Source organism: Candidatus Manganitrophaceae bacterium, assembly GCA_012960925.1.
Classification (GTDB): domain Bacteria; phylum Nitrospirota; class Nitrospiria; order SBBL01; family JAADHI01; genus DUAG01.
The window spans coordinates 1-42533 of the sequence record DUAG01000010.1 but is presented as its reverse complement, the minus strand read 5'-3'; the positions used below and the strand labels follow the sequence as shown (position 1 = coordinate 42533).

Genomic DNA, 42533 nt, shown 5'->3' with positions numbered 1-42533 from the left:
GCGATTGGAGGAATTACACCCTATCAAAAATTGACGCTGGCAACACAGGCTCTACTTCTGTGAACCATTATTAATGGGGGGATTACCCTTTCTCCGGGTGATGATCGCTTTGGCTCTCTGTCATCTTTTAGGCTATTCTTAAGTATGTTTTTGCGCCAAATCGTGTTTAAAAATAGTATGAGGAACTTGGAACCACATCACAAATACTATTGTAATAAGGAGATGAAATCAATCATGATCTATTTGTAATGCGGGGATAAAGGTTGAGTCTTGACAAGATTCATCAAAATTTTGTATAATGCTTTTATACCCTACCATGGTAGAGTATATTAAAGGAGTGCCTGATGAATGATGACACCAAAAGAAAAATCCTTACCCGTCTCGCCAAGATTCAGGGGCAGGTCAAGGGCATCGGTCGGATGATCGAAAATGATCGTTACTGTGTGGACACGCTTCATCAGATCTCAGCCGTCCAAGGTGCTCTTGAACGGGTCGCAAAAGAGACCATGAGGCGCCACCTCGAAAGCTGTGTTGTTAATGCGTTTCAATCAAAAAACAAGACGGAAAGAGAAAAGAAAATAGAAGAATTGATGACCATGTTTTCTAAATTTGGGAAATAGAGCACATCAAAATGAACAGTATCTCTGTCATTGTCCCGGTTTTGAACGAGGAAAAAATACTCCCGCTCTTCCTGGCCCATCTTGAGCGATTTTCCATGGCCGAGGTCCTCATTATTGATGGGGGGAGTGATGATCAAACCCATAAAGTCCTACGCGATTGGGCCAGTGCCTCCAAGAGTAGAACTCGGCGGATTGTGTGTTCCGCTCCTCGCAGTCGGGCGGAGCAAATGAATGAAGGGGCGAAACAGGCGGCGGGAGACATCTTCCTTTTTCTCCATTCAGATTCTTTTCTCCCATCTCAAGGGTTTGAGGCGATCCTGTCTGCGCTTCAATCACCATCTACCATGGGGGGAGCATTTCGACTCAGGATCGACTCCCCTCTTTTTTTCTTGAAAATGATCTCCGTGATGGCCAATTTAAGATCTGTCGTTCTAAAACTTCCCTATGGTGACCAGGGAGTTTTTGTGCGTCGTGATACATTTATAAAACTTGGAGGCTATCGCGAGATGCCGCTAATGGAAGATATCGACTTTATCCGGCGCTTGAGCCAAGAAGGTCATGTCATCCTCCTTAAAGAGTCCGTCACAACGTCCCCACGAAGATGGGCTCATAAAGGATACTTTTACACCAGTTTTCGGAATATCGTTCTATTTGTCTTATATTATCTAGGCGTCTCTCCATTGAGGCTGGCTAAATGGTATCATTCGTGAACCCACCTTGGCTAAAGGAAGTGAAATGACAGTCGATCAACACAAAGGAATCCGCTTAGATCTTCCTATTTCCGGAATGACTTGCGCGGGGTGCGCTTCCCGTATCGAAAAGAGCTTACAGGCCTCAGAGCAGGTCCTTTCATCATCGGTTAATTTTGCTACTGAAAAAGCAACCGTATATCTGAAGGAGTCCGGGGCCCCAACAGAGATTATCCAAGTGGTTCAACATATCGGCTATGACATCAAGACAGAAAAGACGACAATCCCGATTGAGGGAATGTCCTGCGCTTCCTGCGTCGCAAAAATTGAAGGAACCTTGAAAAGCCAGACCGGGATCTTTCTGGCCTCGGTTAACCTGGCCTCTGAAAAGGCAACGATTGAATATTTGCCGACCCTGATAAATATTAAAGCGATAAAAGATGTCATCCGAAAGCTTGGATATCAAGCGCCCGATTCAGGAAAAATCCTCCCGGAAGGTGCTGTCCAGAAAGATAAATCTCGTTCGGCTTCCAGCCGAAAAGTTTTCGGTTCACTTATTCTGACGCTTGCCATTTCAGTTGTGATGCATGCCGACTTCTTTAGATTGGATTTTCTGTTCCCGGCTCATTCAAAAATGAACCTCATGGTACAATTTTTCTTAGCCACACCGGTTCAATTCTGGGCTGGAAGGCAATTTTATAAGGGCGCATGGGCTGCGGCAAGGCATTGGACATCAGATATGAACACCCTGATCGCTGTGGGAACTTCTGCCGCCTATGCATACAGTTTTATGGCCACTTTTTTCCCGAACCTCTTTGTTGGGGAAGGGGTGAACCCCGTGGTCTATTACGATACCTCTGCCGCCATCGTGACCCTTATTTTGATAGGAAGATTACTGGAAACGCGCGCCCGGGGGAAGGCCTCTGAGGCGATACGAAAATTAATGGGTGTTCAGGCAAAAACAGCCTCTATCTTGCAAAGCAATGGCGAAGTGAAGGAAGTCCCCTTGTCCGATGTTCAGGTGGGGAACCAGATTGTTGTCCGTCCCGGAGAAAAGATTCCGGTCGATGGAGAAATCATTCAGGGATACTCCTCGGTAGATGAATCCATGATTACAGGGGAGAGTCTTCCGGTCGAAAAAAAGGGCGGAGACTCCGTTATCGGCGGAACATTGAACCAGACCGGCCGATTTGCTTTCAAGGCGACGCAAGTAGGTTCAGAGATGGTCCTTTCTCAAATTATCCGCCTTGTTGAAGAAGCGCAAGGAAGCAAACCGCCCATTGCCAAACTGGCCGACAAGATCGCTTCTTTCTTTGTCCCGACAGTAATGGGGATTGCATTCTTGTCTTTTATCGTCTGGTTTCTTGTGGGCCCCGCTCCACAGTTGACCCACGCCCTCATTGCCTCCGTCGCCGTCTTGATCGTCGCATGCCCCTGTGCGCTGGGTCTGGCCACGCCGACATCTGTCATGGTTGGAATCAGCCGCGGGGCTGAATCCGGAGTTTTAATCCGAAGCGGCGAGGCGCTGCAGATGGCTCAGAAGGTGGATATGGTGGTGTTTGATAAGACAGGGACCCTCACCCATGGAAAACCTTCCGTCACCGACGTCATCAGCAGAAAAGAAGATCGGAACAAACTTCTCTTTTATGCCGGCAGCGCCGAACAGGGTTCAGAACATCCTTTGGCCCAGTCGATATTAACGGCGGCTAAAGACGAAAAAATTGACCTCGTCGAGCCGGAAGACTTTGAAGCCATTCCCGGAAAAGGAATCCAGGCGGTGATTCAGGGGAAAGTGGTCCTGCTCGGAACCGCCCGATGGTTTGAGGAAAAAGAAATCTCCATGAAGACATTTCAAAAGGCCGGCGTTCGCCTTTTGGAAGAAGGGAAAACACCGATGTTTGTAGTTATCGGGAATGAATGTTTTGGGATTATCGCAGTCTCTGATACCGTAAAAGAAGGTGCAAACGGGGTCATTGCGGCCTTGCATCGAATTGGCTTAAAGACCCTGCTTCTCACTGGGGATCAAAAGAAAACAGCGGAGGTTATTGCTCAGGCAGTTGGGATTGACCAGGTCATCGCAGAGGTGCTTCCAAATGAGAAGGCCCAAAAAATAAAAGAACTTCAAAAGAAGGGGCATCGTGTCGCCATGGTGGGAGACGGAATAAACGATGCGCCCGCGCTGGCCCAGGCGAACATCGGCATGGCCATCGGAACCGGAACTGATGTTGCCATGGCGGCTGCAGACATTACGCTTGTCGGAGGTGATCTTCGGGGGATTGTCACCGCACTTCGACTTTCAAAAGAGACAATGAAGAATATCCGGCAGAACCTTTTCTTTGCTTTTATCTACAACATCATTCTCATCCCCGTCGCGGCGGGTGTCCTCTATCCTCTGTCGGGCATCCTCCTTTCCCCCATCCTGGCTGCCGCAGCCATGGGACTCTCTTCTGTAAGTGTCGTAACAAATGCCCTTCGGCTCCGGTGGTTTCGCACGGTATAGGGTGGTTTTTCGGTCTTATTTTTCCTCGGGTGCCTCTATCCCGAGAAACTTCATTTTCCGGTAGAGATAGGTCCGCTCAATCTTCAGCGCTTCCGCTGTTTTAATGACATTCCAGTTATTTTCCCCAAGCTTTTCCAGAATATGTTTCTTTTCGAAAAGACTACGGGCTTCTTTCAGCGAAGAGGCAGGCGTCGATGTCGATTGTAGGATCTGAGATTGATCCCCCTCCCCGTATTGGATAAAGTCAGGAAGATCGTCCTGTGTAATCACTTGGGACGGGACCATGATCATTAGTCTCTCAGTAATGTTTCTGAGTTCTCTCACATTGCCCGGCCACCCATATTGCTTCATTAAATCATAAACTTCTGCTTCTATTCTTTTGGGCTTGAGGCCTTGCTCCTGAGAGAGCTCTTTCATAAAGTGAGCAATAAGGCGCGGGATATCCTCTGCACGTTGCCTGAGAGGAGGGACATGTAAAGGGATCACATTTAAACGGTAATACAGATCTTCACGGAAGGTTTCCTCCTTGATCTCTTCCGAGAGGTCTTTGTTCGACGCTGCGATGACTCGGACATTGACCTTGATCCGTTCCCCCCCACCGACCCGATAAAAAACCTGATCCTGTAATACCCGAAGAACCTTTGATTGGGTCGGAAGAGACATGTCCCCGATTTCATCAAGAAAGAGTGTTCCCTCGTGAGCCAGTTCAAACTGTCCCTTTTTCTGACGTTCCGCCCCGGTGAAGGCACCCTTCTCATATCCAAAAAGTTCACTTTCAATAAGGTTGCTTGGAATCGCGGCACAATTGATCTCGAGAAATGGCCTTGCTTTCCTCGGACTTTCCGCATGGATCATCCTGGCGACCAACTCTTTCCCCGTTCCGTTCTCCCCTGAGATCAATACCCGGCCCTGGGAGGGACCGGCCATTTTGATCTGTTGAATCAAATCAAGGATGGGCGGACTCTCACCAATCATTTCATATCTTTTTTCCACCATCATTTTCAGTGTCTTGTTTTCCTGTTGCAGCCTACGTTCGGTCAGGGCATGCTTCACCATCAGGATTACTTTTTCCAAAGAGAGAGGTTTTTCGATATAGTCATAAGCCCCCAGCTTGATCGCTTTCACGGCCGTTTCGATTGAACCATGGCCTGACATCATGACAACAATGACCTCTGGAGAGGAAGCTTTTATCTTCTTTAGGGTGACAAGCCCGTCCGGGTTCGGCATCCAGATATCAAGCAAGACAACTTCGGGGGAAGTGGTTTTCACCTGTTGAAGCGCATCGACCCCATTCCCTGCAACATGAACATCATATCCCTCATCGCTCAGGATACCCGATAGCGTGGAGAGGATCGCCGGTTCATCATCTACGAGTAAAATCTGTTCAGCCAAGTAATCTCCTTTGGTAACTATTGAGACTCGTTTAAGCCACCATGACGGCGCTGCTGTAGTTCTCGAATCCTCACGCCTTGCCCTGAAGCTTTATCTAGGCATGCTGAATATGTCATCCCTATACGGGGAACTCAATGGTAAAGGTTGTCCCTTTTGGATGTCGGGGTGCGACGCGAATTTGTCCATTATGATCTGTCACAATGCGATTGACAATGGCCAATCCGAGCCCTGTTCCGGTTTTTTTTCTAGAAAAATAAGGGAGAAACAGTTTCTCAAGATCATCAGGCTCAATACCCACACCCTCATCAGAAACCTCTATCCGAACCTTTTGTTGGGCCAGATCGTATGCCGTCGCAATATAGACGCCGCCCTCCCCCTCCATGGCTTCAACCGCATTCTCAAATAAATTCAGGAATACACGTTTGATCTGGTCACGATCCAAATTCAGCATGGGAATATCTTCATCAAACTGAGAAGTGACGACGATGTCTTTTTGACTTGTTTGATAAAGGAGAATCACCTCCTGTAAAATTGGGTTGATTGTTTGCACGCTGCGGTGAGGAGGAGGGAGCCTGGCAAATTCCGAGAATTCATCAACCAATCGCTTCAGGCCCTGTACCTCGTTAATCACGATTCGGGTCGATTCATCAAAGATTTTATCAAAATCGGAGGACCCCTGGAAATATTTCTTCCGAAGACGCTCGGTGGAAAGCTGAATCGGGGTGAGAGGATTTTTAATTTCATGGGCAATTCGACGGGCTACCTCCTGCCAGGTCGCAACTTTTTGAGCCCGGATGAGTTCGGTCAAATCATCAAAAACGATCACAAAGCCCAGAAGCCTTTTGTCGTGTCCCTGCAAAACCGAAAGCGTGATGCGCAGGGTCAATAGCCTATTCTGAACTTCGACAATAATTTCTTCCTCCAAAGACTTTTCCCCCGCTGCTTGCATCTGCTGATAGAGGTCGGTGATTCCCCCCATTTTTCGGGATAAGAAGAAATCAATAAAGTCCTTCTGAATGGCCTCATTGGGCGGGACACTGAAAATCTTGCTTGCTGACGGATTAAAAGTCGCGATCCTTCCTTTTTCATCGACAGAAATAACGCCCGCGCCGATATTTTGCAGGACACCTTCCATATAGGCGCGGCGTCCCTCCGATTCCCGGTTCGACACCAGGAGAAAACGATTCACCTCTTTAATTTTTTCCTGCCCCTGCTTTAAGTCAGACGTCATTTTGTTAAAAGAATCAACCAGTACGCCCAGTTCATCGGTTGCCCGGACATCAAGCTGGAAATTTAAATCTCCACCCGCAACGGCTTGTGTCCCCTCGGCAAGACGCTGTATTGGAACAGTAATGGTTCGGGAAAAGTAGATACCGAACCATACCGCCGAAAAGATGATCAAGAGGACAATGATCAGGAAAGAAAGGATGTAGCTTCCCTTAATAGGGTTCTTGAATGCCTTCAACTGTTTGTATTCTTCGACCGATTTCTTGATTCCCTCCATCTTCTGAACAACGTCAAGAGGGATCAGATGGTCGACCACAAGGATTGCAACAATGCGGTTTCTTGAACGTAATGGAATGACGCCCCGGATAAGATCTCCTTTCGGTGTTGATTGAATAGAAAGAGGGAGAGGTTCCTTCTCTCCACTTTTAAGGTTTTGATTAGATTCAAGGATTTTCTCAAGAAAATCCGGCGATGGAGGGCTGGCCGCGTATTCCTTCTCTGAAGCCCTGGCAATATGACGGAGTTCCGGCGTGAAGAGATGGACGGCCTGAACACCGTGCTCTTCCCGCCGTCTTTCCAGAAAGTTGGCCACTCTGTTCCGAGCACTTTTGACCATGTTACGTTCCAGGAGGGAGCGGCCGATTTCATTTGAGGTACGGACAACATTTTGGCGATTCTGTTCATAATAGTCCTGAGCAACGCCCAGAGACTGGTCAAGTGATTTTTCCACTTGAATGGAAAACCAGTTTTCAATACTGCTTGTCAAAAGGCCACTGGCAACGATAAACAAAAGAATTGATGGGATCAACGAGAGGCCGAGAAATGCACCCACAAGCTTGCTCTTGAACCTTGATTTTCCCGGCTCTCGCTTCCTTTCAAAATAGACTTTAATCAGATTTCTGGAAAGGAGGAGGACCAGGACAATCGTAAGCGTGATATTTACATTCACCAGTGTTAGTACGAGAATATTTGTTGAAAATTGAGAAGGGTGTTCGATGCCTCGAAAGAGAAGAAATGTAAGTGAAACCGAAGCAGTCAAGAAGAGCGCGGTGATCCAGACAGGGCGAAAGACGCTCTTTTTTTTCGTCTTCCCTATTTTTGTACTATCCTGATTCACCAACTGGACCCCATGTAAATGCGCTATTTCAAGATTTGAAAAGAGATGGTCGCTGAGTTAGACCAAGGCGTATCAATTTCAAGAAAGGGAATAAAAAAGAGGAAGTAATCGAGATAAAAAGGGAGTTTGGCCGCCTTCATTTGTGCCTTGACACTGACATAATAGCGGTCGGAAGATCTTATAACCTTGGCCAGAGAAAGTTTCACACGATTTACATGCAAAACCATCTTTTTCACGGAATCAAAATCATCAAAAATATTCTCGATAACCTTGTTGCCGTCAGTAAAAATTACTCGGTAATTTTTCTTGAGGGTGTCATATTTTACTGTATAGAGGATATTTCGTGAGAGAACCTCTTCATCAAAAATCCAATTTGTTTCTTTTCGCTTTACCAGGATATAGTAGTGAAACTCTTTCTGAATACCATTGTGGATTTCATTAACGATCTTTGGACGAAAACCCTGAGCGAGGTCTGCGGAAACGATGATCTCTTCTCGTACCAGTTCCACTTTAACGTTCTCTATCCGTCCGAATCCATCTGCGATGACCTCGGAAGTGGCCGACAGAAATGTAAGGATCACCAAAAGAAAAATATTGACCGATCTCGTGAGGACCTTTCCCTGCTCTAGATTACCGGCCACGGGGAGCTTCTCTCCGTAATTCTGTTTGAAAATCTTTGTAAGAAATCAAGAAGGTCTCATCAAACGCCGCCGGAAATGGCTGACCGGAGGACAATTTCTCCAAGAGTTGCTTGATTCTAAAAAAACCATGCCGCTGTATCAGATAAGCCGTCGCAATCTCGCTCACCTCATACGCCCTGTCGGCTGTCATTTTATCAAATGTCATAAAAGATCCATGTAGCTTTTCCAAGGGCAACATTGATTTAGGTGCACGCTCCCGGAGGACTGTCCGCCTTACCTTCCCCTGCCTTGCTTTCTCTTCAAAAAAAATAGCCAAACCTTCATTGAGCCAGGTGGGCACCTTTCCGCCTGAAAGTTGATGAACCAGAGCATGAGTATATTCATGATAGATCAGTTTTTTCAATAATTTTAAATCCTGAAGCCTTCCCCCGACCGGAAGGTGTATTTTGCCGTCAAAGAGGGCCTTCGTCCAAGCCGGGCTTTTTGTCACATCCCGAAACTGTTGATCGGTATACAGAACGGTAAAAATGGTCCTCTGTGGATAATAGGATATCGTCTGACCAATTTCCTGATAAGCGTCTTCAAGAGACTGTAGCACCGGCCTGATCCAGGTTCGATCCTCCTGACCTTCAAACAACAGGGTAAAGTGGTTTGTCCCTTCTCTCTGAAAACCTGAAAAAAGGCGTTGCTCTCGTTTCAGCTTTTCCAGAGAAACGGAGAGGGAATGATCTTCAGGCGTGATTTGAAGCACATTTTCCCAAGCATGAATGGCCTTCTCATATTCATTTCGATCATAATAGATCTGTCCCCCGATTCTGTATAAAACCGCCTCTATTGGATTGAGTTGAAGACCGGTTTCAAGGGTTTCAAGTGCCTCAAATCCCCGTTCAAGCCGATGCAGTGCCAGAGCTTTTCCAATATAGTGGGCGGTTTCGCCTGGGACAGCCTCTATGGCCTTATCAAATTTAAGGATTGCCTCCGAATATCGGTTACTCCGAATAGCCTTCCATCCAAGTTGAGCGTAGGCCTGTGCAATATTCTTATCCAGGATATCATCACCCGGTCGCTGCTTCAATGCTTTTTGAAAAAGGGTAAGGGCTTCCTGGTAATTTGATTGGTTAAATGCAGTCAAGGCTTTACGATTTATCAATGCCCACTCGGGGAGATCCTTTGAAGGAATATCGATGACGGTCGAAGGGCCATCGGTGGAAGGAGGAAAAAAGGTTCCCTCATCTGACAGTACAGGCGTTCCCCTTTCAGATGGGGATGTGAAGATCTCAGTGATATTTTTTCCCTTATTGAGATAAAAGAATAAGAGAATGGCCGTTCCAAGAATCAAGATATAAACGGGTCGGATATGGGATGTGTTTGACATTTTCTTCTTTGTGCCTAGAATTTATTCCAATTAGAAGGCATGTCCCAAGGTGAAGTGGAGAACCCAGGGTTCTTCAGAAAATTCACGGTTCAGTTTGTACCCCCAATCAAATCTCAAAGGGCCTATAGGAGTATTATACCGCAATCCTATTCCAGCGCTTGATTTCGCCTGGGAAAGAGAAATATCTTGATAATTTCTCCAGACATTTCCATGATCAAAAAATAAGACGAGACCAAACGATTTAGGGAGGAAGATCCGTAGTTCCTCGTTGAGGACAACCATTGCCTCTCCGCCGGTTGGCTCTCCGTTGATAATCGTGACATTTTGTACGCCCAGTTCATCCTCATCATAACCTCGCACAGTGCTTCTTCCCCCGACAAAGAAACGTTCCGAAAGAGGAATCAGGGTCGTTTCCCCTAAGCGTTTTGCAACACCGGCCCTGGCAGACAAGGCAAAGACCATGTGTGAGCCTAGAGAGAAGTACCATCGGCTTTGAATTGTTGTCTTCACCAGTTCGACATCTGAACCGAGAAATGTTTCCGCGTTCCTTATAGACACTCCATTCACTGAACCGCTACGAGGATTAAAGGGATCATCGCGTGAATCACGAATGAGTGAAAGGTTCATCGTCGCAATTGTAAACCTCTCGATATCTTCAGGACTCAGTGTGGTCGTTGGTGCCACATTACTTGTTCTCCGGAGTTCATATTCATAGAGAATAGACCCTCTAAGGTGGTCTGTAAATGATTTATCAAGGCCAAAGGCGCCGCTGAACGTTTCCAGGTCAAAAGAAACTTCCTCCAGGTCCTCATAGGTGGAAGTAAGCTTCGCGTTAATCTTTTTACCCAGGAACCAAGGTTCTCTGTAATTAATTTGATACCGTTCTTCAACTCGGCTACCCTCAGCCCGTGCACTCAGTGAGCGGCTCGTTCCCCAAAGATTACGATGTGAAACCTCGACGAAGCCGCGAAGTCGTTCTCTGTTTCCAAAACCAAATCCGAAGTCCAGGGCAATGCTTGGTCTTTCTTCAACAGTGAGTTGAACATCCTGTGTGGTCAGATTATCCTCGAATTGGATGGGGTCAAAATGCAGCACCGAAAAGAGTCCGATTTTAGAAAGCCTAAGCTGGCTCTCCAGGAGTTTCTCGGGGTTATATAGATCTCCTTCCCGAATAGTGATCTCCCGGAGTAGAACATAATCTTTGGCACGCAGATTCCCTTTCAGGTGAATCTGGCCTAACCGGACCTGAACGCCCTCAGTCACATGGTAGGTTATTCTCACGTTGGTTCGGTCGAGGGAGGAGTCGATAGCTGGTGTAATATCAGTATGTAAATATCCTTTTCTTGAATAAGCTGACAGCAGTTTCGCCCTGCCCTCCCCGACAACGGTTTCATTATAGGGCGTTTGGGAATGCTCGCCCAGAACGCCGAGAAGTTCAGCCTCGGAAAGGGCCCGACTGCCTACAATAGCAATGTTTTCAATTCGGGTGCGAATTCCTTCATCGATCCTAAAGACGACAGTCAGGTATCTCTGGAGAGCATCAAATTTTGGAATACCCTTTATCTCAATGTCCTGAAAACCATTTTCCTTGTAAAAGTTAGATAAAAGCGTAACATCTTCATCAAGGGCCTCTTCCGTATAAAGCTGTTTTTTAATCAGGCCTTCTTCCTGTAGTAAAATGAGCGCCTGAAGACGTTTTTGTCTGAATGCGTAATTACCGGAAAATCGAATCTCTCGAATCTTTGCCCTGAATCCGCTCTTTATTTTAAAGTGGACCTCTATCCTATTTTCCGAAGGAAAACGTCTAAAAACAGATTTCACTTCCGCGAATGGATATCCCTCTTGACGATAAAGTCCTTCGATCTGACGGGCACTTTCTTCCAGGACATCTTCGTCGTCGCTACGCTCTTCTTTGATCAGCAAGAGTGATTCAAGTTTTTTTCGAGAGAAGAGGTTTTCCCCTTCAAAAAAAAAGTTGATCTTGTTCGATGAGTTGAGAGAAAGAAGTATGTCAACTTCATTGGTCTCTTCAATATAAGTCACCACGGCCGGACCTACCGTTGCCTTCAGATAACCTTTCAATTCATAAAATGATTTCAGCCGATAGATATCTTCCTCAAAAACACGATGCCGATAAAACTCTCCCTTATGCGAGAAAATCCTGAGTGCCAGGATCCAGTTCGGAAAAAACTTTTCTCCCTGGAGAGTGAGCGTGCGGATCCGAACACGCTTTCCCTCATCAATTCTGAGGGCGGCCTTTATTTTCCTTCTATCCTCATTCTCTGATTGCATTTGCGATGAAAACTTGACGCGAAAAAATCCCTCTTTCTGATAAAATGAAGCGATTTGAGCGAGCAACTCACGCCAATAAGCCTCTGTAAACACGTCTCCGGGCTTAAATGACAGCGCATTGAGGATATCTTTTTCAGAAATAGTGTGATTCCCCGAGATACGGATTGAGGATAGAAATTGTCTTTCAATCAGAATGAAGTGAAGCGCGGCCCGATCCTTTCCGGAGGGTTCAGCCTCGACCAGGATATCTTTGTAGTGTCCTGTCTGATAAAGATGTTTAATCGCCTTCCGAATATTATCGTACTTGAAGCGGTCTCCAGGATTCATTCGGATAAGTTGAAGTAAATCCTCATCCGAAATATTACCCGCACGGTCAAAGGTGATCTGCGCAATAACACGTCCTTCCCATTCCGTCGCAAGGAGAACATCAGGACTCACTAAGAGAAATAGAATGAATATTAGCGAAACTCGAATCGAAATCGAATATCCCCTCCTATTTGCCCTCTGTCATCCCTATTTCCGACCAGAGAGATATTCTTATTCACCTCATACACCATTCGAATTAAATCTTCTTCTGAGGGATCAAGCGTTGTAGAATAAACCACAATTAAACGGTCTTCCAGAAGCCTTTTTTCAGCAGTAAAGCGAGTCCCATTGGAGGTTTTCGAACCATTGGACCCTCCAACCGTTGGGTTGACTTGAATCCGGTCGACCCCGGTGACTCTCTGGACGGGTTCCTCTAATAATTCTGAAACGACAAACGCGGTCGCCTCCCCCCCTGCGCCGCCTTCGACAATATCCGCTGTTGTTTTCCCAATCGTGAGCAGGGCAAGGATATCCGCCTGAGGAAGCGAAGGATATGATGCCAGACTTAAGGTGATTTGGGACAAGGTTCCTCTTAGCGACAGTTCGACCTTGTAAGTCTGATCCGTCGCGTAATTCCGGATGTCTGTTTTTGCATGGATATCAAACGTCGGGTCGATCTTTTCGGGGTTCAGGAAATCGACTGAACCGGAGATAAGCCTGAAATGGTTTCTTCTGAGAAATATTTTCCCTCTGGGAAGATCAATCCGCCCAATCAGTAGAGGTTGTTCATTAGAACCTCTTAGGAAGAGATCGAGCGACAAAGGGATCTTCGCAATGTTGTTGTTAATCCAGACTCCTTCCCTTGCATAGATATGAATGTTCAACGCCGTTCTTCCGGAAATCGGGGCATCGCGCCAGAGGGCTTTCCCCTTCTTTTTATTGATCTTTGTGATCAAGGATTTTAGATCTGTCCGCTCTTTATAGACAGCGCGTTTTAGCTTTAACTCCCCCTTGAGTGACTGGCCTTTCTCATTGCGTTGGAATAAGAGATCTCCATCAACCGTTGCAATCAGCTTGGGCAGAATTTGCACGCCTGCATTTTCGAGGGTCAGTAAAAAGCCGAACGACTTCAGGGATAATCCAGAGATACGGGCCTTCCCACTGCCATGAAACCGTCCTCCCCCGACTTTCCCTTCAAAAGTTTCAAGAAGTAGATGATCCTGATTAAAAACAAGCTCCAGAGAATCGATGAGAATCATCCTGGAAAAAGCTGCAGTCCGAATCTTACCATTTTTGAGGTGGAGGACTCCGTTGATGTGGGGTTTTTTCCAATGCTCGGAAACACTGAGACTAAGAACCGCTTTTCCACTGCCAGAGGAGATCTGTTTCGTAAAAAACTTGATCAGGTTCAAGTCCGCTTCCCCCTCCACCAGGAGGTCCCAGCTTCTCAGAAGGGCGATGTTCCCGTTGAAGGCCAAAGAAGTATTCTCCCCCTTGAAACGGCTGTCTTTTATCTGAAAGTTACCCTCTTCCGAATGAATCATGATGGTGCCGTCATTCTGAATGTTGTAACCGCTAAAATCTGCCAGCATCTTTGTGAATGATCCTTTCAGGTTCACACGCTCCAGGTGAGAGAACTCACCCTGTCCTTCCATTGTTCCTGTGAGTTGAATCCCGATATCCGAAATAAGACCGGTGAGATGAGCCCTGAAGAAAGGGGCAAGTTGAAGGGTATCAAAGTGGCTTTTAAAAGAGAACGGATAGGAGTCCGTTAGGGCGGCCTGCCCTTCCAGGTAAAAGTCTTTTCCAGGAAGCTTCCCTTCCATTTTGATCTTCTGGTTATGCCAGTCAATTGTCAGTTTCCCTCTCCCTCCCTCCAGGTCGCCATAACGCAAGTCTTTTATGTCGACATGTACATTCAATCCCGGTTCCTTGAAACTTCCTTTTCCCGAAATCTCCAGGTCCACCTCTCCGCCAAGGAAGGGCAGGCGCGATTGGAAAAATCCGGATTTATGAACCTGTAGGTGCTTCCCCCGTAACGCAATCCTATAAACTCCGCGGAACCCCACCTCCCCCTCACCGACAAGACGGGCAAGTTTCTTTTTAAGGACAACATTTCGAAAACGAACCTCTTTTTCGGTCACGGTCAATTTGAGCTTTCCCCGTTCAAAAGATTCACCATAAAGTACTCCTTTTGAGAATATAAGAGATCCATGTACATTCAAATCTTTGGGAGACCCCTGAATGAGCAAATGGCCTGTCGCTGTTGTCTGGAGGGGAATCGGTCTTTTAAACAAGTTCAGAATTTCCATAGGATTGGCTGATTTCAAGTCAACACGGAGATCAAATGCGGGGATCGGATAATCCTCAAAGCCCACCTCCCCTTCAAATTGGTATTGGGCGAGATCCCTTTTTCCCTTTCTTTTCTTCCCCTGAGAAAAAGAGGAAGAACTCCTTAAGGTGCCCTGTTTTAAACTGACCTTCTTGTTTGCATAAGATACCTGTGATGAAAGCGTTCCAAAGGATTGATCCCTTAGCGACCACTTTTCAACAAGAAGTTCTCCTTCAAACGTAGGTTGCGCAATGCGACCGCCCAGAATCCCCTTGAGCTCAATTCGTCCGGTGAGCGGAATTCGAAGCAAAGCGGCAAGCCCCTTGACTTCTTCGCTGTGGGCCTTTGTATTGAGGACAAGTCCGACCTCTTGATTCCATTCTCCTTGAAAGTCTACCCTCATATCCGGGAAGGCAATCGTCCCTTTGTCCATGAGCAACCGACCCTCAGACCAAAGCCATCGCGACGCTCCGTTGCTAAAAAGGGACATGAGCCTGGGAAAGCGCTTTGCTTTTGCAGGCAGTGCGGGAGAAAAAAGAGGGTGCCGTACCGCATTAATGTGGCCTTTCGCTATAAGGCCTTTACTGTCAAAATTTCCCCCCGACAGGACAACATTACCATCAAGAAAGACCCCTTCCAATAGTCGATCCCCCTCCACATCATCGCCCCGGATGTTCTGTATCACCTTGTGAAGAGAAAGCCCCTGATACTCCAACTTAAGTTGATAGCCTGGCGCTTCGTCCGGTTCTTTATCTGGATTCGCCACGAGAGGGAGGTGTACCTGCCCGCTCCCGGAAACTGACCCGGAAAAAACCTCCCCCGAAACCGCGTCGAAAGTAAGCAAGCCCTTGTCATAGGTCACATTCGCCTCAAGTGTTCCGATTTCCTGGCCGTCAAGGAAGAGCGGTGAAAGAATCATTCTCCCTTTTAAATTCGGGTTTGCAAGGGAACCGGATAATTGTCCAAGGAGAACCGATTTTCCAGACAATTTTTTCCCTCGTAGAAGTAGATCTCTGGAAGCGCCTGCGTGTTCAAGGTCAAAATGTGCGACCGGTATCTGGGCATCAAATCTAAAATCAAGTGGATTTTCATGGCCGAAGGTAAAAATACCCTCGCCCAGAAGGGTCAACTGCCTGGAGGTAAGCGATGCCTTCTCCAGATCAATCCCGTCAGGATGGACAAGCATTTTCACTTCAAATCGTTCCAGGCGTCCATCTCCCCTGTCTGTAGAGAAGACGACTTCCTCCCCTGAAAGTTTGATCTCGAAGCGATCCATCTTTAAATTGGGGTCGATTTTTAGGTCAAATTTATCGAGCGAAACCGCCTTGACATTATTCTCTCCCTGGTAGGAGAAGCGTCCATTTCTGATCAGAATAGAACGTATGACCACTTTTTCCGGAGTGTCCTCTGTTTCGGAGACCTGAGGAAGGGGGGCGGATCTTATTTCATCCAGGGTCTGTTCGGTCAGGACCAGGACAGGAGAGTCGATCACAACTTCTCCGATCATAAAAGCCTCCATGAAAAGAGACCAAGGGCTGAAGGCGATCCGGATTTTTTCGGAAATGAACTCAGAAGGGGATCCGGATTTTTGGATCTCAATAGAAACCCCTGTCAAGGAAACAGAGGCGGAAAGGAGGTTTATTTGGGCAGAACGAATCTGGACTTTCCTGTTCAGCAGGCTTGTAATACGTGTTTCAGCAAATTGTTTGGCCTTCGACGAGACATAACCACTCTGGAAGAAGAAGTGAGAACCGACGGCCAGAAGGATTAGTGTAAATAAAGGGACTAGAACCCACTTCTTTGACAAATAGGGCTCCTCTACTATAAGGGAACCGGGAGAGACGGAATAAGGTATTAGGCCTTCACTCCATGCGGTTTGTTATCAAAGGAAGGGGGTCAGATCAGGAATGGGCTTTCTTTTCCATTTCAACAAATTTCATCCTCAAGGTAAAGAGCAGCTGAGAGATCAACCCAGCCTCATCCTTTGAAAGGTTTCCCTGGGTTTTTTCTTCAAGAAGGGTGAGAAGATCAATGACCTGCCTTGCCATCGGCAACTGAACTGACTTCTCTCCAGTTGCCGGATTCGCCTCTTCCTCAAGATTTATCAGCGCTGATGTGGCCAAGGATAGAATAAAGGAAGAAAAATTGACAGGATAGGTCCCGGCTGCTTGGTGAGAATCCTTTTTCTCAAAGGAGGAATCCGGTTTCTCTTTTGCTTCTAACGAAGATTTATCTTCGGACGTCCTTTCTCCCGGTTCGTTCATGAGAAAGGAACGACGATCCCTGATCTTGAATTTCTGCACTTCTTCCATCCTGCCTCACCGCAATGTCCAATTTATCACAAACCCATTGATTTTTCAAGGCTTAAAGGGAAATTGAAGGGGAAATCAAAATTAACAGCTAACTTCAGGAGCCTCAGTATTAGAATCTGAAATCAGACCATATCTGGTTATGAACACGCATAGTGAGCGCAATCCCCGCCATTCCAGGGGTAAGCGAGCAAATAAAAATATTAAGGTTTTTATCCTTTCGAGTTGGAGAATCCTCGCCCCTCTAGGGCGGGGTTCTTCAAAACAAGTAAATCTCGCCGAACTTCTCATTCAGGGCTTCAATAAAATAGCGTGGATTCAAGGGTTCACCCGTTATCCGTCGAATAAGGTCCCCACTACGGTATTGCCTTCCCCAACGATGAATCTTTTTGTTTAACCACTCTTTAAGCGGAAGTAGATCCCCCTTTTCAATCTGAGGGCTTAATTCAGGGATTTCCATTTTTGCTTGCCTGAAAATCTGTGCAGCATAAAGATTACCCAGTGTATAGGTCGGGAAATAACCGATCGCTCCGCCGGACCAGTGAACATCCTGTAGTACCCCCTCGGAATCTGATTCGGGAACAATGCTGAGATATTCCCTCATTTTTTCCTTCCATAGCCCAGGAAGTTCGGCCACGTCAAGGTCCCCCTCAATCAATGCCCTTTCAATCTCAAAACGGACCATGATGTGCAGATTATAGGTCAACTCATCCGCTTCGACCCTAATCAGTGAAGGGCGAACAATATTAATTGCAGTATAGTATGACTCCAAGTCGATCGTCTTTAATTGATCTGGAAAATGCGCCTGAAGGATAGGATAGAAGTGCCGCCAGAACGGCCTCGACCGGCCGATACAATTTTCCCATAGGCGGGACTGGCTTTCGTGAATACCCAGTGAAACCGCTTCTCCAAGCGGTGAACCAAAATATTCGGGAGAAAGGCCCTGCTCATACAAGGCATGTCCCCCTTCATGAATCGAGCTAAAGAGAGAAGAGCACATATCCTTTACTTCCACCCGTGTTGTAATCCGGACGTCGGTTGGATGAAAGGAGATCGTAAAAGGGTGGGCGGATAGGTCCTGCCTCCCGTTTTGGAAATTATATCCCATCACCTCCAGAATCTCTCTGCCGAAGACCAACTGCTGAGCGATTGGGTAATGAAAATGGAGAAAATCCTCTTTCAATTTTACCCGAGATACCATAATCTTTTCGAGAATTGGAACAAGATCGGCCTTCAACGCTGCAAAAAGGGGGGCGATCTGTTTGACGGTCATCCCAGGCTCATAGGAATCCAAAAGAGGATCATAGGGAGAATCGTCATAGCCCAGATAGGCCGCCTCCTCTTTCTTCAATGTGATCATTTTTTTGAGATACGGGGCAAAGAGGGGGAAATCATTTTTCTTCCGGGCCTCGACCCATACCTGGTGTGAAAGGGAAGCCGCTTTTCCGATCCTTCGAACGAAGTCGGAGGGTAGCTTTGTGCTCTTACTGTAATCGTTCCAGACTTCTCTTAATAGCCCGCGCGCGGGTTCATCCCAGGCGGCGTCACCTTCCTGTAGCTTTCCCGTTTCTAGTTCAAGCCATTTTGAGAGAAGCCTCTTCATCTCCTCACCAATGCGTTTTTCATGGACTAATGCGCCAAGAACGGAAAGCTGTTCGGCCCGCGCTTCTCCACCTCCTAGAGGCATGTGGGTTTCCTGATCCCAGGAAAGCAGCGCGACGGCGCTTGCAATTTGCTGAATCTCTTGAAGGGCTGTAATGAGTGGTTTAAGATCGTCAATAGTTTTCATAAGGGTCTAAATATTCTATATTCTTTTCTACAAAATTCCAAGTTTATATGTAGCTATCAGATCTTTTGATCCATCAACTCGATACCGTAATATAGGCACCTCTGAATAAGTCATAAATTATTTTTCAGGGCAATAATGTCCCACTTCTGCGTTGTAAATCTTGAAAATAGCAGGCTATTCTCTGCGATTTATGCCTTGAATCGAAACATTCTATCTCCCTAAAAATTCAGCCCAGACTTAATCATAGGTTCCAATATTTACAAACAAAGTAAAACCCATGTATATTCGTGCCACTATGTTTAAATCCCTGGACCGCTATATTCTGAAAGAGTTGACCATCCCATTTCTGATTGGGATCTTCATCCTCACATTCCTCATACTCATCCAACAGCTTCTCAGGTTAATGGAACTGGTCATCGGAAAAGGGGTGGACCTGGTCAGCGTGGCACAGATTTTCTTGTACCTTCTCCCTTCTTTCTTTTTACTGTCGATTCCGATGGCTGTGATGCTGGCATCGGTCGTTACCTTTGAGCGACTTTCTTCAGATAATGAAATCATCGCCCTGAAATCAGTTGGCATCGGTTTTTACCGCCTGATTCGGCCCGTCCTCCTCTTCTCTCTCCTCGCCTCCCTGCTCACCCTCTCCATGGGAATGCTTGCGCAGCCCCTTGGGAAAGGATCCTTTAAATCGCTTGCCATAAAAATCCTAAAGAAGCGGATCAATGTGGGTCTGGAGGAGGGCCGTTTTAATGAGACTTTTTCGAAGCTGATGATCTATGTCGAGTCGATGCCGACATTTTCGGAAATGGAGGGGGTATTTATCATCGACCGGAGAAATGCGGAAATGCCGGTTATGATCGTCGCAAAACGGGGGACCTTGACTACTGACCCGGACAACGAGGTCTTTGGATTTCATTTACAGGAAGGAAGCCTCCACCGTCGGGGGAAGGATAAGCTCGATTATCAACGGATGACCTTTGAACGCTATGACTTGAGGGTTGATCTTTCTTCTTTCGCCGGAAGGCAGGAAGCTCTTACAAAAAGACCTTCCTTTAGCGAGATGAAGAAAGAAATTGAAGCCTCTGGCGGGAAAGATCTTCAGTCGCTCCAACGGCTCTCAACTTTTTATAAGCACTTTGCCCTTTCCCTTGCGGCCCTCGTCTTCGGGATCATCGGCGTTCCGCTCGGAATTATTTCAGGCCGACTCACTCGTGTTGGCGGGTTTACCGTCGGGATCGCGATCATCGGACTTTATTATCTCCTGACAACTTTTGGCGACTATCTTATCTCAATCCATCTCGCTCCGCCAATTATCGGGGCCTCATTTCCCCACTTCTTCTTGATCCCCTTCTGTCTCTATCTCTTAGCAATGACGGCGAATGAATCTTTCCCGAAATTTCTTCAGTTTTCCAATAAGAGACCATAAAGATGTCCTTGACGACGCGATATGTCCTGAGGGAATACTTCAAGATCTTCTTTCTTACGCTGGGAGCACTTGTACTCATCTACCTCTCCATCGAGTTTGTTGAGAAGATCAGGAAGTTTCATGCATATCATCCACCCGCTATCCTGGTATTTCAGTACTTTTTAAATCGTCTCCCCAGATTTATCTTTGATTTGACTCCTCTGGCCCTTCTTATTTCTACCCTGATCACCTTTGGAGGACTTTCCAAGAATAACGAAATTACCGCCTTCAAAAGCTCCGGGATCAGTATCTTTGCATTGGCCACACCGCTTCTTGTCTTTGCATTTGGCATCAGTGTCCTTTTTTATTTTCTGAATGGATCTCTCATTCCTTCCTCCTACGAACGGTCAAAGATTATTCGTTTCGAAAAAATTCAAGGTAAAAAACGATTCGGGGATTTTGCCCAGAACAGGATATGGCTCCGTCTGGATAATCGGACGATCTTTAACATCCAGGTGATCAACCCGGATAAGAAGACTATGCGGGGCGTTCATATCTATTATCTCGGAGATGATTATAAGCTTCCGAAAGAGATTGAAGCCGAAGGACTCTCCTATGAGGATGGAGAATGGTTTTTGTCAAATGGGATTCATCGGGAATTTCAGCCGGATGGATCAATTCAGGTTCGCACCTTCGATCGAGAGACTATCCCTCTTAATAAGAAGCCTGAAGATTTTCAACAGGTTGCTGTCAAATCAAATGAAATGACGGCACAGAAACTACAATCGTATATCAATCAACTCACCACAGATGGTTTTGATGCCACAAGGTATCAGGTCGATTTACGCGCGAAAGAGGCCTTTCCTTTCGTCAACTTCATGATGATTCTACTGGGAATCCCCTTTGCGCTTAAAGACAACCGAAGTGCCGGCCTGGCGAGAGGGATCTCAATCAGCCTCTGCATCGCTTTCTTCTACTGGCTTGTTTTTTCAATTACAGTGTCACTGGGACATATTGGGGCCCTCCCTCCCTGGCTGGCAGCCTGGAGCGCAAACATCCTTCTCTTGATCATTGGGAGTTACCTCTTTTTGAATATCCGGCAGTAGACGCGTTGACAAGTAGGTCAAAGCACCATACAATCAAACCTGTTTATCGATAACGTGGTTCGACAGCGAACGGTCACGGTATCTTCCCCTCTCTAGTTAAGGATGGTTTGTTCCTCTCAGGATAGCCTAGAAGGGATTCGTTTCCAACAATACAATCAAAAGGTCTTGGATATGAAACTGCGACGCAAAACTTTACTGTTATTCCTCATACTCTTACTCCTCAGCTTCCTGACGCTCCCTTCTCCCGTATTGGCGGACGAGGAACATTCTCACCCGGAAAAAAAAGAGGAGCATCACCACTCTTCCTCGAAAAAGAAAGAAGAATCGGTGATGGCTCCAGGGGCAAAAGAAGTCAGGATCAATCTCTCAGGACCATTTTGCCACCGCCACCCTGAAGAAATTCATGAAGCATTGATGAAACAGATGGGAGTGAAAGCGGTGGAAGGCTTTAGCGGCAGGAAATACACTATGGTTCAATACATGAGTGATCATATTACACCAGAGGAAATTGCTGCAACCGTCAGAACCTTAGAGGGAAACGGATGGAATTGCAAGAGGTCTCAGGCCAAGTAGTTAAAAAGTAGAAAGAGGTCCAGGATAAACACGCTCCGCGAACGAATAAAAATAAAATCATTGCCCCTCTCCGTCGAAGAATTCTAGACGCTCGAGGAAGAGTTCTTCAATTCTCCGAAGATCCAAGGACTGATTTGGGATTTTCTGGATTCTTGACACCTGTTCTTGAAAACGGTATTTTTTAATACCTCATTATCGGAGTAAATTCAGTGGTTAAAGTACGGTTTTTTGCAGTCCTGAAACACCTTGTCGGGAAAGACGAACTCTCTCTTGAAATTGAAAAAGAGACAACTCTCGCACAACTCATCGAAAAGCTCCAGGAGGAACTCCCTGCCTTAAAAGACCTGCTCAGCGAGAGAAGAATCCTGATCTCTGTCAACCAGGAAAAGGCTGAAAAACACTGCCTTATCAGAAATGGTGATGAAGTCGCCTTCCTCCCTCCTTTTGCCGGAGGGGCAGCCCAAAGCAGAGCCTGATTCAGTAGTTTTCCTGAGAACCAGGATCATAGGGCTCATACGAAAGGAACGAATGGATACCACAACAAAGAAGAATACAGAGCGAGTTCGAATTCAACTGGAGGACTTTAGCGTTGAAGACGAAGTTAACAAGATAAAGGGGTGTTCGAAGCGCATCGGAGGCATCGTGGCCTTCCTCGGGGCTGCCCGGGACTTTTCCAAGGGCCATGATGTCGATAAGATCGATTTTGAGCATTATCCCGGGATGGCCGAGACCCGACTTTCGGAGATTCGTGAACAAGCTCTGAAAGACTTCGACATTATCGAGGTGACCATTATTCATCGTGTGGGAAGCTTGTCAATCGGCGATAATATCGTATTAATTATCGTAGGCGCGGAACATCGGGCAGATGCCTTTAAAGGCTGTTCCTGGTCTATTGATGAGTTGAAAAGAATTACCCCTATCTGGAAAAAAGAGACCACACCGCAAGGAGATGTCTGGGTGGAAGAACACCCATAACTAATACCTGGGAATACTTGGATCCGCCAATCGGGAGTAAGCATCAATCCCCCCGCTCAGGTTCTTCACATCTTTAATGCCGGATTGCTTCAGGATTTCCATGGCTGATTGACTTCTGATGCCATGATGACACAAAGTGATAATCTCTTTCCCTGGATCGAGTTCTCCCATTCTCGCCTCTAGCTGTCCCAGCGGAATTAGGATGGATTCCGGAATATGTGCCATCTGGAATTCCCAGGGTTCGCGGACATCCAGGATGACAAACGTTGCACCTTCTTCCCTTTGCCGTTTAACCTCAAGCGGTAAAATCTGGTCCTTGGCCATTCTTCCCTCCATTTTCTTTCCACAGTATTGTGTTTGATGATAATCGACTCTATTTACTGTCGTCAATCTCTTTTTTTCCTAAGAATTGGGCTGAGAAGAAAAGATACAGATTCTGCCATTCTAAACATGGGAAGGCCAGGATTTCTTGACTTTACTCTGTGCAAAGGAATAAAATTTGTTATAGAGAGGCCGTTAGAAATGCACACAATTATGATCCATATTGTCTGTTTTAGCTCCTTAAATAGAATTGACCTGGTCTGTAAAAAGTGGACATTTTTCTTAGGCCGCTTTTTTAAAATACCATCTTTTTTCAAACTCCATTGGACTCAAATAACCCAAGTAGGAGTGACGACGTTTGCTGTTATAGAACATTTCGATGTAATCGACAACATCTCTTCGTGCTTCTTCTCGGGTGCTGTATTTTGTAATATATACTCGCTCTGTTTTCAGACTTCCGAAGAAACTTTCTGCCACGGCGTTATCCCAACAATTTCCTTTGCGACTCATACTACTGAGCATTTTGTGGGTTTTCAGCAGGTCTAGAAAATCATGACTACAATACTGGCTGCCACGATCTGAATGAAAGATCAGGCCCGACTCCGGACGGCAACGCCAGATGCCCATCCGTAATGCGTCCATGACAACTTGTTTGTTGATCCGATGACTCATGGACCACCCCACAATTTTCCTCTGAAACAAATCCAATACAACTGCGAGATACAACCAGCCTTCTGATGTCCAGAGATAGGTAATATCAGAAACCCAGACGCGATTAGGCTCGGAGACTTCAAATTTTCTCTCCAGCAGGTTCGGGGATAAGGGAAGCTTGTGATTACTATCTGTCGTTACCTTGAACTTCTTTTTTCGACGGACGGACACGCAGGCTAACTTCATTAGCCTACGGGCTTTATCTCGCCCACAAGAGTAACCTTGTTCATTTATTCTTCCACGATACGACGGGTACCATAACTTCTTCTTGATGCTCTGGCCGCTGCTTTTACGATGGGTATAAGCTGCTCATCTTCCATCGCTCGGGCTGATGGCTTTCTTGACCACCATGAATAATATCCACTGCGACTTACTCGCATGACCCCACAGATCAGGACGATTGGATACACCTGCTTCTCGATATCAATAAATTGATATCTCATCCCGATTCTCTCGCGAAGAAGGTGGCCGCTTTTTTTAATATTTCTCGCTCCATTTCCAGTCGCTTATTTTTCTTCCGAAGACGTTTTACTTCCGCTTGAAGAGAAATAATGCTGGCAGGATCCGATGATCCCTCTGTCCTTTTTTCAAACTCCCGTTTCCATCGACCCAGAATGCTTGAACTCACCCCCAGGTTCCTGGCCGCTTCCGCAACAGCATAGCCTTGCTCTTTTACCAGTTTTACCGCTTCTTCTTTGAATCCTTTTGTGTGTTGCCTTCTTTTATTTTGACTCATTGAACACCTCCTGCCTGAATGAATTTAATTCATCCTAAGATTTGTGTCCACTAAACCCAGACCACATCAAACTCCTCCTTAATTATTTTGATAAGGGATGTTTTCACAAATTCACGTGCCAAGAGGCTACGAACCACGCAGAATAAAATGAGTATAATCGCATACGATGAAAGTTTAAAAATCTCTTCTTGAGTAAAGACCATATCCATAACGGAATTATGATTACTGATAACTTGGTATTATTCAGCGTTAAAGGGGGGAATTCCCACCTAACGGTGTTTCGTAGGAAGTTGCAATGCGGTCCATGCTGAATAACCACCCATCAAATCAATGATGTTGGTACGGCCTTCTTTTTCTAAAAAGCTTGCAGCGATCATGGATCGATAACCTCCTTGGCAGTGGACGATCACATGGCCCGATACAGGGACCTCTTCAATGCACTTTGTCAGTTGATTGAGGGGAATATTGGCAGATCCCTCGATGTGACCCTCTACCCATTCATTTGCAGTACGAATATCAATTATTGTGACTTCGCCCCCGAGATCACCCACATCGGCAGCCATGATTCTCTGCGTCTTTAAAATTAAATTGGATCGGTCCCTAAGGGCCTGCATGCCATCTTTCAGATAACCCTCTACATTGTGAAAACCGATTCGACCCAGACGTATGATGGCTTCCTCAACATGCTCCGGTTCCGAGATGATGATGATCGGACGGTCTTTGTTTAACAGGGTACCTGCCCAGGTGGCATATCTGCCATCAATGCCAATATTCAAAGATCCACGAAGGTGAGCACCTGCAAAATCATTGGCCGTGCGAACATCCAGAATCTGCGCACCAGAATCTTGGAGGGATAGTACCGACTCAAGATCCAGAGCCTTCATTGACTTCTGCATCGTCTTATCGAGACTGGGACGTTCTTTTCGGTTCAAAATCGCGTCGTGGACAAAGTAGGGAGGGGCTTCTGATTGCTCTGCGACCATCATTTTGATGAAGTCGGCTTTCGCCATCGGTTGTAGCGCATAATTGAAACGGCGCTGTTCTTCAAGGGTCGAAACGACCTCGTCGCTCAAGGCCTTGCCACACATCGAACCGGCTCCGTGGGCCGGGTAAACAAGGGTCTTTCCGGGCAGTTTTAGAAGTTTCTTGTGTAGTGAATCGTAAAGCATCTCAGCCAATTCATTGGCTGAGATGCCAATGGAAGCCAAGAGGTCGGGACGCCCAACATCACCGAGAAACAAGGTATCTCCTGTAGAAATGGCATATGGATTCTGCTCATCCGAGTTTGGATCAAAGGCGAGGAGCGTGATGCCTTCCGGTGTATGACCCGGCGTTTCCATCGCTTCCAGTCGTACGTCTCCCAACGCTATAATACTTCCATCGCCAAGGGCCTTAAATTCAAACTCTGCTTCAGCACGCCTTCCGAGATAGATTTGTGCACCCAGCTTGTCACGCAGCTCAATATGCCCGGCAATAAAATCGGCGTGGAAATGAGTCAAAATCACATGTTTGATTTTAAACCCGTGTTCCGCTGCATCATTCAAATAGATCTCAACGTCACGTCGTGGATCGATAACAGCGGCCACTTTCGTTTTTTCGTCGGCCACCATGTAGGATGCATGTGATAAACATTCAAGATAGTAGCGTTGAAGAAACATTCTTCACCCCCCGATTGATATTTGTTGTAGAAAAGGAAAAAACTTACGACAAGCTATCCGGGATTTTCTTCCATCTTTTTTTTCCATTGATCCCGGAGGGTCTGATGCAGTCGATCATGGAATTTGATGGGCATTTCATACACCGCGTCGTCCTTATATAGTTTGATGGTCTTGCGAATGGTATCGACGACGATCTTGCAAGGATTGCAGTCTTGCAGGTGGCCTTCAAAGTCCGTGCAAACATCGGGGTCGATGTCTTTGTCTACATAATCATTCAACTGTCGCAAGAGGTCTTCACATTTCATGACATTATCCCGTTTATTCTTTCAGATAACTCTGTAAAAGTACTTTGGCTGGTGTTGCGCCCTTTTCGTCCCCTTGATGATTGTGCGGCTTAAAGACCCGTTTATCCGCATCACCGAATCGGTGCGTCAACTTCTCACGGAGTGCCAGTCTGGCACGCAAGAGGCGTACTTTCACGTTTGCCGCACTGATCCCTAAGGCATCTCGTGTTTCCTCAATCGTCATTTCCATGACGTCCCGGAGGACGAAAACAAGGCGTTGTTTCTCTGGGAGATGGGATATGGCTTCATCCAGAATCCGCTGAAGTTCTCTTCCTTCTACGATCTTCAATGGATCACCCCGCCAGTCAGCGATGTACTCGGGATGGGGAATAAGTCCTTCTTCATTTTCTTCAGTGGCCTCATTGAGGGAAATACTCTTAAGACCGTTCCGCTTGCGTAAAACTTTTAAAGCGTTATTGGTCGCGATCCGTGTTATCCAGGTTGCAAATGAGGCCTCCCTCCGAAATTGGGAAAGGTGTTCCATCGCATTAATAAAAGCGGTCTGTGTCACATCCTCAGCATCTTCCCGATTTTGAAGTATCTTCATTGCATGAAGATAGAGTCGCTTCTCATGACGGTTGACCAATGCGTCAAATGCCTCAAAGTCCCCTTGTTGGGCTAAAGAAACAAGTTCAGCATCTTCTTTATTCTGTGTCGTCAAATCAACTTGTTTCATCACGTCCGCAGGCATTTTTTCAGGGAGAAAACACCACCCAATTATCCACTTTACGGGACAATTGATCAAGTATCGATGATTTATTCTTATTTCAAATGAACAATTCAAAAACCGACCCTCACTCCGGTGTAAACATTGTTATTCTTCTTAAACTGACCAAAGAATGTGTGGTCTTCATCCCCGATAAAAAAATTACCTCCGATCTCTACAGACCAGGAATCATCAATCTTGTAGTGTATCTTTGGCCTGATATAGGCATCTCGATCCGATGGCGAGTAGAAGGTAAATAGGGACAACCTCAGATCCTGGCTCATGAGAAATCGGGTCAAGCGGAGCGTGATCACATGACGGTCTTCATCTGCGACCGGACTTCCTGCTGGAAGATTACGAAGAAATTTGTCGTAGTCAAGGATCTGTTCCAGATAATATTGAAGGCCGACTGTAAAATCCTGAAGGACTTCCTGCTCATAGCCCATCAGGAAGCGGAACTCACTGTTCCGTATGAATGGATCTCCCCCACTTCGGTCCTCTTCAGAGTCGTAGTAACCTAGTTCAAGATGGCCAATGCCTCTTCCGATCGACCCACGGGCACTTCCCCCATAAACCGATAGCCTGGGAAAGGTTGCCTGTTGAGAAGTCGGGTCAAATCCCCCGGGTGATTTCCAGAATCCCCGGTACCCATAGAGGGCCAGCTCAAGGCCTCTGAAGTTCTGATACAGTCTCAATGCGATTTCGTCATCTTTAAACCAATCATCCCTGTTTTCTGTTTGAACTACGGCCTCTCTTCCGGTTCGGCGCCCGAATGAATTGTTGAAGAATGAGATGCGCCGACCATCAATAAATCGGTCGGCATCGAAACGGGGCGTGTAAACAATGTCGAGGTTTGCCCAAGGACTAAATAAAGAGGTTTTAAGCGCATCCGATGGGGCCTTGAGATATTCTGTATCCCGCCCGATAAAGAAGGCATTCCAATCCTTCGGAAAGAGGTCGTTGATAAAAATAAGATCTCCGGTTCCCCAGGTAAGAATCTGCCGTCCCATCTTCAAATCGACAAAAGTAACCGGCCTCACCAGGAAACTGGCTTCCCGTAGATCGATGAAACCGATCCCTTTCTCCAGTCTGATTTCATGCTCGTCCAAGACAGGATCGTAAAGAAAATCGTTTGTGAGCTTGAAGATGGCCTGCTTTACGAGCTGCTCAACTTGAAGTTGCACCCGGGTCTCACCGATTGAGACCTCTTTTTCATTCGGGTCGCTCTGCATTCGGACGCCAAATCGTGCCTCCCAAAAACCGCTCAGCCCAAAGGGAAGATGCTTAGCGTCTTCCTCTTCATCATCGAAGCCTTCTGGAAGTGGCGGCTCTTCAAGACCCTCGTCCGTATCCAAGCCTTCCGGAAGGGCTGGCTCCTCTGTGTTGGCGGGGCGTTCTTTTTCAAGGCCGGGCGGGAGGGGAGGCGCTTCTTCTGCGTAGAGCATGGGATTCCAAGCAAAACCTAAGGCCAGGAGAAGTGTTAGGCTTATTTTGCGAAAGCGAATCAAGGTCATCGGAGATATTTCCTCGGTGGATTACGGAGATATCGCTCCGTAAAAATCTCTTCAGGAAGCCCGATATCATACTTGACCCCGGAATATGCGATGAGTGTCTCGCTCTTTGTCCGCAGGTCCTTCATTCTCGCCTGGGCAATGGTTGGATAACCCTGGACCGTCGTCACCTTCAGGACTTCGTAAATGCGGTATTTTTCATTCATCTTGTTAAAATACTCAATTTTTACAGGGAGAAATGTCTTCCGATGAATCCAGGCTTTGTACGATGCAAACTCGACGGACTTGGGATCTATGGGGCGATTCTCCACAACATAGTAGTTTTTTGTTGTCTCAACAAGCGTGTGGGTATCTTCATCAAAACCCCGTCCTGAGACATCTTCGTAGAAAAAATCAGAACCGACAAAGCTGGTCCGCTCGTCACTGGCCGCGATTCGTTTCACAAGGTCAAGGGCGGGCAGGTAGAGCCAGCGATCATCGTCTTGCTTGACCTTTTTCCAAACCATGAAGACGGTTTTGTTGACATCGGCAGGGCGGTGGAAGTAAACATAAAACTGTTGGTCTCCTCCTGGTTGCTCAGTCACATTCCGTCTGAGGATCGTAAAGCGCCGTTTCCGTTTTCTACCCTGACTGTCCTTCATCGTCATGGAGACCTGAGCGCGGCCATCCGCTCCAGAGTAATAAGAGGCCTGGATGGTCTTTTTAACAATGAGGTCTGCCGAGAGTGTATCGGCTTCCTTCGACTCCTTTGCAATGGCCAGAGCCGCCGATCCAAAAATAATAAAATAAATGATGATCCCGATGTAATTCATGCGACGTATCATTTTGTCCCTCCTTTCAATCATTATTGTTTCGCGGGAAAAAGCCAAGGTTCCATGATTCTGATCAGGGCGGGCAGGATCAGGATCGTCGCCACCCCAGCTGTAAAGAGGATGGCTGCGATGAAAACTCCGACGGTTTGATACGGCACCAAAGGTGCTGCCAGCAAGGGGAGAAAGCCCACTCCGACAACGATGGCATTCCGTACGATGGCACGGGCCGGTTCTCCGAAGACAGCATGCCGGGCCTTTGCCCAAGAGCCGTGTTCTTTCTGAAGGCTTCGGCTCCGCGCCAGAAAATGAATCGCATAATCGACCGAGAGCCCCAGACTTAAAGAGGAGAGGACGGCGACCGGCATATCGTAATCTTTTCCAATCAGACCGATTACCCCATAGATCAAGCCAATCGTCACCGTCAACGGCACCATCGCGAGGAGTCCCCAGAGGAGTGATCGGAAGAGGATAACCATCATGATGAGGACGATCAGGAAACTGCCAACAAACGCATAGAGCATTCCGGTCACCATCTTCTCTTGCCAGACCCCGTTGATATAGGTCAAACCAAACCAGCGATGTTGAAGTGATACCGGAGGTGGGTTCTCCTCGATAAATTGATCGACTGCGATAACCACTTTTTCCATGTCTAGGTTGTCGCCGCTCGTAAGCTGGACCCAGAGAGATGTGGTGCGATAGTCGGGTGTGACAAAATGCCAGAGATCCTGCGGGCGGTGACTGTTCTGGTAGGTGATGAGGGTTTGCGCCACGGCATTGGACGAATCGGGGATCCGAAAGGCCTTCGCTTCTCCCAGAAAGAGTTCACGATGGACGGTTTTAACGATATCGGAAAGCGAGTTCGATTTTCCGACAATGCCTGTCGTCAGAAGATGTTCCTGTATGTCAGCAATATAGGCTAGGACTTTTGGCTGTTTGAAGATCTCCCCCCTCTGACGTTCTTTATCGATGAAAAAAAGGACTTCCTCCCAAGCCTCAAAGGCCTTATCGGAGGCAGACGACATTTCTGTCTCTGCAAAGGCCTCCAGCTGATCAAGGAGGACGTCCTTCGACTTGACCGCTTGACCGAGACGTACGACCTCAGGCCCTGTTTTTTGCAGCACTTCCTTTATGAAGGGGATAAGATCCTGCACCGCTTCAGCATCGGTGGTCAGGCGTCTCAAGAGCGCATTCGCATACTGATCCGGTTTTGTACCAACCTCTTCTGCCTCCAGGGTGAGATAGGCCATGTAGGTGCCTCCGAAGTGTTCGTTCAAGACCTTGTCTGCAACCCGTATCGGGTGAGAAGGCTCAAACCACTTGATCGGATTGTCATTGATTCTGATCTGAGAAATACCGTAGACGGCAACCAGGGTCAGGATGAGTGTCCCGCTTAGGACGGCTTTGGCATGATCAGTGGTCATTCGCCCGACCCATTCAAGGAAACCTGTGCTTTGATTCTTCGTCTTCTTCAGGCCAAAGTTTTCAAGGGTCTCTTTTTTGATGAACATAATTGATGCTGGAATAAAGGTGATGGTCCAGAACCAGGCGAGCATGACCCCAATCGCGATAAAGAGACCAAAGGTTCTGACCGGCGGAATCGGGGTAAAGGCGAGCGATCCGAATCCCGCCGCAGTCGTGAGGGAGGTATACAACATCGGAGCAAAAAGGGTCTTCATGACCTGAAGGATTGTCTTCTTCCGATCCTTCGTCTCCTGATAGCGATCAAAAAATTCAGAGAGAATATGAATGGCATCCAGGACCGCGATCGGCATGATGAAGATCGGGATCATGGAACTCATGATATGGATCGTATTCCCGGTTGCGATCAGGAGTCCCATCGTGGAGAGTACCGAGACGACAGCGACAATCATCGGGGAGATAATCAGGGACAGTTTTTTAAAAAAGAAATACAACAGGATGAAGATAATCAGCATGGCGATTGGTGCGGAGATCGCCATCTGTTTAAACATCTCAATGCCGAAGGTCTCTTCTGCGATGGGCAGGCCGGTAATGTAATACTTCTCGTCACCGGTAAAGGACGCGATCTTTTCCTGCAAGGCGGTCGCAACCTTGTGACTGACTTCTTTAGAGGTCAACGGAATGTAGACCGCAACCGCCTTTCCATCCTCTGAAAGGAGAGTACCATTTAAGAATGGAATTCGTTCAGCCTTCCGGCGGATGGCCAGGGCTTCGGCGTCACTTGCGGGAGAGGTCGGCATCAGCCATTCAAACTTGACCGTGCCGAGTCCCTCCTGTGCCATACTGTCGACCGTTGAAGGGGCAAGCAGGTCGATCTCGACGACTCCGATCTGCTCGTCCTGTCTCTCCGGGTCGGGCCAGTGAAGGGTCTTGGCATGTTCGGTCAGTTCATAGATTTTCCCCAACGATTCACGGTTAAAGACCCCTTCAGGATGTTTCTCATTGACGATGCCAAGGACGATCATGTCATTCAAAGAGAACGTCCGCTTCATCTGATTATGAAATACGCGGCTGGCCTCATCCTCAGGGAGCATGTTTTCCGGATCGGTATCGACATGAAGCGAGTGGAGATAAGGAAAGCTTTCAGGCCAGAGACTTGGAAGGGCCGCCGTCAGGGCAAAAATAAGGGTGGTGAAAATCATCAGAAATGTGACGGTCTTAGGATGGTTGATGATGCGTTTCATTGTGCCTTTCTCCTTGCCATGAAGCCGTTATTAAGACTTACGCATTTCTTCAGAGGGAAGTTTGCAAAAACCTTGAGCAGGGACATCAAGGGCGCTATTGAATTTGCTCGACAGGTTTTGGAAGGCGATGAGTCCGGTCAACTCCACAATGCCCTCTTCATCGAAGAATTGTTTTAATCGTTCAACCATAGTATCGGTCACTTGCTGGTTGGAATCAGTCATCGCTTCTGCATATTCAAGAACGACTTTCTCTTTTTCGTCGAAAAGCTCACTTTCCCGCCATCGTTCGACCGCTTCCACTTTTTCCATTGAACCGGACCTTTTTGCAAGTGTGGCCGCGTTAATATCGACGCAGAAACGGCACCAGTTGATCTGCGAGACCCTGACGGTCACCAATGAACGTAATGCAGGACTCAGGGGGGATCCTTTCCTATCCAATACGCCGTAGAGTGTCGCAACGGCTGCAAACAATTTCGGGACCCTGGCCCAGAGTAATCCGGGTTTCAGGACTTGTCCATATTTTATTTTCTGGCTCCAAAAGAAAGGAGCCAGGACCCACGGGTATTTTTTGAGTTGTTTTTCAGTGATCCTCATCTGTTTTCCGCTGGAAACGAATCAGCAACTCCTCTTCATACTGATCATTATTCATAAAGCAAGGGATGGCGCCGCAAGCGTAATCAATGCGGTGCCATCCCTTCTGGCATTTGGGTTTACTTCCTAGAACAGGTGGAGAGGCCAAAAGGAGAATAGATTGGACACCACCCGATAGAACCGGTCAGAAGAGGGATGGCCCCAACCGCGCCCCACAGGCTCTCAAAATGGATCCCTGCGGCAACAATGGCGATCCCTAAGATGATTCTCATTGTCCTATCGACTTTTCCCACATTACATTTCATGGCAATACCTCCATTTATTAAAGTTGAATTATTATTACCTCTTAAACCACGAGCTGGTCGGAGGCCCCTTCTTTACTGCTCGCCACTTTCACTTCCCGGTGAAGACCGGTCTTTTCAAGGATCCACATCATCGGGCACCAATTGCTAAAGCCCGATTGAAAAAGATTTAGGCCGACAAATGCGGTTAAGAAGAGCCAGTTTTGGCTATGAAAGACAGAGAGTGCCAAACTGACCAATACAACAGTCCCTGCAATTAGCCGAAGGGCTCTTTCGATTGTCATTGTATTTACCTCCTTTATCGCTCGTTTATCGAATCGCTGGCTGACCTTCTATTCGTCCTTCTAAAGTGATAGACCCTTGAGGAGGCAAAAGGTTACAAAAAAAGGGGAACTTTCGAATTAACGTGCGTCATTTCGGTGGGATGGTCCCAATAAAGACGTATCAAGGATGGGATGTGGGATTTAAACAAAAGGTATTCACCTCTCGGAATGATGGTTGGTAACAAATTAAGTGGTTAATCTAGAGAGGATATGAAATATCCTTTCCCTCCCCGCCCAGATGTGGCCACTATGACACCCTAGAAAATAGGGTTACTCCCGCGTTTCCTGGGGTGTCATAGCAAACGTTGAGGGTTTCTGGAAGAAACCCTCAACGTTTGTGTAGTTCCATCTATGCAAGGTTACGAATGGGAATCGTTACTCAGAGGATAGGTATTTCAATTCTGTACATGTTTCCGCCTACTATTCGTAATCTTGTCATACGCATCTGAAAACTGCGACATCTGTTCATTGGCAAACTTCGTGAATCCTTCCGGCAGTCCTTTAGAGGCCAATTTATCAGGGTGGTATTCCTGGCATTTTTTCCGGTAAGCCTTTTTTATTTCCGCATCGGTCGCATTTTGATCAACCTCCAAGGTCGCATAGAATTGCTCTAAATTTCCAACAGATGAACTATTTCCAGCAATTGCAGATTCAAATCGGTGATAAGCATCATTCTTAATCTGGAGGTATATCGGGAGTTTCTGGAGGATCTCCTTTTCTGCTGGATGGAGGTGGCCATCGGCCATGGCGGTCATGAATAGGACCCTGTAGATCGTCTCCCGCATGGCAGCGTCGTTTCGAAATATTTCAGAAAATTGTTGTGCATATTTGTAAATCGATGTTTCATCTGATTTAGCCCGATTAAAAATCTCAATCGCGACCTTTCTTGACCGAGCATCTAATTCCAATTCCTTCGTCATAAAGGTCTCTATGAATTCGACCTCATCAGGGGAAACGAACCCGTCCGCTTTGGCGATCTTCCCCAGCATTGTAAATGCCGCCACGAGAAACCCAATCTGTTTCTGTTGGCCCGTTCCGAGCTGTGACCGACCCTGAGTAAGGCTGCTTCCGAGACCTGCCCCTATGATTGCGCCGATTGGACCACCAAAAATTAACCCAATACCTGCGCCAATGCCTGTTCCCCACCATGCCATTTCATTCCCCCTTATTTTCCAAATAACAGCTTACGGGAGTGCATTATAAAGATTGAATACACAGTTTATTGTAATTCCGGCAATACCTAAACTAGAATCCAGCGAACGATCCAACCTTCTGGGTCCCATATGAAACATGCGGGAATGACGGTATGAGGGCAAAAATCTATCGCCCCTACCTTTCCTGCCCCTGCAAACTGACGACTACACCTTGTAAAGTAATTGCGTCTTAAGATCCAACGCTCTCTGACCCATCCTTCGGCGAAAACTTGTTTATTCTATCCGAATTAAAGAATGTTGTAAAATAACCTCTTACAGATCGATTGCAGTGAGAACATTGACCGCCTTCCCTGTAATCAAACTCTGTTCCACAAGATGAATAGATAAGCTGAACTGCCTTCGTTTTAAAACCCTGAGCAGTCTACTGCGCCTCCCCTACCCGGCTCTGAGGAAAATCTTCATCTTTCTTCCGCGCTCTTAAGCATTCCACTACCATGTTTAAAATTAATCTCTGAATATTCCCCAGTTGTCCCTATATCCATGGGGATCTTCTATTTCAATGCGGAATTTTCTCATGCTTGTGTCCAGCCAGTGCTGATGCTATCAAGAGACATAATTCGAAATTTCGACACTCGAAACAAGAAAGAACAAGGGAGTTTCTCCAGGATCACGCAACACAATAAAATAATAGACTAGATTTTTATCTTTGATTCTCTCATGCTTTATAGACATAGGCCACATATGAAACAAACCGTCGCCAAACAACTTCTCTTTTCTCGGTTTAAGATTGGTTGTTTTAACCTCAACCTTGAATAATCTGTTGATTTCTTGGTTGGTGACGAGATTATCGATCCCCTTCGTGTTCCCGAGAGTTAATGTCGCAACATAGCCCCCTCTGCGTAAGCTGGGCTAACGTATGGAACTCTCCTGAGAGCCCTATCTGAGATTTATCCATCGTTTCCTATCAAATGTAAAATGTAAGCGGCTGAGCCTTTTTTGACTCCCCTACCCGGTATTAAGGTAATCTTATTCTTTGATAATAAAACGAATGGCATCGCCAGAGGCCCAAGTGTTGCCCCCATGACACCCCAGCGTGAAGGATAGCCCCGAGCGTTGGGAGTTAATGTTTCCTGGATGGTCTTCATGGCTGAGTTTGTGAAAAAGGGGTTCAGCTCCCTGTTGCAGTGGTAGAGATGATGGTTCGATTCCCGGTTCTTAGGTCAACCGAGACCAGGGCATTCAAAGTAAGGTCCGTGACGTAAGCGCGGCTCCTAGCCGGATCAAGCGCGATATGAAATGGGACCGAAAAGGAAGTTCCGGTTCCTATTGTGGCATCAGAGACGATAGTTCGGTCTCCGGTGATAAGGTCAACTGAGACCAGAGCACCCAAACCACCGTCGATCACGAAGGCCTGGATGTTCGCCGGATCAAGCGCGACACCCCTTGGAAGAGAAAAAACGGGTCCCGTTCCTCTTTGGGCGTTAGAAACAATTATTCGATTCCCGGTTCTGAGGTCAACCGAGATCAGGCCCAGGGCAAAGTCGGTAACAAAAGCACGATTGTTGGCCAGGTTAAGCGCGACACCAACTGGAGCGAGAAAAGGGGTTCCGGTTCCTGTTGTGGCGTCAGAGAGGGTAGTTCGGTTTCCGGTGGAGAGATCAACCGAAATCAAGGCATCCAATGTAAAGTCGATCACCAAGGCGCGATTATTTGCAGGATCAACTGCAACACCTCTAAGAAAAACAAAAGGAACTCCGGTTCCTGTTTGGCTATCAGAGATTAAGGTTCGGTTTCCGGTGGAAAGGTCTATCGAGACCAGAGCAGCAAGGCTAAAGTCTACAACATAGGCGCGGTTGTTCGCCGGATCAACCGCGATGCCCCTCGGAAAAGCAAAAGGGATTCCGCTTCCTGTCGTGATGTCAGAGACGATGGTTCGATTGCCGGTTCTTAGGTCAACCGAGACCAAAGCAGCAAGGCCAAAGTCTACAACGAAGGCGCGGTTGTTTCCTAGATCAACAGCAACACCCCTCGGTTCGATTAGCAATATAGTTTGTTCAATTAGGAGGGTTTCCGATTTTGTTTCGGTATTCCCAAGGCTATCCTGAGTACCGAAGGCGTTCAGGCCCATTGTAAGAATAAGCGTCAGTCCGATTAAAGATCTTTTTGTTTTCATGAATTCATTATAGAGCGATCTGCTAAAGGATTGCCCTACCCGGCCGCCTCAGAGTAAATTTTAAGTTGGGTACATTTGGCGATATGATCGAAATCTCGATCGTTGTGTAGTAGCGTGAGGTTGTTTTCAATGGCAATTGCAGAAATGATGCAATCCATCGTCTTTCGGATCGTCTTCCCCTGACGGCGGCATTTCCGAAAAATGTCGGAGCCATGCAAATAGGTTTCAACTCCCTTTGTTAGAAAGATCGGGAAGGTCAACAGGTGCCTCTGAATCTGTTCATGTGTTTGATCTTCTTTTATCCCTTGTAATATCTCAGTCAGATTGATGCCCGTGAGACAGAGAGACTCCTCCCCTTCTATGAGACGACGCAGTATACGGCCGGTCCCCGATCCTCGGAAGAAATCAATCCACACGGAGGAATCAACCAGGATCATATTCTGGTTTTCCGTAGTTCTGACAGCCTACCTTCCCAAACGACCTTCCCCTCAAGCTCTAAGAGTTCCTTCCGGCTTTTTTTGGCCACAAGCTCTTTTAAAGCAAAGTTCACCAGGTCTTTCTTGGTTTTGCATTTGGTTATTTTAAAGCCAGCCTCTACGAGGCGGTCATCCAACTCAATATTTGTCCTCGCCATTTGCTTCACTCCACATTTACATACACCATATATAGCACTAATTGGTGTATCAGGCAAGATCTTCCTGCCTTGAACCAAAGCGATCTTACATTAGTAACTTCGAAATGGGTGATGCATCTTCCTAGAACATTCCTCCAAGCCTTTTTCCCTGAAACCTTGTTTTTTGATATGACCCCATCTGTACAAGGTCGCTAATGAAAATCCTTGCGGTTGTCTATTGTGGTCGATCATGTGTGGGAACCACAAGGACAGGGCAGGTAGACCGCTTCAGGATACTCTCACAGGTACTCCCGATGAGCATGTTGTAAAGGGCTCCATGTCCATGAGACCCGACAACAATCATGTCTATCTCTAGCTTCTCCAATTCGTGTAGAAGAATTTCGGTGGGTGAACCTTCAAACATACGGGCTGTTACCTCGACTCGGGAATTTTTTAGCTTTTCCGCCTCTTTTTGTAAGACCTTGTGTTCATTTCGGATTTTTTGGGCAATCTGATCACGTGCATAGTCCGGGTCTAAGCGATCATCGCCCTCGTCATTCCTGAGGCTTCCCTTGTACTCAACCATCCCCCCACTGGGTTCCGTCACATGGAACAACCATATCTTCGCAGATAATCCGGATACTAAAGTTTCGACAACACGTAATATCTTCTGAGATGCTGTGGATAGATCAAGTGCAACCAATATATTCATTTTCTTCCCTCCCACTACATTATCGATCATCATTCCCTCTGTTTTTTTACACAAGTGAATCATACCCATTTTGAATTGAAGAAGGAAAGGTAAAGGACAAAAAATATAGATCGCCTCGCTCCAATTAGAAATGGATTCAGTCTACGCCCTGATCTGGATAGATCGAAAGTTGGGCAAGGGCTTCTTTGTTCGCCCCCTTCCCCTAAGATGCATCTATGATAAACGGGGATTGCCACTTTGGAGGTATGTCCCCGCAGAACGGTAATCATCGGCAGTAGATTCTGCATCAACTTTTCCCCGTACTCTTGGTTTTTGGATCATACACATAAGCCAACCTTTCAAATTAAATTCATTGTTTTTTACTGGAAGTGTGATTATTGAGTCTCTTCCTTTTATACAACATCTCATAGATAATTGGTGGATGATGTCATCATCTTTTACGTCGGCAGAGGTTACACTCTTTTCTAGAAGGGTTGACTAAATGAGCGGAAGCGGTATTCTAAAAATGGGTACACTCTTAGGATAAAATCTGTGAAAAATGTCCCGGGAAATTTATGAGTCACAAGGAAGCACATAGATCACATCGGATAGGCTGGTTACGTGCAGCAGTTCTCGGTGCCAATGATGGCATTGTTTCAACAGCAAGCCTTATCATTGGTGTTGCAGCGGCTCATACCGCGCATGAAGATATCCTTCTCGTTGGAATCGCCGGCCTAGTCGCGGGAGCAATGTCAATGGCAGCGGGGGAATATGTATCGGTTAGTTCTCAGGCAGATACAGAGAAAGCAGATATAGAGCTTGAGAAACGCCATATAAAAGATTACAATGCGTTTGAGCTGAAGGAACTCGCAAATATTTATGAAGAAAGAGGACTCGATTCGAGTCTAGCGGAACAGGTTGCAGAACAACTCATGGCTCACGATGCACTGGGAGCACACGCAAGAGATGAACTCGGCATATTTGAGAGGAGGAGGGCGCGACCAATTCAAGCGGCATTTTTATCAGCGGGCACATTCACCATTGGTGCCGCATTGCCATTATTTGCCGTATTGGCCACTCCTGAAGCTCAGCTTATACCGGTCGTCGCAGGATTGTCCCTAATCTCCCTAGCGGGTTTAGGGAGCCTTGCTGCACGTGCGGGAGGAGCGTCAATGACCATCGGCGCATTCAGAGTTACATTTTGGGGAACACTTGCTATGGGTTTAACCGCGGCAGTAGGTAGATTATTTGGAGGGCCTGCATGATGCGGATTGATGCCATTCACGTTTCTCGGTTCTGTCGCAAATTACCCCAGAGGACAAAAAGGGACTGAAGATCTCAGTCTCTAAGCTGCCAATGAGAAAAATTGTTGGGCGAAGGTCTGGTGTTGCCCGGCCTCTTGTTTCATCTGGCCTTTGTGAATCATATGAACTGTTTCAATACCCTCCAGGGTGATCCTGGCGCTTCAGAATGATTTGAATCCAAGCATGGGTCGTATTTTCTTTTTGATGAAGCGGTGGTCTTGTTCGACAATATTATTGAGATATTTGCACTGTCTGATCTTGATTCGTTTTCGGTTTTCCTGATTATATATCCTGATCCCTGCTTTGTTGGCCCCACTCTTGTCGATGTTAATCTTGGAGGGTTTCTTTTGGAGTTTTATCGCCTTGTTTAGAAACCTCAGCACTGCCTTCCGATCCCGCTTTGCAGTGAGGATAAAAATCGTCCGGCCCTGCTTATCGACCGCGCGGTAAAGATACTTCCACTCCCCTTTGACGGATACATAGGTCTCATCCATTCGCCAACTCTGGCCAACAGGTTTCTTTTTCTTTCTAAATTCTTTCTCAATGAAAGGAGTGAACTTTAAAGCCCAGCGGTTGATCGTTGAGTGGTCCACATCGACGCCACGTTCTTCCATCATCTCCTCGATGTGGCGATAGCTCAAAGGATAAGCCAGATACCACCGGGTGCATAACAAAACAATTTCTTTCTCAAAATGATATCCTTTGAAACTCAGCATGAGGGCTCCAAGAGTATTGTTTGTTTGATGGCACGGATGCTCCTATGAAACCGCTTGATAACAATCTGAACTTTGCGACAGAACCTAACTGAGCCCCCTCAACCCAAAAGAAGTCGTTTCATTTGAAGAACTCTTGATGCATGCTCGTGAACACTACACCAACGAAACCCATTAAATGGAGGTACTAAATGAGAGCCGAAAAAATAGGAAAAACGATCAGAAAACGGGTTCCGAAAGAGCCAAGAGGAAAGAAGGTTACAGGGAAATGCAAAACCGTTCCTGATGGTCATTTCGAAGCATCAAGAACTTTTAGAGAGCCCATGACCCAAGAAGATTCAAACAAAGCAGAAGAATTTATCAGGAGATATCGAGAATGGTCCTGGAATAAAGCTCAATGGGACGCGTTTATCATGGGTGGAGCCGGCCATGTATTTCCAGTGCCGAGTCGTCCTGGGTCACCACCAAGCCAACCTCGGATAGTGAATACGGCTTGTATTAAAGCGGCACAAGAAGGATACGCTAATATTAAAAGATCCCTTAAAGAACTTTTAGAAACCAAATTCTCTTGCACAGACGAGGGATGTACGGGGCAAGCAAGATGTCAACGGAAGTTTAAATACAAAAAAACCTCCCCTGGTCGAGGAATATCTTATGTCGCAAGAGAGACTGTTTGCATCGTTACGGCAGTAGGAACCTGTGAGTGTCAATAGACTGACGGCGAAGAAATAAATGTACAATAAATACCGCTTTTTAGATTCCACGTTGGATTCCAAAACAAGGGATCGGTGCAGGGAGAACGTTGAAAAAATCATAAAAGCCGAGGATATAATTTGCCCATGCGGTGACCTAATGGTACTCGTTAATTTCCAGGGTAACTCTGAACCAAGGTTCGGTGCAATGGTCAGGTGCGGGTGTGAGAATCTCAAGCCCAGGGTTTTTTATTTTTCTTTGGGGTATAGGCCTGATGGGGAAGTAACAGAGAACCAATATGCGTGATGTAAGCGATGGGTCTGATGATAACCTGGAATGTGAATGTGGGCATAAAAAAATGGTTCACTATCCAAAGAACCGATTCTTTCCGAGATGTACGGGTGCAGTCCCGGAAGGACCAAAAGATAAAAGAAAGATTCCACGGTATAGGGCAAATGCTTGTCCCTGCAAGGGGTTCAAGGAGAAGGGATAGGGGGATGGCAATGTGCGCGATGGTGAGATGCGGATGTGAGAAGCTCAAGCCCAGGATTTTTTACTTTTCTTTGGGGTATAGGGGCGAAGGGGAATAATGGAGAAACAATATGACCGATAAACCCAAGATTCCTGACACTATACCAGTATGTATATGCGGACATTACAAAGCTATGCATTATTCAGACAGAAGCCTTCTCATTGAACCCCAGCCAGGGGAGACAAGCATTTGTATTGGTGTCGCCCCAGCCGGGACTAAAGTTAAAAGGGAAGCCCCTGACGAAATGCCAAACGCTTGCCCATGCGTGAGATTCAAGGAGAAGGTTTAGAGGGATGGAATATGCTTGATGTAACCGATGTCCCTGACCACGAAACGGAGTGCGAATGCGGACATGTTGGATCGTTTCATTATGAAGGTGGTTGCAGGGGTGCCGTCTCAAATGGGGCCAAAGATGAAAGTGGGAGACCTCAGTCTAGGAGAAATTGTTCCTGCAAGGGGTTCAAGGAGAAGGCTTAAATAAATGGTTCTGTCGCAAGAAACAAATAACCGGCATTTTATGTCGTGCAGAGGCATCCCAAGCCGTTGAGATAACTACGTATGCTTTATCAGTATTAGGCCGTAAATTGTAATTTGCGACAGAACCATAATTCTTATGTCCCCAAAATTTGTGCTCCTCTTGTCACTCCACTTTTGCGGGCATGTTACCCGTGTCATTCGTGTCGCTCTTTCTCTCCGCATTCCTTAGAATATCCCATCCATAAAGGTGTTTAGTTGCAAGATAAAGCCTCACCACTCGACTACTTCAAAATCATTTGTTTTTGGACTGTTAGAAATGTACTCTAGGTCCTATTAAAAATCAACCACTTAAGCTTTGTTTAATGGGCCGGGTTTTTGGAACGGGAAGGCAAGGAGTAATCTTACAAACCGACAACTTTGTGGATAAGATATTTTGAGGAATTCGAGTAGTAATAAATCATACCTCCTATTTGAGGCACTATATTTAAGAGGGATTGTCTCAAATTGAATGGGAAAATCGAAAAAAACAAGACAGTATTCCTAATTCTGTCTCAACGGATTATTTATAGTAACGTGGATTCAAGTTTGAAGTGTAACGGTTAAAGAAGTAAAGGTATTAAAGAATACCTCATAGGGGGTTCTAAATCCCAGTGATTTTCTTGGGGGGTGGTTGAGTTTTGTTGGTCACGGTGGTCAGATCCCTGTGTTTGGGAAAATACTGTCGGATTAATCCATTGGTATTTTCGTTTAAACCACGCCCCCAAGGGGCATACGGATGAGCAAAGTATATCCGGGTTTCCAGGTCCTTGGCCATGCCTTTGTGGTCGGTAAATTCCCGGCCATTATCGTAGGTGATC

General features: G+C 46.6%; 35 protein-coding genes and 2 pseudogenes. 11 read left to right on the top strand and 26 right to left on the bottom strand.

The window, feature by feature from the left end; genetic code table 11:
* The first annotated feature begins 344 nt into the window (after positions 1-344).
* The 3 genes from EYQ01_01340 to EYQ01_01330 are packed head-to-tail and all read left to right on the top strand — an operon-like array spanning position 345 to position 3809.
* A complete protein-coding gene (locus EYQ01_01340) occupies positions 345-620 on the top strand; it encodes a transcriptional regulator (protein HIE64459.1) in 276 nt (91 codons plus the stop codon).
* 11 nt (positions 621-631) lie between these two features.
* A complete protein-coding gene (locus tag EYQ01_01335) occupies positions 632-1330 on the top strand; it encodes a glycosyltransferase (protein HIE64458.1) in 699 nt (232 codons plus the stop codon).
* A 25-nt stretch (positions 1331-1355) separates the two neighbouring features.
* Complete coding sequence (locus EYQ01_01330) at positions 1356-3809, top strand: copper-translocating P-type ATPase (protein ID HIE64457.1); 2454 nt, start codon at positions 1356-1358, stop codon at positions 3807-3809.
* Positions 3810-3824: 15 nt separating this feature from the next.
* On the opposite strand, the gene EYQ01_01325 is transcribed toward EYQ01_01330, so the two are convergent.
* The 8 genes from EYQ01_01325 to EYQ01_01290 form a co-directional block, all read right to left on the bottom strand.
* Positions 3825-5201 carry a sigma-54-dependent Fis family transcriptional regulator gene (locus EYQ01_01325; GenBank protein HIE64456.1) on the bottom strand — a complete coding sequence of 459 codons (1377 nt, stop codon included), beginning with the start codon at positions 5199-5201 and terminating at the stop codon, positions 3825-3827.
* A 118-nt stretch (positions 5202-5319) separates the two neighbouring features.
* Complete coding sequence (locus tag EYQ01_01320; protein ID HIE64455.1) at positions 5320-7545, bottom strand: PAS domain-containing protein; 2226 nt, start codon at positions 7543-7545, stop codon at positions 5320-5322.
* 23 nt (positions 7546-7568) lie between these two features.
* Positions 7569-8219, bottom strand: coding sequence for a DUF4390 domain-containing protein (locus EYQ01_01315; protein ID HIE64454.1), 651 nt, complete (start codon positions 8217-8219; stop codon positions 7569-7571).
* Positions 8176-9561 (bottom strand): tetratricopeptide repeat protein, encoded by a 1386-nt coding sequence (locus EYQ01_01310; protein ID HIE64453.1) that lies wholly within the window; start codon positions 9559-9561, stop codon positions 8176-8178. The genes EYQ01_01315 and EYQ01_01310 overlap by 44 nt, the downstream gene beginning before the upstream one ends.
* Before the next feature lie 30 nt (positions 9562-9591).
* Positions 9592-12291 (bottom strand): outer membrane protein assembly factor BamA, encoded by a 2700-nt coding sequence (bamA, locus tag EYQ01_01305; protein HIE64452.1) that lies wholly within the window; start codon positions 12289-12291, stop codon positions 9592-9594.
* Between the two features lie 20 nt (positions 12292-12311).
* Entirely contained in the window at positions 12312-16298 is a 3987-nt protein-coding gene (locus EYQ01_01300) for a hypothetical protein (protein ID HIE64451.1), read from the bottom strand.
* 94 nt (positions 16299-16392) lie between these two features.
* On the bottom strand, positions 16393-16755 hold the full coding sequence (locus tag EYQ01_01295) for a DUF1844 domain-containing protein (protein HIE64450.1): 363 nt from the start codon (positions 16753-16755) through the stop codon (positions 16393-16395).
* A 304-nt stretch (positions 16756-17059) separates the two neighbouring features.
* The gene (locus EYQ01_01290) at positions 17060-18589 is read right to left on the bottom strand and encodes a carboxypeptidase M32 (GenBank protein ID HIE64449.1); all 1530 of its coding nucleotides are present in this window, start codon (positions 18587-18589) and stop codon (positions 17060-17062) included.
* A gap of 277 nt (positions 18590-18866) precedes the next feature.
* Between EYQ01_01290 and EYQ01_01285 the strand changes: the two genes are divergently transcribed.
* From EYQ01_01285 to EYQ01_01265, 5 genes are all read left to right on the top strand, one after another.
* Positions 18867-20015, top strand: a complete 1149-nt coding sequence (locus EYQ01_01285) for a YjgP/YjgQ family permease (GenBank protein HIE64448.1) — start codon at positions 18867-18869, stop codon at positions 20013-20015.
* Between the two features lie 2 nt (positions 20016-20017).
* On the top strand, positions 20018-21100 hold the full coding sequence (gene lptG, locus EYQ01_01280) for an LPS export ABC transporter permease LptG (protein HIE64447.1): 1083 nt from the start codon (positions 20018-20020) through the stop codon (positions 21098-21100).
* 171 nt (positions 21101-21271) lie between these two features.
* On the top strand, positions 21272-21673 hold the full coding sequence (locus EYQ01_01275; protein HIE64446.1) for a hypothetical protein: 402 nt from the start codon (positions 21272-21274) through the stop codon (positions 21671-21673).
* A gap of 191 nt (positions 21674-21864) precedes the next feature.
* The gene (locus EYQ01_01270; GenBank protein ID HIE64445.1) at positions 21865-22149 is read left to right on the top strand and encodes a MoaD/ThiS family protein; all 285 of its coding nucleotides are present in this window, start codon (positions 21865-21867) and stop codon (positions 22147-22149) included.
* Positions 22150-22201: 52 nt separating this feature from the next.
* Positions 22202-22648, top strand: a complete 447-nt coding sequence (locus EYQ01_01265; GenBank protein ID HIE64444.1) for a molybdenum cofactor biosynthesis protein MoaE — start codon at positions 22202-22204, stop codon at positions 22646-22648.
* Here EYQ01_01265 and EYQ01_01260 read toward each other — a convergent pair whose 3' ends face one another.
* The 16 genes and pseudogenes from EYQ01_01260 to EYQ01_01185 all read right to left on the bottom strand — a co-directional run bounded on the left by EYQ01_01260 (position 22649) and on the right by EYQ01_01185 (position 38047).
* Complete coding sequence (locus tag EYQ01_01260; protein HIE64443.1) at positions 22649-22972, bottom strand: rhodanese-like domain-containing protein; 324 nt, start codon at positions 22970-22972, stop codon at positions 22649-22651.
* Between the two features lie 279 nt (positions 22973-23251).
* Positions 23252-24416: pseudogene (locus tag EYQ01_01255) on the bottom strand (IS3 family transposase).
* Between the two features lie 269 nt (positions 24417-24685).
* Entirely contained in the window at positions 24686-26074 is a 1389-nt protein-coding gene (locus EYQ01_01250; protein ID HIE64442.1) for an MBL fold metallo-hydrolase, read from the bottom strand.
* Positions 26075-26127: 53 nt separating this feature from the next.
* Positions 26128-26379 carry a zf-HC2 domain-containing protein gene (locus EYQ01_01245; protein HIE64441.1) on the bottom strand — a complete coding sequence of 84 codons (252 nt, stop codon included), beginning with the start codon at positions 26377-26379 and terminating at the stop codon, positions 26128-26130.
* 13 nt (positions 26380-26392) lie between these two features.
* Positions 26393-27094: a sigma-70 family RNA polymerase sigma factor gene (locus tag EYQ01_01240; GenBank protein ID HIE64440.1), complete on the bottom strand. Its 702-nt coding sequence runs from the start codon at positions 27092-27094 to the stop codon at positions 26393-26395.
* 104 nt (positions 27095-27198) lie between these two features.
* Entirely contained in the window at positions 27199-28638 is a 1440-nt protein-coding gene (locus EYQ01_01235) for a hypothetical protein (GenBank protein ID HIE64439.1), read from the bottom strand.
* A complete protein-coding gene (locus EYQ01_01230) occupies positions 28635-29447 on the bottom strand; it encodes an outer membrane lipoprotein-sorting protein (GenBank protein ID HIE64438.1) in 813 nt (270 codons plus the stop codon). The genes EYQ01_01235 and EYQ01_01230 overlap by 4 nt, the downstream gene beginning before the upstream one ends.
* A 32-nt stretch (positions 29448-29479) precedes the next feature.
* The gene (locus tag EYQ01_01225; GenBank protein HIE64437.1) at positions 29480-32110 is read right to left on the bottom strand and encodes an RND transporter; all 2631 of its coding nucleotides are present in this window, start codon (positions 32108-32110) and stop codon (positions 29480-29482) included.
* A 30-nt stretch (positions 32111-32140) separates the two neighbouring features.
* A complete protein-coding gene (locus EYQ01_01220) occupies positions 32141-32704 on the bottom strand; it encodes a carboxymuconolactone decarboxylase family protein (protein HIE64436.1) in 564 nt (187 codons plus the stop codon).
* Between the two features lie 116 nt (positions 32705-32820).
* The gene (locus EYQ01_01215) at positions 32821-33006 is read right to left on the bottom strand and encodes a DUF2892 domain-containing protein (protein ID HIE64435.1); all 186 of its coding nucleotides are present in this window, start codon (positions 33004-33006) and stop codon (positions 32821-32823) included.
* A gap of 41 nt (positions 33007-33047) precedes the next feature.
* The gene (locus EYQ01_01210; GenBank protein ID HIE64434.1) at positions 33048-33287 is read right to left on the bottom strand and encodes a DUF2892 domain-containing protein; all 240 of its coding nucleotides are present in this window, start codon (positions 33285-33287) and stop codon (positions 33048-33050) included.
* Positions 33288-33721: 434 nt separating this feature from the next.
* On the bottom strand, positions 33722-34480 hold the full coding sequence (gene djlA, locus EYQ01_01205) for a co-chaperone DjlA (protein ID HIE64433.1): 759 nt from the start codon (positions 34478-34480) through the stop codon (positions 33722-33724).
* A gap of 1168 nt (positions 34481-35648) precedes the next feature.
* Positions 35649-36653, bottom strand: a complete 1005-nt coding sequence (locus EYQ01_01200) for a YncE family protein (GenBank protein ID HIE64432.1) — start codon at positions 36651-36653, stop codon at positions 35649-35651.
* A 35-nt stretch (positions 36654-36688) separates the two neighbouring features.
* Positions 36689-37090: a PIN domain nuclease gene (locus tag EYQ01_01195; protein HIE64431.1), complete on the bottom strand. Its 402-nt coding sequence runs from the start codon at positions 37088-37090 to the stop codon at positions 36689-36691.
* Positions 37087-37287 carry a type II toxin-antitoxin system VapB family antitoxin gene (locus EYQ01_01190; GenBank protein ID HIE64430.1) on the bottom strand — a complete coding sequence of 67 codons (201 nt, stop codon included), beginning with the start codon at positions 37285-37287 and terminating at the stop codon, positions 37087-37089. The genes EYQ01_01195 and EYQ01_01190 overlap by 4 nt, the downstream gene beginning before the upstream one ends.
* A 214-nt stretch (positions 37288-37501) precedes the next feature.
* Positions 37502-38047, bottom strand: coding sequence for a universal stress protein (locus EYQ01_01185; protein ID HIE64429.1), 546 nt, complete (start codon positions 38045-38047; stop codon positions 37502-37504).
* Positions 38048-38532: 485 nt separating this feature from the next.
* Between EYQ01_01185 and EYQ01_01180 the strand changes: the two genes are divergently transcribed.
* A complete protein-coding gene (locus tag EYQ01_01180) occupies positions 38533-39222 on the top strand; it encodes a VIT family protein (protein HIE64428.1) in 690 nt (229 codons plus the stop codon).
* Positions 39223-39302: 80 nt separating this feature from the next.
* Here EYQ01_01180 and EYQ01_01175 read toward each other — a convergent pair.
* Positions 39303-39977: pseudogene (locus tag EYQ01_01175) on the bottom strand (IS6 family transposase).
* A 188-nt stretch (positions 39978-40165) separates the two neighbouring features.
* Between EYQ01_01175 and EYQ01_01170 the strand changes: the two are divergent.
* Positions 40166-40687 carry a hypothetical protein gene (locus tag EYQ01_01170; protein ID HIE64427.1) on the top strand — a complete coding sequence of 174 codons (522 nt, stop codon included), beginning with the start codon at positions 40166-40168 and terminating at the stop codon, positions 40685-40687.
* A 19-nt stretch (positions 40688-40706) separates the two neighbouring features.
* Positions 40707-40973, top strand: a complete 267-nt coding sequence (locus EYQ01_01165; protein ID HIE64426.1) for a hypothetical protein — start codon at positions 40707-40709, stop codon at positions 40971-40973.
* Positions 40974-42316: 1343 nt separating this feature from the next.
* On the opposite strand, the gene EYQ01_01160 is transcribed toward EYQ01_01165, so the two are convergent.
* The coding region (locus tag EYQ01_01160; GenBank protein HIE64425.1) for an IS30 family transposase at positions 42317-42533 on the bottom strand (217 nt) is incomplete at its 5' end.

Coding starts and splice junctions, on each gene's coding strand:
- EYQ01_01245 (HIE64441.1), bottom strand. CDS start 26,379: ATGAAATGTGAAGACCTCTTGCGACAGTTGAATGATTATGTAGACAAA.
- EYQ01_01195 (HIE64431.1), bottom strand. CDS start 37,090: ATGATCCTGGTTGATTCCTCCGTGTGGATTGATTTCTTCCGAGGATCG.
- lptG (HIE64447.1), top strand. CDS start 20,018: ATGTCCTTGACGACGCGATATGTCCTGAGGGAATACTTCAAGATCTTC.
- EYQ01_01310 (HIE64453.1), bottom strand. CDS start 9,561: ATGTCAAACACATCCCATATCCGACCCGTTTATATCTTGATTCTTGGA.
- EYQ01_01220 (HIE64436.1), bottom strand. CDS start 32,704: ATGAGGATCACTGAAAAACAACTCAAAAAATACCCGTGGGTCCTGGCT.
- EYQ01_01240 (HIE64440.1), bottom strand. CDS start 27,094: ATGAAACAAGTTGATTTGACGACACAGAATAAAGAAGATGCTGAACTT.
- EYQ01_01265 (HIE64444.1), top strand. CDS start 22,202: ATGGATACCACAACAAAGAAGAATACAGAGCGAGTTCGAATTCAACTG.
- EYQ01_01340 (HIE64459.1), top strand. CDS start 345: ATGAATGATGACACCAAAAGAAAAATCCTTACCCGTCTCGCCAAGATT.
- EYQ01_01225 (HIE64437.1), bottom strand. CDS start 32,110: ATGAAACGCATCATCAACCATCCTAAGACCGTCACATTTCTGATGATT.
- EYQ01_01210 (HIE64434.1), bottom strand. CDS start 33,287: ATGACAATCGAAAGAGCCCTTCGGCTAATTGCAGGGACTGTTGTATTG.
- EYQ01_01235 (HIE64439.1), bottom strand. CDS start 28,638: ATGACCTTGATTCGCTTTCGCAAAATAAGCCTAACACTTCTCCTGGCC.
- EYQ01_01260 (HIE64443.1), bottom strand. CDS start 22,972: ATGGCCAAGGACCAGATTTTACCGCTTGAGGTTAAACGGCAAAGGGAA.
- EYQ01_01200 (HIE64432.1), bottom strand. CDS start 36,653: ATGAAAACAAAAAGATCTTTAATCGGACTGACGCTTATTCTTACAATG.
- EYQ01_01295 (HIE64450.1), bottom strand. CDS start 16,755: ATGAACGAACCGGGAGAAAGGACGTCCGAAGATAAATCTTCGTTAGAA.
- EYQ01_01190 (HIE64430.1), bottom strand. CDS start 37,287: ATGGCGAGGACAAATATTGAGTTGGATGACCGCCTCGTAGAGGCTGGC.
- EYQ01_01180 (HIE64428.1), top strand. CDS start 38,533: ATGAGTCACAAGGAAGCACATAGATCACATCGGATAGGCTGGTTACGT.
- EYQ01_01285 (HIE64448.1), top strand. CDS start 18,867: ATGTATATTCGTGCCACTATGTTTAAATCCCTGGACCGCTATATTCTG.
- EYQ01_01290 (HIE64449.1), bottom strand. CDS start 18,589: ATGAAAACTATTGACGATCTTAAACCACTCATTACAGCCCTTCAAGAG.
- EYQ01_01330 (HIE64457.1), top strand. CDS start 1,356: ATGACAGTCGATCAACACAAAGGAATCCGCTTAGATCTTCCTATTTCC.
- djlA (HIE64433.1), bottom strand. CDS start 34,480: ATGGCATGGTGGGGAACAGGCATTGGCGCAGGTATTGGGTTAATTTTT.
- EYQ01_01335 (HIE64458.1), top strand. CDS start 632: ATGAACAGTATCTCTGTCATTGTCCCGGTTTTGAACGAGGAAAAAATA.
- EYQ01_01165 (HIE64426.1), top strand. CDS start 40,707: ATGTACAATAAATACCGCTTTTTAGATTCCACGTTGGATTCCAAAACA.
- EYQ01_01215 (HIE64435.1), bottom strand. CDS start 33,006: ATGAAATGTAATGTGGGAAAAGTCGATAGGACAATGAGAATCATCTTA.
- EYQ01_01170 (HIE64427.1), top strand. CDS start 40,166: ATGAGAGCCGAAAAAATAGGAAAAACGATCAGAAAACGGGTTCCGAAA.
- EYQ01_01185 (HIE64429.1), bottom strand. CDS start 38,047: ATGGGTATGATTCACTTGTGTAAAAAAACAGAGGGAATGATGATCGAT.
- EYQ01_01250 (HIE64442.1), bottom strand. CDS start 26,074: ATGTTTCTTCAACGCTACTATCTTGAATGTTTATCACATGCATCCTAC.
- EYQ01_01230 (HIE64438.1), bottom strand. CDS start 29,447: ATGAATTACATCGGGATCATCATTTATTTTATTATTTTTGGATCGGCG.
- EYQ01_01275 (HIE64446.1), top strand. CDS start 21,272: ATGAAACTGCGACGCAAAACTTTACTGTTATTCCTCATACTCTTACTC.